The organism is Thermocatellispora tengchongensis (genome assembly GCF_014202315.1).
Classification (GTDB): Bacteria; Actinomycetota; Actinomycetes; order Streptosporangiales; family Streptosporangiaceae; genus Thermocatellispora; species Thermocatellispora tengchongensis.
Genome location: NZ_JACHGN010000002.1, coordinates 339,351 through 395,127, shown reverse-complemented (window position 1 = coordinate 395,127; position 55,777 = coordinate 339,351). Strand labels below are relative to the sequence as shown.

Sequence of the window (55,777 nt, the reverse complement as noted above, 5' to 3'; positions counted from 1 at the left end):
CGACCCGCGCGAACAGGGCGCGGAGCGGGGCGGGGAGATCGGCGGTGGTGGTCATCGGGCTGCTCCGGCGGCCTGGTCGGTGTGGGCGGTCTGGTCGGTCTCGCTGGTGTGGGCGGTCTCGCTGGTCGGGGCGGTCTCGCCGGTGTGGGCGGACTGGCCGGTCTGAGCGGTCTGGGCGGCGGCCTCGGTCATCTGGGCGGCGAGGATGTGCTTGCACGGGCCGCGGGTGCCGCGGTAGTCGGTCCACCACGGGCAGGTGCAGGTGGGGCCGGCGGGGTCGAGGCGCACGCGGCGGTGCTCGTTGACCGTCGCCACGCCGGGGGCGGTGAAGACGACCAGGCCGCGGGCCATGAGGTCCTTGGCCGACCTGAGCCGGGGGTTGGCGGCCAGGGCGCGGCCGGCGTCGTAGGGCAGCTCGCGGTGGAAGTGGGCGGCCTCGGCGACGTCGTAGCCGACCCGGCCGGCCGTGCCGAGCTGGGTCAGCGCCGCGCGTACGCGCTCGCGGGACAGGCCCGACTGCTCGGCCAGCAGGTCGGCGTCCAGCCGGGGCTCGAAGGCCAGCAGCATGCCCACCAGGTCGGCGTCGGCCTCGGCGGTCTGGCGGGACAGGTCGTCCAGCACTGCCCCCTCGCCCGAGAAGCCGCGGTTGTGCGCGGGCGAGAGCGTCAGGACGTACCGCATGCCGGGCAGCTCCAGCTCCCACGCGCCGGCCATCGGCATGCCGGTGCCGGACACCGCCGGGCCGTACACGCGCAGGGCCGTGGCGAAGCGCAGCAGCGGCAGCATGGTCGCCAGGCGGTCGGGGCCCGCCAGGCACACGGCGCCGGCGACGGGCCGCGACGCCAGGCGCAGCGACCGGCCGGACGGGACCGCCCAGTGCAGGCCGCGCCGGGGCAGCCCGCGCAGGAACCGCACCGCCTCGGGCGCGCTCAGCTCGGCGCGCAGGTCGAAGCCGGAGGCGATCACCTGGACCTCGGCGAAGCCGCGCACCCACCGCTCGGGCAGCGGCACCTTCTTCTCCACCACCGCGCCGTCGAGCGTGGTGGCCACCACCTCGTCGGGGCCGACCGCGAGGTGCAGCGGGTCGTCGCCGCCCACCCGCGCCAGCGCCTGCCGCAGCGGGTTGTTGACATCGACGTTGGTGGTGCCGACGTCCACGACCTCGCCGTCGAGCGCCTGCTGCAGCACGTCGAGCCGCGCGTAGACGCCGCCGCAGGCCGAGAAGGACTCAAAGCGCAGCCGGTCGCCGTTGCACGTCACCACCGGGTCGCGGACGTAGCCGCTCGGCCGGGCGTCGAGGTAGCGAGCCTTGGCGACGTCGGCGACCGCGAGCAGGCCCGCCGCCGCGGGGGCGGCCCGGGTCAGCAGCCCGCTGAAGAAGCGGGGGTGGGCGACCAGCCCACGCTGGGTGAGCCCGCCCGAGGTGGACAGGTCCAACTGGCCCGAGGCCAGGTCGAGCCCGGAGGAGCGGGCGTAGGAGTACGCCACGACTGTGTCGGTCATGGCGGGGACGCTACTGCCCGCCGCCGACAATCTTCCGGCGTACGCGAGGTTTCCTCGTACACGGGAACGTTTAGCTTCTGGGGCGGCGGTTAGGCGAGTGGCCATGAAGCGTGCATCAGCGGGGCGGGGAGACCTGTCGCGCCGTCTGCTGGCCGGTGCCATGGCCGGGGCCGCGGGGACGACGGCGCTGAACACACTGTCCTATCTCGACATGATCGTACGGGCCCGGCCCGCGAGCTCCCTGCCGGAGAAGGCGGCCGGGAGGCTGGCCGAGCGGCTTCACGCCGATCTGGGCGAGGGAGAACACGCGCGCAACCGGGAGCAGGGGCTCGGGCCCATGCTGGGGATCGCCACCGGGCTGGGGGTCGGCATCGCGTACGCCCTGGTACGGGGCGCCATGCGCGAGGTGCCGCTGCCCGCCGCGGCCGGGGGCGTGGGCGTGGCGGCGTCGGTGGCGAGCAACGCGCCGATGACGACGCTGCGGCTGACCGATCCGCGGAAATGGGGCCTGTCGGGTTGGTTGTCCGACATCATCCCGCATCTCGGCTACGGGCTGGTGACGGCGGCCGTCGTCGAGGCCATGACCGGGCGCGACTCGATCCGGCGAGGGCGCCGGTAGCGGGCGAACGCAGCGGGCGAACGCAGCGGGCGAACGCAGCGGGCGAACGCAGCGGGTGAACGCAGCGGGTGAACATCGCCGGGGTGGTGCGCGTCTAACCGGCTATGAACACCGACAGACCTGACATCCGGCGCCTGCGGCGTCCGGTGGCCGTGCTCGCCGCGCTCGCGGCGGCGCTGGTGGGGGCGCTGGTGGCGGCACTGGCGCCGGCCACGTGGTCCCCGGCGAGCGCGACGGCCGGAGCGGCGTCCGGCGAGGAGGCCGCGGCGGCGCGCTGCCGCACCGAGGGGCTCAGGGCGAGCCTCGGCCGCGTGAGCGCGGCGGCCGGCAACCGGTACGCCCCGCTGGTGCTGCGCAACACGTCCGGGCGCACCTGCTGGGTGTACGGCTACGTCGGGCTGGTCATGTTCGACCGCAACGGCGACGCCCTGCGCACCAGGGTGCGCCGCGAGAGCGTCACGCCGCGCCGGGTCACCCTGAAGCCGGGGGCCTCCGCCCACGCGCGGCTGCACTGGACCGTGGTGCCTTCCGGCGGCGAGAGCCGGTGCCCGTCCGCGGCCCGCCTGATGATCATTCCTCCGGACGAGGTGGCCCACCTGGAGATCCCGTTCACCACCGTCATCTGCGACGACGGCCGTCTGGACATCCGGCCCATGGCGCCCGGCGCCCGCCTGTGAGCCGGCGCGTCACCGGGTGCTGACCTCCAGCAGCGGGACGAGCTGCTCCATCGCGGTCAGCGAGCCGTGGTAGCCGGTGAACGCGCTCTCCAGCGGATGGGCGGCCAGCGCGACCAGCGCGACGCCGGCGTACGGCACGGCCACGACGTCGCCGATGCGGCCGATCCACTCCTCGCGCACCCGCGGGCCGAACCACCCGGAGTCGATCGCCTCCTGCCGCGAGACCACCCAGGCGCGGCCGGCCAGGGTCTCGCGCCAGGCGTCGAGCACGGCGTCCGCGGCGCCCTCGGCGGCGTACACGTGGCGGCTCCGCGCGTCGCCGCCCAGCATGGCGACGCCCTCGCGCAGCTCGGGCACGGCCTCGGCGTCGATCTTCTCGGTGGCGTTGACCATGCCGTGGTCGGCGGTGACGTACATCGCCGAGCCGGGCGGCAGCGCCTCGGCCAGCCGTTCGGCCAGGCGATCGACGATCGCGAGCTGCTCCAGCCACTCCGGGGTGCCCCAGCCGACCATGTGGCCGGTGGCGTCGAGGTCGCCGTAGTAGACGGTGACGTGGGCGCCGGGGGCGGCCAGCGCCTCGCGGGCCCGCTCCACCCGCTCGTCCACGGTGTCGGCGGGGATGTAGCGCACGCCGCGGTAGACGGCGTCGGTCAGGCCGGTGCCCTCGAACGCGCCGGGGGCGACGTAGCTCGGGGCGAGCCCCGCCGCGCTCGCCCGCTGGAAGACCGTGGTGGCGGGCTGCCACTCGGCCGGGTCCATCTGGGGCAGGCCGTCGGGCAGCCGCCAGCGCAGGCAGTTGAACAGGTGGCCGGTGCCGGGCACGGCCAGCATCAGGCCGAGCATGCCGTGCTCGCCCGGCGGGACCGCGGTGCCCAGCGAGCACAGGCTGGTCACGGTGGTCGCGGGGAAGCCCGCCGTCAGCGTACGGCCGCCGCGGGCGGCCAGGGCGGACAGGAACGGGGCGCGCTCGGGGTGCGCCGCCAGCAGCTCGGCGCCGAGGCCGTCCACGAGGAACAGGCAGACGCGGGAGGCCGGTTCGAGCCCGAGCGGGTTGCGCGCGTGGGCGCCGAGCGCGGCCAGGAGCGAGGCGGACAGGTCGGCGAGGGTGCCCCCGCCGTAGCCGGGGACCAGCGGGACCGCCGCGCCGTCAGCCGTCACCACCATGGGCGCTCACCCCTTCTCGCGACCGGACCCCACTTCGCGATTGTGCCTTATGCGCGGGGCGCCGTGAATGCGCGCCCGCGATTGCGGGAAGGCCATGGCCGTGACCGCGTACCGCCGTGGCGGCGCACACGAGGAGGCCGCGCAGAGCCATGACCCGCCTGGAACCGATACCGCCCGCCGAGCTCGACGACGAGCAGCGTGAGCTGTACACCGCCATCACCACCGGGCCGCGCGCCCGGGGGGCCGCGACGTTCGAGCTGGTGCGGCCCGACGGCGCGCTGCGCGGGCCGTTCAACGCCTTCCTGCTCTCGCCGCGGCTCGGCGACGCGCTGCAGAACCTGGGCGCGGCGATCCGCTACCGTACGGCGCTGCCGCCGCGGGTGCGCGAGATGGCGATCCTCACCGTGGCCGCGCACTGGGACAGCCCCTTCGAGCAGTCGGCGCACGAGCACGTGGGGCGGGCCTGCGGGGTGACCGAGGAGGAGATGGCGGCGATCCGGGAGGGCCGCGTGCCCGACCTCGCCGACCCGTACGAGCGGGCCTGCGCCCACCTCGCGCGCCTGATGGTGGCCGACGGCGACGTGGACGACGAGTCCTGGGACTCCTGGGCCGACCAGGCCGGGAACATCACGGTCTTCGAGCTGTCCACCCTCGTGGGCTACTACGCCATGATCGCCCTGCAGATGCGGGTGTTCCGCGTGCACTGATCCGCCGCTGATCCGCCGCTGATCGGCCGGGCGGCGGTCAGCGGTAGACGTAGCAGTAGTTGGCCTTGCCCTTGAACCGGTGGAAGGCGTTCGGGACCTTGAAGCGCCACCGGCAGCCGTCGTCGCGCTGGGCCTGGGTGAGGTACATCGTCTGGTCGTTCTTGCGCTTGACGCAGTACGCGCCCGGCCGCGGCGTCTCGCGGTACTCCACCCACTCCCAGCCCAGTGTGACGCAGTAGGCGGAGAAGTGGCCGGCACCCAGCTCGACCAGGCGGGTCGGCGTGGGCGAGGGCTTCGGCCGCTGCGGCGAGGGGGTGGCGGCCGGGTCGGTCGGGAAGTCCTCGGACGGAGGGCTGGACCGCGGCGCGCTGGACTCGGGCTCCTCCTCGTCCTGCTGCGGGGCGGGAGGCCGGGTCGTGGTCCGGGGCTTCTCGCTGCGGGCCTCGGACGGGCGGATCGCGACGGTCTGCTCGGCCGCCGGCGAGGGCGTCGGCGTGAGGGACGGGCCGGGGGACGTCGTGGTGGCCGCGCCGGTCGAGGGAGCCCGGCCGGTCTCGGCCCCCTGGGCGACGATCGGGGACTCGGCGCCGCTCCTGGCCAGCAGCGTGGCGGTCCCGGCGCCGCCCGCCGCGGCCACCACCGCCGCGACGGCCGCCGCCAGCGCCACCGTCCGTCCCCGGCCCCTCGGCCGTGGCGGAGGCGCGGGGGCGGTCGTGACGAGGGGGGACGCGGGGGCGACCGGCTGCCCGCGTACGAGGTGGTCCAGGATCTGGCGGGCGGTGGGACGCCGCGCCGGGTCCTTGTCCAGGCAGGCGGCCAGCAGGCCGCGCAGCGGCTCCTGGACGCCGTGGAGGTCGGGGGCGCCGTTCAGGATGCGGTTGATGATGGCCGGGATCGCGTCGTTGCCGAACGGCGGGCGGCCGGTGGCGGCGTACGCGATGGTGGAGGCCCAGGCGAAGACGTCCATGGCCAGCCCCGGCTCACCGCCCGAGAGCTGCTCCGGCGCCATGTACGCCGGCGTGCCGACGACCCCGCTGGTCATGGTCTCGGCCGCCGACAGCGCCTTGGCGATGCCGAAGTCGATGACCCGGGGCCCGTCGGGGCCCATCAGCACGTTCTGCGGCTTGAAGTCGCGGTGCACGATGCCGGCGTCGTGCAGCGCGACCAGCGCCGTCGCGGTGCTGACGGCCAGGCGGTCGAGGGCGCCGCCGGCCACCGGCCCCTGGCCGGAGACGACCTGGTGCAGCGAGGGGCCGGGCACGTGCTCGCTGACGATGTACGGCCGCTCGCCCACGACGCCGAAGTCCAGGACCTGCGCGGTGCAGAATCGGGCCACCCGTTTGGCCAGCTCCAGCTCGCGGGCGAAACCCGCGCGCGCGGCCGGGTCGCCGTCCAGGCGCGCGTGGAACAGCTTGACCGCGACCTGCTCGCCGGACGCGGCCCGGCCCAGGTAGACCACGCCCTGGCCGCCCGAGCCGATGCGCCCGACGATCTCGTACGCGCCCAGGCGTGCCGGGTCACCCGGCTCCAGCGGCTGAGCCTGCGGCATCTCGTCGGTCCCCCCGGGAAGGTCGCGGCTGATCGGAACTCTAGCAAGTGGCTCACGGAGCCCGGCAGATCCACTATTTTGTGATCAACCGAACAACGTACCGAAAGCTGACGCATGGACACGGAACAGGCGCCGCACGGGATCGACCCGACGGTACCCAGCGTTGCCCGCATCTACGACTTCCTCCTCGGCGGCAAGGACAACTTCGCCTCCGACCGGGCGGCCGCCGAGAAGCTCCTTCAGCTCACCCCCAACGTCAGGGAGGGCGTCCAGGAGAACCGGCGCTTCCTGAAGCGGGTCGTGCAGCAGATGGCCGCGAGCGGCATCCGCCAGTTCCTGGACATCGGCGCCGGGCTGCCGACCCAGGAGAACGTGCACCAGGTCGCGCTGGCCGCGGCTCCCGACTCGCGCATCGTCTACGTGGACAACGACCCGATCGTGCTCACCCACGGGCGCGCGCTGCTGGCCGACAACCCGCAGACGATCGTGGTGGACGGCGACATGCTCAGGCCGGAGTCGATCCTGGACAACCCGGAGGTCACCGGTCACCTCGACTTCGGCAAGCCGATCGGCCTGCTGATGCTGGCGGTCGTGCACTTCATCCCCGAGCAGGAGGACGCCGAGCGGATCGTCGCCACCCTGCGCGACCGGCTCGTGCCCGGCAGCGCCCTGGCGATGACCCACCTGACCAGCGGCGACCTGGACGAGCAGCAGGTGGCCGAGGGCCGCGCGGTCTACACCAAGGCGGCCACGGGCCTGCCCACGCCGCGCACGCACGCCCAGGTGCTCCGCTTCTTCGACGGCTTCGAGCTGGCCCCGCCCGGCCTGGTCCGCACCCGCGAGTGGCTGCGGGACGAGCCGGACGACCTGCCCGCCCTGCCCGGCGTGGACGGGTACGCGGGCATCGGCTTCATCCGCTGAGACCGTCCCGGCGCGGGTCCCCCTCCCCCGCGCGGGACGGCGTCCGGCGCCGCGCCGTGCACAGGTGGAACCCGAGCGCCGCGAGCAGCGCCAGCAGCAGCCAGGACGAGGTGAGCGCGATCAGCCACGCCCAGCCGAAGCGGCCGTAGACCGCGCCCCCGGCGGTGCCGAACACGCTGCTGCCGAGGTAGTACGCCAGCGTGTAGAGGCCGGACGCCTGGCCGCGCGCCCCCTCGGGGGCCGCGGCGGCCGTCCATCCGTTCGCGACCGTGTGCGCCGCGAAGAAGCCCCCGGTCAGCACCGCGAACCCGAGGATCACCGCGGGCAGCGCGTCCGGCAGCGTCAGCGCCCCTCCGGCGACGGTGACGGCGAGCGCCGCGATCAGGGCCCGCGCCTGGCCCACGCGGGCCACCAGGCGGGCGGCCGTGCCGGAGGAGACCGTGCCGATCGCGTAGACGAGGAAGACGAGCGAGGCGAGCGCCGGGGCCAGGCCGATCGGCGGCGCGGTGAGCCGGAACCCGGCGGCGTTGTACAGGGCCACGAACGAGCCCATGCCGAGCGCGGCGAACGCGTACTGGACCAGCAGCACCGGACGGCCCGCGGCGGCGCGCAGCCCCGCCACCACCTCGCGCGGCCGGGCCCCGCCGCTGCGCACCCCGCGCGGCGCGGGCAGCGCGACCAGGGTCACCACGCCGCACCCGAGCGCGACGACGGCCACGAGCAGCAGCGCGCCCCGCCACCCCACCGGCTCGGCGGCGGCCCCCGCGGCCAGCCTGCCCAGCATCCCGCCCACCGAGTTGCCCGCGATCATCGCTCCCACGGCCGCGACGACGCCCTTCCGGCCCAGCATCTCCACCAGGTACGCCGCCGCGACCCCGGCGAACCCTGCGATGGCCGCCCCCTGCCCCGCCCGCATGGCGAGCAGCACCGCGAAGGTGGGGGCGAGCGGCAGCAGCAACCCCAGCACCACCGACACGACCATCGAGGCCAGGATCACCCGCCGGCGCCCGGCGATCTCCGACAACGCGGCGACCGGAAGCACCGCGACCGCGAGCCCGCCGGTGGCCACCCCGACGGCGAGCGAGGCACCGCCGGGATCGAGCCGGAAGTCCGCGGCGAGCTGCGGCAACACGGGCTGCGGGGCGTACAGCAGCGCGAACGACGCGATACCCCCGGCCGCGACCGCCACGGCGACCCGCCGCGCAGTACGCCGATCAGAGCCCGGGGTAGCGCCACGATCAGAGCCCCGATCGCCACCGAGGCCGGAGGCCCGGCGGACATGCCGCCCGGAATCCCGGCCGGAATCCCGCTCGGAACCGGCAGGAAGTTCGGTCACAGCCACGTCTCCGACGCTAGGCCGCGCCGACATATACGTCCAATACCGCGATCTGCCAGAATTCATACCATGACGTATGAGTCGGATTCCGCGGACCCGCACGAGCGGGTGGCCGCCCGGCTCGCGCCCGGCCTGGCCCTGCTGGCGGCGATCCGCGAGACGCAGCACGTGACCAGGGCGGCCGAGCTGCTCGGCGTACCGCAGCCCACGGTGAGCAGGCGGCTCGCCGCACTGGGCGAGACCGTCGGCACGCCGCTTGTCGTCCCGGACGGCCGCGGCGTGCGCCTGACCCGGGCCGGGCACCTCGTCGCCGACGCCGCGGCCCGCGCGCTCACGGTGCTGGCCGCGGGCGCCCGTGAGGCCCACGAGGAGATCGACCCCGAGAGCGGCCGGGTGGTGCTCGGCTTCCTGCACCTGCTCGGACGCTCCCTGGTGCCCTCACTCGTCCGCGGCTACCGCGAGCGCAACCCGCGCGCCCGCTTCACCCTCGTGCAGGGCGCGCGCGACGAGATGCTGCACCGCCTGGCCGCCGGGGAGCTGGACCTGGTGCTGGTCGCGCCCCCGCCCCCTCCCGGCGATCCGGCGCTGGCCGCCGCCCCGCTGGCCCGGCAGGAGCTCGTCGTCACCCTCCCCGCCTCCCACCCCCTCGCCGGCCGCGCCACCATCGCCGCCGCCGAACTGGCCGGAGAGGATCTGGTCACCCTGGAACGCGGATACGGCCTGCGCCAGATCACCGACGAGCTGTGCGCCGCGGCGGGCTTCCGCCCCCGGATCGCCTTCGAGGGCCAGGAGACCGAGACGATCCGCGGCCTGGTCACCGCGGGCCTCGGCGTGGCCCTGCTCCCCCGCTCCAGCCCGCCCCCCGACCCGGCGCTGGTCGCCGAGATCCCCATGTCACCGCCGGTCTTCCGCACGATCGGACTGTGCTGGCGCGCCGCGGAACGCCTCACCCCGGCCGTACGCGCCTGCCGCGACTTCATCCTCGCCGAATCCCCCGACCTGGCCCCCGAATTCCTCCCCCTCGGCCCCCGCCCCTCCCCGGCCCTCGTCCCGGACGGCATGGCCCCGGACGAGGAGGATGAGAAGTAGATCTCCCCCTATAACGCCAATTTCATTATGTCGTCAAAAATGCACATCTGAGGGATTTATCCAGATATATAGGGCATGCCGAGTGCGAGCGAACTGGATATGTGCTCGCCAGGACCTGGCGGCACCCCGGTCAAGGAGAATCACGTGAAGAGCAGGACTGCACTTCTCGCCTCGGGCCTCGCCGCACTGGCACTGGCCCCGGTCTCCCCCTTCGCCCAAGCGTCCGCCGCCGTCACGACCCCGACCCCGCCGCCGGACGTCGCCACGCCAGCGCCCACCGATGAGATGGGCCCGACCGAGGAGCCCACCGACGGCATGACTCCTCCGCCGGAGGAGTCCCCGGAGGAGACGCCCCCGGAGTCGCCCACCGATGAGACGGCCACGCCCACGGAGTCGCCGACCGGACCCGCCGCGGCCCCGTTCGGCCCCGGCTGCGCCAACCTGCCGACGTCCGGGCCGGGCAGCGTCGAGAACATGTCCGGCCAGCCGGTCGGCACCGCCATCGAGGAGAGCCCGCAGCTCTCCATGCTCGCCAAGGCCATCCAGGCGGCCGGCCTGACCGACAGGCTGAACTCCGAGCAGGACATCACCGTCTTCGCGCCCACCGATGAGGCCTTCAAGAACATCTCGCAGGAAGACCTGAGCAAGCTGATGGCCGACAAGGGTCAGCTCACCAGGGTCCTGGAGAACCACGTCGTCACCGGGAAGATCGACAAGGACAGCCTGACCGCGGGCCCGCTGGACACCCTCGGCGGCGACCAGCTCACCGTCACCGGCTCCGGTGAGGACTTCACCGTCAACGGCGACGCCAAGATCTCCTGTGGTGGCATCACCACCCAGAACGCCACGCTCTACCTCGTGGACAAGGTCCTCATGCCCTGACCGCGACGAGCCGTACGAGCACCCGGACCCGCCGGCCTGCCATCAGGGCCGGCGGGTCCTCGCGTTCCAGGAGCGCGGGTTCAGCTCGCGAGCGGCGGCGGGATCTCGGGGTGGACGTCCCGCGGCATCTTGTCCGCGCGCAGTCCGCGCCAGGAGGGGTGGCGGAGGTAGCCCTCCGAGGTCCACTCGGCGTACTGGACCTCGCCCACCAGCTCCGGCTCGACCCAGTGCGCGTCGCGGGCGTGCTCGCGCGGGACCTGCCCGGCGAAGGGGGAGGTGGGCCGGGCCAGCGGGGCGAGGCGCTCGCCGAGGTCGCGCAGCATGGCCTGGGTGAACCCGGTGCCGACGTGCCCGGCGAACACCAGAACGCCGCCCTCCGCCGACGCGGCGCCCGGTGCGGCGCGGCGGGCGCCGTCGTACACGCCGAGGAGCAGGGACCCGATCATGCCCGCGCGGCGGCCGGCGCCGGGCTTCCAGCCGCCGATCACGACCTCCTGCGTACGGACGTTCTTGACCTTGATCCAGTCGGCGCTGCGCCGCCCCGGCCGGTACGGCGAGTCCAGCCGCTTGGCGACCACGCCCTCCAGCCCCATCTGCCGGCTGAAGTCCACCGCGTCGTGGCCGTCGCCGGGGAACCACACCGGCACCTGCCAGCGCGCGCCCGGACTGACCAGGCCCTCCAGCAGGTCACGCCGCTTGGTGTAGGCCCGCTCGACGGACGGCGTGTCGTCCACGTGCAGCACGTCGAACAGCAGGTACGTCACCGGCACCGCCCGCACCAGCTCGGCGATGCGCGCCGGGCGGCGCTGGTGCATCCGGGGTTGCAACGCCTCGAACGAGGGCCGCCCGCGCTCGTCGAAGGCGACGATCTCGCCGTCCAGGACCACGTCATGGCGGCCGACCGCGCCCGCGAGCATGGCGAGCTCCGGGTAGGCCACGGTGATGTCCCTGGCGTTGCGGGAGATGAGCCGGACCGCTCCTCCCTCCACGTACGCCAGTGCGCGGACGCCGTCCCACTTCATTTCGTACCCGTACGCGTCTCCGCCCGGCAGTTCGCCGAGCTGAGCCGTCATGGGTTTGTAAGGCGGCAATCCCCCCACATGGGGATATATACCCCATGGCTGGTATGGCGTCACCCCCCTGGAAGTGTCGGTGGCCGGTGCCATGATGAGTGGTATGCCCGACCGGGAGGAGACGATCGTGGGGTTGCCCACGGACGACGCCGTCGTCGCGGCGCTACGTGCGGGCGACGAGGCGATGTTCGCGGCGATGCTGGACACCTGGTCGCAGGGCATGCTGCGGCTGGCCCGGTCCTACGTGTCCACCAGCGATTCGGCCGAGGAGGTGGTGCAGGACACCTGGCTTGCGGTGATCCGCGGCATCGACGCCTTCGAGGGGCGCTCCTCGCTCAAGACATGGGTTTACCGCATCCTGGTCAACACGGCCATGAAGCGGGGGGCGCGCGAGAGCCGCACCGTCCCGTGGAGCAGCGCGTTCGACGGCGACGGCGGATCGCCGCACGACGGAGCGCGCTTCCGCGACGCCGACGCCCCGTTCCCCGGCTCCTGGAAGGAGGTCCCCGCGGCGTGGCCCGCCCCCGAGGGCGAGATCCTCGCCTCCGAGGTACGCACCGAGATCGCGGCGGCGCTGGCCGCGCTCCCGGCCCGCCAGCGTACGGTGATCACGCTGCGCGACATCGAAGGATGCACGTCGGAGGAGGTCTGCGAGATCCTGGAGATCTCCCCGGCCAACCAGCGGGTCCTGCTGCACCGCGCCCGCTCGGCGGTCCGCGACCGGCTTGAGGAGTATTTCGAGACGGCCAGACGTTCCGCTTAAATGAACGCGTAAGTGAACGCTGAGCACCCGCGCACACGGGTGAAGCGGTTCACGGCCCTGCTGGACGTGGCGAGGCGGTTCGACAAGTGAAACGGTTCAAGCTCGGTGAGGTAAGGCGGTCTAAATCGTGAAGCGGTTCAGATGTCAGGAACTGGTCGAACTCGCGACCGCCTACGTGGACCGCGAGCTGGACGAGCCCGCGCGGCTCGGGTTCGAGGACCACATGGCCGAATGCCTGCCCTGCGCCCGCTACGTGGACCAGTTCCGCATGACCGTTCACGCACTCGGTCACCTCCCGTTCGACGAGCCCCCGGCCACGCTCAGCGAACACACCCGATCCACCCTCCTGGCCGCCTTCCGCGCCACCCGCCCCAAGCCTCCCGAATCCCCCGACCGTGACACCACGCCCCCGGAGCGGCCGGCGACGCATCCCGGCTGGCAGACCACGCACGCCCACCCACCCGCACTGCACTCCGACCGCCCAGCAGCCCAATCGGACTGAGCACCACCGCGCCCGGCTGACCACCACCGCGTCCCGCCGCCCCGGCCCACGATCCCGCCCGCCGGATGCGCCCTGGCCCTCAGCGGTGCGGCCCGACCATACTCGCCATCACTCACCGTCGCCGGAGACGGCCTTCCGGAACGCGTCGGGTGTTCCAAGGTGGCGCTGGAGCAGGTCTTCCGCGCGAGCGCCACGCACCTCGCCCCGTGCGCCTGCACCACAACCCGACCGGCCTCACCCCAGACCGAAACGCCACCCACTCACGCCCCCTCGAACGCAACCATCCACCACGCCACCACAAACCCCCAGCCAGCGGCCCCACCCGCACCGCCACACCCCCATCCACTCCGGCGGCCGACCGGAACCCACCCACTCACGGCGCCCCCCACACCGGCCGCCCACCGGAACCCACCCACTCACGGCGCCCCTCACACCCGCCCCCCACCAGACCCCACCCACTCACCACGCCCCCCACACCCGCCCCCCACCAGACCCCACCCACTCACCACGCCCCCCACACCCGCCCCCCACCAGAACCCGCACACTCACCACGCCCCCCACACCCGCCCCCCACCAGACCCCGCACACTCACCACGCCCCCCACACCCGCCCCCCACCAGACCCCACCCACTCACCGCGCTCCTCACTACCACCGCCCCCACCCCGACCCCAACCACTCGCGGCAACCTCCCGTAGCGCTTCCCCTCATCTCCCGGCAACGGGAGATTTCCCGGCGACCTCCGTAACGCTCGCGCGGCTCGCGGATCTATAGATCCGTACGCGCAGCAGGCGAAGGGGGAAGCCGATGTCGGGTCCGGCGGCCGATGGTGCGCTGATCCGCAGCCAGGGCCAGGTGGAGGCGTTCGCGCGCGAGTGCTTTCGTCCGGCGGGCGAGAGCGGCCCCGGGGCCGACCGGGTCGGGGCCGAGCTGGAGTTCCTGGTCTTCGACCGCGCCGATCCGGCGCGCCAGGTGCCGATCGCGCGCCTGGCCGAGGCGCTGCGCCCGGTCACGCCCCTGCCCGGTGGCAGCCGGATCACCTTCGAGCCCGGTGGCCAGCTCGAACTCTCCGGCCGGGCCGCCTCCCTGCCCGGCTCCCTCGCCGCCCTGGCCGGCGACGTCGCGGCCGTGCGGGCCGCGCTCGACGGCGCGGGTCTCGTGCTGGCCGGGATCGGGCTCGACCCGGTCCGTCCGGCGCGCCGCCAGCTCCGCCTGCCGCGCTACGAGGCGATGGCCGCGTATCTCGCGCCGCCGTACGGGCCGCTGATGATGTGCTCCACGGCGTCGATCCAGGTCAACCTCGACCTCGGCGGCCACCCCGCCGAGCGCTGGCGCCGCGCCCACCTGCTCGGCCCGGTGCTGATGGCCGCCTTCTCCAACTCACCCCTGCGCGAGGGCCGCCCCTCCGGCTGGATGTCCGGCCGCCAGCAGGTCTGGGCCCACCTCGACCCCACCCGCACCTCCCCCGTCCCGGCCACCGCCGATCCGTCCGAAGGCTGGGCCGCCTACCTCCTCGCCGCCCGCGTCATGCTCCGCCGCGACCCGGCCGACGCCTCCGCACCCCCCGACCCTGACGGCCTCACCTACGTCCCGGTGTCCGACGGCTCCACCTTCGCCGACTGGATCGCCGACCCGGCCCGCCACGGCCGTCCGCCCACCCTGGCCGACCTGACCTATCACGCCACCACGCTCTTCCCGCCCGTACGCCCCCGGGGCTGGCTGGAGATCCGCTACCTCGACGCCCAGCACCCGTCGCTCTGGCCGGTCTGCGTGGCCGTGACCCACGCCCTCATCATGGACGACCACGCCGCCGACACCGCCCTGACCGCCATCGAGGCCCATGGGATCAGCCCTGACCCGCCCTCCACGACACCCCACACGGCCACCCCGCCCGAAAACGCCACCCGCACGGCCACCGGGAACGGCGCGACGAGCACAGACGCCGCTCCCACGGTCATCGAGAACGGCGCGGCGCGTGCAGACACCGGCCCCACGGTCATCGAGAACGGCGGCGCAACGCGCGCAGACGCCACGCCCACGGCCACCGGGAACGGCACGGCGTATACAGACGCCGCGCTCAGCCCAGCCGGCACCCCCACCGAAATCGGCACGACCACCGAAACCGGTGCGGCCACCAAAACCGGTGCGGCCAGCGCACCGGCCGTGCCGGGTCGCCCGATCAGCGCGCCCGACGGAACCGGCTCGCCAACGACGGGGCCCGGTTCAGGGGGTGCGCCGGCCGACATCTGGCAGGACGCAGCGCGATGCGGGCTGGCCGATCCGCGGCTGCGACGTGCGGCCGAAGTGTGCTTCGCGGCGGCTCTCGACGCCCTGCCCCGGTTGGGGGCGGGCCCCGAGCTGATCCGCATGGTGGCCGACTACGCCGACCGCTACGTCAGGACCGGCCGCTCCCCCGCCGCCACCCTGATCGAGCTGTCCACCGCCGACGGCGGACTCACCCCGTCCGGCCTCCTGCCCCACCTACTGGAAGCAGGGGGCGTGAATTCGCCGCCGCCTGGTTCCGCTCGTCCCGCCAGCGAGGCCACCGCCCCTGCCCCTCCCACGGGCCCGGCCGCGCCGGCGGCCCGGGAAGTGCGAGAGGTTCCGGCGGCCCAGAAGGGCCTGGACGCTCTGGGTACCCATGAAGCTTGGACCGCCCTCGCCTCCCAGGAGGCCCTGTCGGCTCCGACGGCCTCGGACACCGTGTCGGCACCGGCCAGTCGGGAAGCCCAGGCCACCCAGGAAGCCCTGTCGGCCCCGGCTGCTCGGGAAGCCGCGCCGCGCCCGGCGGTCCGGGGAGCCGCGGCCGGCCGGGCCGCCCGTGCCTCCCAGGAAACCTCCGCCCAGGAAACCTCTGCCCAGGAAACGTCCGCCGAGGAAGCCTCCATCCAGCAAACGTCCGCCGAGGAAGCCTCCGCCCAGGAAGCCTCCACCCTGCAAACGTCCACCCAGGAAGCCTCTGTCCAGGCAGCCTCCGCTCAACCCGCTCCAGCCGTCCCGGCCTCTCGTGGTCGTGGACGGGCCGGGCCGCGCCGTCCCGATCCCGGCGCTCATGCGCTCGCCGCCGTCTCTCCCTCCGGACCGGAAGGAACGCCATGACCGAACTCGACCTCAAGGAACGGATCGCGGCCGGCCTCGCCGCCGTGCGCGACCGGTCCCTGACCTACACCGACGCCGAGGACGACATCCTGCTGCGGCAGCATTCCACGCTGATGTCGCCCCTGGTGTGGGACCTCGCGCATGTCGGCAACTACGAGGAGCTGTGGGTGCTGCGCGAGGCCGGGGGCATCACGCCGCTGCGGCCCGAGATCGACGACATCTACGACGCGTTCAAGCACCCCCGCAAGGACCGCCCGTCGCTGCCGATCCTGGGCCCCAGGGAGGCGCGCGAGTACATCTCCGGCGTGCGGGGCCGGGTGCTCGACGTGCTCGACACCATCGACCTGGACGCGCCCGACCCGCTGCGCCGCGCCGGGTTCGTCTTCGGCCTGGTGATCCAGCACGAGCACCAGCACGACGAGACCATGCTCGCCACGCTGCAGCTCTCCCGGCAGCCCGGCCTGGTCCGCGACGGCGAGCTGCCGCCCGGCCGACCCGGGGGGCCGGAGGAGGTGTTCGTGCCCGCGGGCCGGTTCCAGATGGGCACCGGCACCCTGCCGTGGGCCTACGACAACGAGCGCCCCGCCCACTGGGTCGATCTGCCCGCCTACTGGATCGACCGGCTGCCGGTCGGCAACGCCGCCTACGCCGCGTTCATCGAGGCCGGAGGGTACGACGATCCGCGCTGGTGGACCCCGGAGGGCTGGCGGTGGCACCAGGAGAGCGGGGCCACCGCGCCGCTGTTCTGGACCAGGGACGGCGACACCTGGTGGCGTGTCCGCTTCGGCCGCACCGAGCCGGTGCCGCCCGATGAGCCGGTGCAGCACGTGAGCTGGTACGAAGCCGACGCCTACGCCCGCTGGGCGGGCAAGCGCCTGCCCACCGAGGCCGAGTGGGAGAAGGCGTGCGGCTGGGACCCTGTCGCGGGCCGGGCCCGCACCTACCCGTGGGGCGACGCCGATCCCGATCCCGGCCTGGCCAATCTCGGCCACCGGGCCGCGCGGCCGGCGCCGCTGGGGGCGTACCCCCGGGGGGCGAGCGCCTACGGCGCCGAGCAGATGATCGGCGAGGTGTGGGAGTGGACGGGCTCGTGGTTCCAGCCCTACCCCGGGTTCCGCAGCTTCCCGTACAAGGAGTACAGCGAAGTGTTCTTCGGGCAGGAGTACCGGGTGCTGCGCGGCGGCTCGTGGGCGGCCGATCCGGCGGCGGTGCGCACCACCTTCCGCAACTGGGACTACCCCATCCGGCGGCAGATCTTCAGCGGCTTCCGCTGCGCCCGCTCGGCCACTCCGGAGGAAGCCGGCGCCCCGATCACCCCGGGGCGGGCCTGATGTGCCGGCACGTGGCCTGGCTCGGCCCGCCGCGCAGCCTGGCCTCGCTCATCCACGAGCCGGAGCACGGCCTGCTCAAGCAGTCCTACGCCCCGCGCCGTCAGCGGCACGGCACCGTCAACGCCGACGGCTTCGGCATGGGCTGGTACGACCCGGCCCGTCCGGAGCCGGTCCGCTACCGGCGCGCGGTGCCGATGTGGACCGACGCCAACCTGCCCGCGCTCGCCGAGGTGGCCCGGTCCCACTGCCTGCTGGCCGCGGTGCGAACCGCGACGGTCGGCATGCCCATCGAGGAGAGCGCCACCGCGCCGTTCGCCAGCGGCCCGTGGCTGCTCAGTCACAACGGCCGGGTGGCGCGCGACACCATCCCGTCCTACGCCGAGGGGGCCGAGAGCACCTGCGACTCCGCCTGGCTGGCGGCGGCGGCGTTCGTACGGCTGCGCGGCGGGATGGCGCTCGGCGAGACCCTCGCCGAGGTCGTGACGCACGCGGGCGCCAAGGATCCGGCGGCCCGGCTCAACCTGCTCGCCAGCGACGGCGTCACGGTCGCGGCCACCGCGTGGGGCGACACGCTCTTCCTCCACCAGCGCGACGGCGCGTTACTGGCGAGCGAGCCGCTCGACGACGACCCCGGCTGGCAGCCGGTGCCCGACCGAAGCCTCGTCCTCGCCACTCCCGACGGCCTGAGCATCCAGCCCTTGTGACCGAGGGGGCGGCGAGGGCCCCGGCACCCACACCACCGTCCGAGCGCCGGAGCCGGCACGGGCGGCCTACCGTCCCGGTCCACCGTCCCGGCACGGGCGGCCCACCGTCCCGGCCCACCGTCCCGGCACGGGCGGCGAGGTCCCGGCACGGGCGGCCCCGTGCCGGAGCACGCGCGCCGAGGACACCGGCGAACACGACACCGGCGAACACGACACCGACAAGGGACGACACCGCAAGCACGACACCTGCAAGCAGCACACCCGACAACACCACACCGCCCGCACCACACCGGCCAGCACCACACCTGCAAGCACCACACCGCCCACACCACACCGGCCGGCACCACGCCGGCCGGCACGACACCACCGGACGCAGCAGTCGGCGAAGGCGCTGCGACCACCATCGACCCAGGAGGCCCCGTGCCCGCAAGCCAGGCAGCCGTACGCCTGACCCGACTCATCGACGATGACTACCTGCGCAAGGCGCTCGAACACGACGTCCGTGCCGGGCTCACCGCGTCGCCGAAGTGGCTGCCGCCGAAATGGTTCTACGATGAGGCGGGCAGCGAGCTGTTCTCCCAGATCACCCGGCTGCCCGAGTACTATCCGACGCGGCGTGAGCTGGCCATCCTGCGCGAGCGGGCCGGCGCCATCGCCGCGCGATCCGGTGCCGACACGCTCGTCGAGCTGGGCTCGGGCACCAGCGAGAAGACCGTGCTGCTGCTCGACGCGCTCGCCGAGCGCGGGCTGCGGGCGTACACGCCGGTGGACGTGGACGCGGTCACCCTGGAGGCCGCGGCCCACCGGCTCGCCGCCCGATACCCCGGCCTGGCGGTGCACGCGGTCTGCGCCGACTTCGAACGCCACCTGGCCCTGCTGCCGCGGACCGGCCGCCGCATGGTGGCCTTCCTCGGCGGCACGATCGGCAACCTCACGCCGGGCGCCCGCGAGGTGTTCCTCAAGGAGCTGCGCGGCACCCTGAGCCCCGGCGACACGTTCCTGCTGGGCGCCGACCTGGTCAAGGACAAGGGCCGGCTGGTCGCGGCGTACGACGACGCGGCCGGGGTGACGGCCGCCTTCAACCGCAACGTCCTGCACGTCATCGACCGCGAACTTGACGCCGACTTCGAGCCCGGCGCGTTCGAGCACGTCGCGCTGTACGACGAGCAGCACGACTGGATCGAGATGCGCCTGCGCGCGACCCGCGCCATGGCGGTCCACGTCCGCGCCCTGAACCTGCGCGTCTCGTTCGCCGCGGGAGAGGAGATGCGCACCGAGATCAGCGCCAAGTTCCGCCTCGACGGACTGCGCGCCGAACTCACCGCGGCCGGTTTCACCCCCGACCAGACCTACACCGACCCCGAGGGCGACTTCGCCCTGCTCCTGTCCCGGGCGTGAGCCCCAGCCCACCGTCCTCCCCGCCGGGGAGGGCACCGAGGCGGCCGGCGAAAGGTGATGCGGATCGCCGATGAGGTTTCTCGACACGGCCGGTTGCAGCGTGCCGTCCGACAGGGTGGTGCGGGCCATGACCGACCACCTGCGCCACGAGCAGGAGGTCGGCGGCTACGCGGCGGCCCCCGATCTCACCCCCGCCCGCGCCGCCCTGCTCGCCCTGGTCGGCCACGGCCCCCCGGCGGACGCTCCCGGCGTCGCGTTCCTGGAGAGCGGGACGGCGGCCATGGGGGCGTTGCTCGGAGGGTGGCGGTTGCCGGCCGGGAGTGTGGTCGGGGTGACCCGGGGCGAGTACGCGAGCACGCTCATGCTGCTGCGCCATCTCGCCCGCGCACGGGGGTGGCGGCTGGCCGAGATCCCGGTGGACGGGCACGCACGGCTGGACCTGGACGGGCTGGGCGCGATGCTGGGCCGGCTGGACCTGGTGGTGCTCTCGCACATCGCCTCGCACCGGGGTGTCGTGCAGCCCGTGGCCGAGGTGGGGCGGCTGTGCCGGGCCGCCGGGGTGCCGTGCGTGCTGGACGTGTGCCAGTCGCTCGGGCATGTGCCGGTCGGCGACGCGGGGGCGACGGCGTACGTGGGAACCTCGCGCAAGTGGCTCGGCGGGCCACGCGGCGTCGGGTTTCTGATCATGCCTGGGCCCGCGGACGCGGAGATGCAGGCCGCCGTCCCCGCGCTCGGCGGGTACACCTGGCCGCCGGACGACGATGCCGGTTCCCGGCGTGCGGCGCTGCTGTCCGCCGACCCGGTGCCGCTGGCGGGCGCGGCCAGGTACGAGACCTCCGAGACCGCGGTCGCGGCACGGGCGGGGTTCCAGGTCGCGGTGCTCGATCACCTGCGGCTCGGCCCGGAGGCGGTCCACGCCCGGCTGGCCGGCCTCGGCGCCATGGCCCGGAACATCCTCGACGGCGCCGGCGGCTGGCGGGCCGGTGAGCCACCGGACGAGCCCTCGGCGCTGGTCACCCTGCTGCCGCCCCCGGACACCCCCGACCCGGAGGCGGCGGTGGAGGAGGCCAGGGCCCGCGCCGCCGAGGCGTCACTGCGCATCGCGTCCGTACCCGTGGCCCGAGCCCCGGCCGATTTGGCCACACCCGTGCTGCGCGTCAGCCCGCCGCTGGGCGCCACCGAGGACGACCTGCGCGCCCTGGCCCGCGTACTCGCCGCCCGATCGCACGCGGTGCGGTAGGCGGGGGCATGGCGGTCACCACCGCACCCGCCGCCCACACGCAGCCGTGGTGGCGGCGGCGGGAGGCCGACGCGTTTCCGCAGGTTCCGGCATCCCCGTTCCGCCTTCTGGAGGATCCACCGGACCCTCTCCAGGGCGCACGCGTGCAGGGACCGGGGCGAGTGGCGAGGTTCATGGGCGGCGCGGCGGAAGCGGACGGACAAGATCACGAGCAGCGGGTCCGGCGGCCGGGGGGCATAGGCCGGTCTCAGGGGGGCGGTGAGGGGGCATGGGTGGCGGGAGGAGTCGGGGAGGCGGGGTGAGGCATGCTGGGGGGATGACGGAATCAGGGCTGGGGGAGATCAGCGGGCCGGGGCGGGTCGCGGAGGTCGATGAGGGGATCAGCCTGGAGGAGCTGGCGCTCGCGGCGCGGAACCACGGGATGCCGCTGGAGGCGATGCGGTACGACGTGACGCCGCTGGGGCTGCACTACCTGCTGATCCACTATGACATTCCGATGCTCGACCCGGACGCCTGGCGGCTGGCCGTGGGCGGGCTGGTCGGGGAGCCGCTGGTGCTGGATCTGGCGGCGCTGCGGGCGATGCCGCGGCGTACCGTGCGGGTCACGATGGAGTGCGCCGGGAACGGGCGGGCCCGGCTGGACCCGCGGCCGGTGAGCCAGCCGTGGCTGGTGGAGGCCGTCGGGACGGCGGAGTGGACGGGGGTGCCGCTGCGGGAGGTGCTTGGCGCGGCCGGGCTCGGGGCCGGGGCGGCCGAGGTGGTGTTCACCGGGGCCGACCACGGGGTCGAGCGGGGCGTGGAGCAGGACTACCAGCGCAGCCTGCCGGTGGCCGAGGCGATGCGCGAGGAGGTGCTGCTCGCGTACGAGATGAACGGGGCTCCGCTGGCGCCGCAGCACGGGTACCCGCTGCGGCTGGTGGTGCCGGGCTGGTACGGCATGACCAACGTGAAGTGGCTGCGCGACATCACGGTGACCGACGAGCCGTTCACCGGGTTCCAGCAGGCGGTGGCGTACCGGCTGCGGCAGGAGGCCGGCGAGGAGGGCGAGCCGGTGACCAGGATCAGGCCGCGCGCCCTGCTGGTGCCGCCGGGGTTCCCCGACTTCATGTCCAGGACCAGGATCGTCCGGCCCGGCCCCGTACGCCTGGAGGGGCGGGCGTGGTCGGGCGAGGCGCCGGTGGAGCGGGTCGAGGTCAGTGTGGACGGCGGGCTGAGCTGGGCCCCCGCCGAGCTGGACGGCGACGGCGGGACGCACCCGTGGGCGTGGCGGCGGTTCCGGTTCGACTGGACGGCCGGGCCTGGGCGGCACGAGCTGTCGGCGCGCGCGGTGACCGCCGACGGCACGGTGCAGCCGGAGGAGGAGCCGTGGAACCGGGGCGGGTTCGCCAACAACGCGGTGCAGAGGGTGCCGGTGGTGTGCGTGCCGGCCGGCACCCCGGTCGAGGCACCGCTCGGGTCAGAGGACCTGTAGCAGGGCCTGGTTCTTGGCGGCGGCGGGCTCGGGGATGCGCTGCAGCGTCTTGCCCGCCGCCGACAGGACGACGAGGGTGTTGCGCGAGGCCCCGGCGACGCGGACGACGAGCCTGCCGTCGGGCAGGTAGAACGCGCCGAGCAGGGTGCCGCGCACGCCGATCGGCTGCCGCGCGCCGGTCACCGCGTCCACGATCGCGGGCTTGAACGCGGTCGGCCAGCTCCCGTCGCCGCCCGGGTCGTCGCGGCCGAGCAGGTTCACGATGACCTTGCGGCCGTCGGGCGACAGGCCCTGCACGTGGTTGGCCAGGGTGACGCCCTTGACCTTGACCGACCTGCGGGTGGTGAGGTCGAGACGGTAGACGCCCTCGGTGGTGCCGGCGAACCCGGCGAGGTAGCGGCCGTTGGCGGACCAGGCGAGGTGGCAGACGCCGGTGGTGGAGCCGGCGTCGCGCTCGCCGGTGCCGTCGGCGTTGACCACCGTCACGACCTGCTTTTCCGCCTTGCCGCCCACGACGTACGCCAGCCGCCTGGAGTCGGGCGACCACACCGGGGTCAGGCACGGCACGCCCGCCGTGAGCCCCTGCGCCACCGTGGTGACCTTGCCGCCCTGGCGCACGACGAGGCGCCCGCCGTCGGTGACCCACGCGACCTTCTTCCCGTCGGGCGAGGCCGCGAACTGGCCGGTCGCGGAGGGTGCGGCGAGGGTGCGCCAGCCCGTGCCCGGCTGGTATCGGGCCACCTTGTACCCCTTGGTGTACGTCGCGTAGACGGCCGCGCCTGTCAGCGGCGCCGGCGCCGCGGTCGCGGCGGACGGCACGGCCACCGCGGCGGCGGTGGCGGACGGCGCGGCGGCCAGGGCCGCGGCGGTGGCGAGCGCCAGGCACGTGAGCGTGCGATGCTTCAAGAAAATCTCCCGAGATCGATGTCCAGCAGGTTGGACGCGATCTCGGGGGAAAAGGTTGCCGAAGTGACTCAGGAGGCGCCGGGCAGGGGCTCGTCGGCGAGATACGGCGGCGCGGGCTCGTACTGGATGTAGCGGCGCACCGCGCGGGCGTGGTCACGGCCGTGCAGGCGGCCGACCAGCCACAGTGCCATGTCGATCCCGGCCGAGACGCCCTGGCTGGTGACCAGGGAGCCGTCCACGACGTAGCGGGCGTCGCGGACGACGGTGACCTCGCCGCGGGCCTCCAGCGTGTCCTCGAAGGAGTAGTGCGTCGCGACCCGCCGCCCCCGCGCGGGCCCGGCCTGGTGCAGCAGCAGCGCCCCGGTGCACACGCTGGTCACCCACTGCGCCGCGGCGGCCGTCTTGGCCAGCCACTCGATCACGACCGGGTTGTCCACCTCGCGCCGGGTGCCGACGCCGCCGGGGACCAGCACCACATCGAGCGGCGGGTGGTCGGCGAGGGTGTGGTCGGGCAGCACCCGCATGCCCTTGGCGCAGCGTACGGGGTCGGGCCGCTCGGCGATCAGCACGGCGCGGTCGGAGGCGCCGGTCTTCTGCCGCACCATGGCCGAGACCGTGAACACCTCCCACGGCCCGGTGAAGTCCAGTTCCTCCGCCCCGTCGAAGAGGAGGAGTCCATAGGTCGTCATGAGTGCTCCCTGCGGAATCGGTCGCGGCGGCCGGAGGCGGCACGCCGAGGCGCGGGTGCGGACGCGGCGCGGGTTCTCAGCGGCGCCGAGCCCTGCCGCGGCCCCCGGTCTCGACGGGCTCGCCCCCAGCTTCGCCGGGTGCCCGAGACGGCGTCAACGACATATACCCCACAAGGAGAGCGGTGTAGGTGAGAGCGGACTAACCGGACGCGGCGACGGCCCAGTGCACGTGGCCGTCGGGGCGGATCAGGGCCGCGCCGACCGCGCGCCACTCCTGTGGCGCGTCCTCGGCGAGCCCGCCCTCGTACGTCGCCGTGCCCAGGTCACGGGCGTAGCCGGCGACCTCGGGCGGCATGGACGCGGCGCCCGCGCCCAGGTCGAGCAGCACGTGCCGGGCCTCGTGCAGCAGCCCGTAGACCGTACGGCCGTCGCGCAGCGCGAGGTCGGGCACGCGGGCGCCGGTGAGCGGGTGGGCGCCGGGGTCGGCGGGCGGGTAGGCGACGTTCAGCGCGGCCAGCCTGGACGCCAGGTCCAGCGAGAGCGACGGGTGGGCCGCGACCAGCTTGCCGAGCAGCGCCCGCAGCGCCTGCCCCTCCGGGGTGAAGGCGGTCATGAGCGCCGTCTGCGCCTTGCTGTTCAGCATCAGCTCCGCGCCGACGGGGTGGCGCTCGGCGTGGTAGCCGTCGAGCAGGCTCTCCGGGGCGCGGCCCTGTGCCACGGCGGCGAGCCGCCAGCCGAGGTTCATCGCGTCCTGCACCCCGACGTTGAGCCCGACGCCGCCCGTGGGGAAGTGCATGTGCGCGGCGTCGCCCGCGAGCAGCACCCGGCCCGCCCGGTACGCCTCCGCCTGGCGCGAGGCGTTGCCGAACCTGGACAACCAGGCCGGGTCGCGCATGCCGAAATCGCGCCCGAGCACCCGCACCACCTTGGCGCGCAGCTCGTCCAGGGTCAGCTCGGTGCCGGCGCCGTCGGGCTGCTCCGGCATGATCCCGACGATGCGGTGGTAGCCGTCGGGCATCCCGACGATCATGGCCCCGCCCTCGGTGGTGTGCGCCGACAGGGCGGGCGCCTGCGGCGGGTCGTCCAGGCGGACGTCACCGAGGAACCCGTACACCGTCGAGCCGGTGCCCGGGAACGGGATGCCCGCCGCGCCGCGCACGGTGCTGCCCGCGCCATCGCATCCCACCACATAGCGGGCGCGGACGACGTACGGCCCGTCCGGGCCGGTCACGCTCAGCTCCACGCCGTCGGCGTCCTGCGTCAGCCCGGTGACGGCGTGCCCGCGCACCACCCGGGCGCCCAGCTCGATCGCGCGCTCCCCCAGCAACCGCTCGGTGCGGGCCTGCGGGAAGAACAGCGTGTACGGGTGGCGCGTCGGCAGCGGCCGGAAGTCGAGCCGGGTGTCCAGCAGCCCGAAGTGCCCGGTCGGGATCACGATTCCCTCGTCCAGGAACGCCTTGTCCATGCCGCGCATGGCCAGCAGCTCGATCATGCGCGGGTGCAGGGTGAGCGCCTTGGAGTGCGGGCTCGGGGCCTCGGCGCGTTCGAGCACGAGGACGGGCACGCCCGCGCGGCGCAGCTCGGCCGCCAGCCACAGCCCGACCGGTCCCGCCCCGACGACGATCACGTCTTCCATCGCGACCTCCGATCTCTTGGTCAGTGACCAACAGTGTGCCCCGGATATTCTTGGTCGGCAACCAAGAGATGGGGGGAATCGGTGGCGAACGAGCGGCGCCGGGGCGAGATCGTGACGACGGCGCTCCACCTGCTCGACGAGGGCGGCGCGGACGCGGTCAGCCTGCGCGCCGTGGCCGAGCGCATGGGCGTGCGGCTGAACACCGTGTCATGGCACGTCAAGACCAAGGGGCGGCTGCTGGAGCTGATGGCCGACGCCATCATGGCCCGGATCCCGCTGGACGACCTGCCGCCCGCCCCCGCCGACCGGTTCACAGAGCTGGTACGCCGCTACCGCCGCGCGCTGCTGGCCTTCCGCGACGGGGCGAGGGTGGTGGCGGGGACGTACGCGGCGGAGGAGCACACGCTGCGCGCGGCCGAGGTCATGGTGGAGACGCTGCTGGAGTGCGGCCTGGACGAACGCGAGGCCGCCTGGACGACCTGGACGGCCGTCTACTTCACCCTCGGCCTGACCCAGGAGGAGCAGGGGGCGCCGGCCGCGGTCGGCGACGTCCTGCGTACGGCGGTGACCGCGGACGCGCACCCGGCGCTGGCCCGCGTGCTCGGCCACCTGGCCGGGGGGACGTTCGAGGAGCGGTTCGAGTTCGGCCTGAACCTGATCTCCCGCCCGCTCCGCGAACGCCCCTGACCGGCCGGGAACGCCCCGACCGGCCAGGGAACACCTCTGACCGGCCAGGGAACGCCCCTGACCGGTCAGAGATCGGCTACAGATCGGCCAGCGCGAGGTCCGGACGCTCGGCGCAGTCCGCGACGAACCGCAGGAACCCGCCCGCGGTGCCGCCGTCGCACACACGGTGGTCGAAGACCAGCGTGAGCTGAACGATCTTGCGCAGGCCGAGCCCGCCGTCCACCGCCCACGGCCGGTCCAGCACGCGGCCGACGCCCAGCATGGCGGCCTCCGGGTGGTTGATGATCGGGGCGGCGCCGTCCACGCCGAACACGCCGTAGTTGTTGACCGTGAAGGTGCCGCCGGTCAGGTCGCCCGGCCCGAGCGCCCCCTCCCGCCCGGCCTCGGCCAGTCGGCGCACCTCGGCGGTCAGCTCCCGGGCCGAGAGCCTGCCCGCGTCGCGGACCACGGGCACCACGAGCCCGCGCGGGGTCTGCGCGGCGAACCCCAGGTGCACCGCGTCGTGCAGCACGATCTCCTCGCGCTCGGCGTCCACGGAGGAATTCAGCTCCGGATGGGCACGCAGCCCCGCCACGCAGAACCTGCCGAGCAGCCCGAGCAGGCTCACCGGCCGCCCCGGGTCCGCCTCGTTCATCCGCGCCCGCATCGCGAGCAGGTCGGTGACGTCCACGTCCACCCACACGGTCGCCTCGGGCACCTCCCGCCGCGACCGCGCCACCCGCTCGGCCATCACCCGCCGCACCCCGGTCAACGCCACCCGGGTCCCGCCCACGGCGCCCTTGGCCGTGTCAGAGGAGGTGGTGGACGGCACCGGGCGTGAGGCCGGCACGCCCGGCCCGGCGGTCGCCGCGACGCCGGGCACGGCCGGCGCGGGCGCGGGGGCCGCGTCCGACGCAAGCGACATGTCCCCGGGCGTCGCCGTGATCCCGAGCGTTGCCGTCGGCGTGGGTGTGGGCGCGGAGACGTGGGCCCCCGGCATGGCGGCGGCGGGCGGTGTGGCCGCGACCGGCGATGCCGGCGCGGGCTCGGTGGGTGCGCCGGGGGCGAGGGCGAGCGGGCCGGGCGCGGTGGCGCCATCGCGGCGCGCCGCGATGGCGGCCTCCACGTCCCGGCGCACCACAAGCCCGCCTGGTCCGGACCCCTCCAGGTCCTCGGCCCGTAGGCCGTGCTCGGCCGCCATCCGCCGCACCAACGGCGAGATCACCCCGCGCCGTGGCGCCACAGTGGCCCCGGAAGCGGGTGAAGCCGACGGCGCCACGGCGGAGGACCCGGAGAGCGAAGGAGCCGAGGACGGCCCGGCGGTGAGAACCGAGGGCGATGGTGCCGAGAACTGCCCGGTGGCAGGCCCTGCGGTCAGTGGTGCCGAAGACGGCCCGACAGACGGCCCTGCGGCCGGTGGCACCGAAGACGGCCCGGCGGGCGGTGGTGCCGAGGTCGGCCTGGCCGTCAGGGCTCGCGCCCGGCGGCGGCCGGCGCGGCGGCGCGAGCCCGCGCCGGACGTGCCGTAGCCCACCAGCACGTTGCCAGACGCGTCCTGGTCCGAGGCCCCGTCACCGGAGGCGGACGCCTGGCCACCAGGTCCCGAAGCCCCCGGCCCGGAGGCGGACGCCCGCCCACCCGGACCGGGCACGCCCTCACCGGAAACCGGCGCGCCGTCCCCGGGACCCGGCGCCCCCTCGCCAGGAACGGACACCGGGCCACTCGGACCCGACGCCCCCTCACCGGAAGCGGACGGCCCGCCACCCGGAGCCAGCGCCCCCTCGCCGGAGGTGGGCGGTCGGCCGTCGCCCGTGACGGGCCGGCCGTCCTCGTCCTCTCCCAGCGGGGGCGAGGAGGGGGTGATCACGGAGGGCTCGTGGAAGTTCGCGTACGCCTGCGGGGTGACGGTGATCAAGGGGTGGCCGACCGGGATGACCGTGCCGGGGGTGGCGTGCAGGGCGGTGACGACGCCGGCGTACGGGATGGGGACCTCGACGGCGGCCTTGGCGGTCTCCACCTCCACGACGGTCTGGTCCACCTCCACCACGTCGCCGACCGCGACGAACCAGGTGAGGACTTCGGCCTCGGTGAGGCCCTCGCCCAGGTCGGGCAGGCGGAACTCGGTCATGCGTGCTCCCACTGCAGCCGGGCCACGGCGTCGAGGATGCGGTCCACGCCGGGCAGGTGGTGCTCCTCCAGAGCGGGCGGGGGGTAGGGGATGTCGAAGCCGCCGACCCGCAGGACCGGGGCGTGCAGGTGGTGGAAGCAGCGTTCGGTGACGCGGGCGGCCACCTCGGCGCCGTAGCCGCAGAAGGACTGGGCCTCGTGCACGACGACCGCGCGGCCGGTGCGCCGGACGGAGGCGGTGACGGTCTCGTCGTCGAAGGGCGACAGGCTGCGCAGGTCGATGACCTCGGCCGACCAGCCCTCCTCGGCCGCCGCCTCGGCCGCCTCCAGGGCGGTCTGCACCATCGGCCCGTACGCCAGCAGCGTCACGTCCGTGCCCTCCCGCCGGACCACGGCCCGGTCCATGGGGGTGCCGGGGACGGCCGGATCGACCTCGCCCCGCGCCCAGTAGCGCCGCTTGGGCTCCAGGAACACCACCGGGTCGGGCGAGGCCACGGCCTGCCGGAGCATCCAGTACGCGTCCGCCGGCGTGCCGGGCGTGACCACGCGCAGCCCCGCCGTGTGCGTGTAGTACGCCTCGGAGGAGTCGCAGTGGTGCTCCACGCCGCCGATGCCGCCGCCGTACGGGATGCGGATGACCATGGGCAGCGCGACGCGGCCCCGGGTGCGGTTGCGCATCTTGGCGACGTGCGAGGCGATCTGCTCGAAGGCCGGGTAGGCGAAGGCGTCGAACTGCATCTCCACGACCGGGCGCAGGCCGTACATGGCCATGCCGACCGCCGTGCCGACGATGCCCGACTCGGCGAGGGGGGTGTCGAAGCAGCGTTCCTCGCCGAACTCGCGGGCCAGGCCGTCGGTGACCCGGAACACGCCGCCGAGCGGGCCGACGTCCTCGCCGAAGACGATCACCGAGGGGTCCTCGCGCAGGCAGTCGCGCAGTGCGGCGTTCAGCGCCGCGGCCATGGTGGCGATCATGCCGGCACCTCCTGATCGACGTCGGCGTCGGCGGCGAGTTCGGCGGCGAGCAGGGCCGCCTGCTCGCGCAACTGCGGGGTCTGCTCGGCGTAGACGTGCGCGAACAGCTCGGCCGGGGCCACGTGGTCGTCGGCCCGCATCCGCTCCCGTACGCCCGCCGCCACCTCCTCGGCCTCGGCCCGCACGCCGTCGAGGGCCGCGTCGTCGATGAGGCCGTTGCCGCGCAGGTACGCCTCCATCCGGTCGATCGGGTCGCGCCGCCGCCAGGCGGCGACCTCCTCGTCGTCCCGGTAGCGGGTGGGGTCGTCGGCGTTGGTGTGCGCCTCGATGCGATAGGTGACCGCCTCGACCACGGTCGGCCCTCCCCCGCCCCGGGCCTTCTCCAGGGCGTCGTGCACCACGGCGTAGACGATGGCGGCGTCGTTGCCGTCCACGAGGCGGCCGGGGATGCCGTAGCCGACGGCCTTGTGGGCCAGCGTGGGGGCCTTGCTCTGCTTCTCCAGCGGCACGCTGATCGCCCAGCCGTTGTTCTGGATCAGGAACACCACCGGCGCGCCGTACACGGCGGCGAAGTTGAACGCCTCGTGCGCGTCGCCCTCGCTGGTCGCGCCGTCGCCCATCAGCACCAGCACCGCCACGTCGTCGCCGCGCCTGCGGGCGGCGTCGGCGAGCCCGACGGCGTGCAGGGCGTTGGTGGCCAGCGGGGTGCACTGGGGGCCGGTCTTGTACCGGTAGGGGTCGTAGCCGCTGTGCCAGGAGCCGCGCAGCAGCGTCAGCACCTCCACGGGGTCGATGCCCCGGGTGAGCAGGGCCACGCTGTCGCGGTAGGTGGGGAACAGCCAGTCGCCGGGGCCGAGCGCGAGCACGCCGCCGATCTGGCACGCCTCCTGCCCGTGGGAGGAGGGGTACACCGCGAGCCTGCCCTGCCGGGTGAGCGCTCCGGCCTGCCGGTCGAAGCGGCGGCCGATCACCATCCGCCGGTGCAGCTCGCGCAGAACCTCGGGCGGCGGCAGCGGATGGCCCCGGTACGCCGTGCGTTTCCCGTCGGGGTCGATGAGCCCGAGGGGCTGCGGGCTCGGCAGCAATTCGTGTCCGGGAACACCCGATTTTCTGGACGGCATGCCTGATTGTGGACATATAGGGATGCGGATGACTATGTTCGGGCCGGGAGTCGAGACGATCGGCCGCCGGACGCCCGGCCGGGGTCCACTCGTCCGCGGCGGCTCCCCTATGGACCCAGGAGGGCTGGACGGTTGGCATCGGACCCCACCCCGGCGGCACGCCCGCCGCACCCCGAACCTGCTCCGGCGGCGCCTCCGTCGCACCCCGGGCCCACCCCGGCGGCGCCTCCGTCGCACCCCGGGCCCACCCAGGCGGCACGTTCGCCGCACCCCGGGCCCGCGCGGCTGGACGCGATCGACCGGAGCCTGATCGAGCTGCTGCGCCGCGACGGGCGGGCCTCGGTGCGCGACCTGGCGGCCCGGCTGCACATCTCCCGGGCCAACGCCTACGCCCGGCTGGACCGGCTCAAGCGCGAGGGCGTGATCACCGGCTTCACCGTGACCGTCAACCCGGAGCGCTACGGCTACGGCCTGTCGGCGTGGGTGGCGGTGAAGCTGCGTCAGCAGAGCTGGCGCGCGTTCCGCGACCGCCTGCACGAGGTGCCGTCGGTGGAGCTGGCCACGCTGGTGACGGGCGACTTCGACATCCTGCTGCTGGTGCGCGCCGCCGACTCGCGCGAGCTGCGGGACATGGTGCTGGAACGGCTCCAGTCGATGCCCGAGGTGGTCAACACCCAGACCACGGTCATCTTCGACGAGGTCGCCCCGCTGCGCCGCCCCTGACCGGCCCCGCACGGGGCGGACCGCTACGCGGGGCCGTGCGGGAGGCGGGGGGACGGGGGCGCCACGGAGACGATGAGGACGGTGGCGGGGCCGTTGCGGGACCAGAGCGAGTGGCGGGCCTCGGCGTCGAAGTGCAGGGCGTCGCCGGCGGTCAGGGTGACCTCGTCGGCGCCGATGCGGGCGACGATCTCGCCGCGCACGACGTACAGCCACTCCTCCCCGGAGTGGGAGGCGGTGTGCCGGGGACGGTCGGCGGTGAGTTCCAGGCGCACGGCCTCCAGGGCGGAGCGGGGGCCGAGGCCGGTCATCATGGCGTAGGGGCCGTCGGGGCCCTCGTGGACGGGGACGGTGGCGCCGCGCACGACGTGGTGCTCGTGGGAGCGCTCGTCGCCGACCAGCTCGCCCAGCGACACGCCGTACGCCCGCGCGAGCTGGATGAGCGAGCCGATGGACGGCTGGCGCTCGCCCTTCTCCATGCGCGACAGGTGGGCCGCGGAGATGCCGGTCCACTCGGCGAGCGCGGTCAGGGTCAGCCCGCGCTCGCGGCGCAGCTCGCCGAGGCGGGCCGCGACCCGCTTCTCCGGATCGTCCGGCAGCTCCCGAGAGGTCACGGAGGAAGTCTAGTGATCGCGGCTCATTTTTGCCTCCGAGGCAAAGTGATTCGCCTCAGAGGTTGACGCGGAGGTGAACGGGGTCACATCCTGAGCACACGTCGAAGGGAAGACACCATGACGATCTCCACGCAGAGCGCGGCCGGCGGCCCGCCCCCCGAACTCGACCTGGACGAGGCGCCCACGTACGCGTCGGCGCCGATCGAGGAGCAGCGGCTGCACCGCAAGCGGCAGCTCGCCGCCGCCTTCCGAATCTTCGCCAGGTACGGCTACGACGAGGGCGTCGCCGGCCACATCACCGCGCGCGACCCGGAGCTGACCGACCATTTTTGGGTGAACCCCTACTCCGTGCACTTCTCCCGGATCAAGGTGAGCGACCTGCTGCTCATCGACGCGCAGGGCCGGATCGCGCACGGCACGCGGCGTACGAACAAGGCCGCTTTCTGGATCCACTCCTCCATCCACGAGGCCCGCCCGGACGTGGTGGCCGTCGCGCACGCCCACACCATCCACGGCCGCGCCTGGGCCGCGCTGGACCGGCCGCTCGACCCGATCGTGCAGGAGTCGTGCGCGTTCTGGCGCGACCACGTGCTGTTCGACGAGTACCGGGGGCTGGTGCTGGAGCGGGACGAGGGCGAGCGCATCGCCGCCCGCCTCGGCTCGGCGCGGGCCGCGATCCTGCGCCACCACGGCCTGCTCACCGTCGGCCGTACGGTGGAGGAGGCCGCCTGGTGGTTCATCGCCATGAACCGCGCCTGCGAGATGCAGCTCCTGGCCGAGGCCGCCGGCACCCCGCGGATCATGACCGACGAGGAGGCCGAGGTCGCGCACCGCCAGTTCGGCAGCGCGAACATGGCCCGCAACAACTTCCAGCTCCTGTCGTCGCTGATCTTCGAGGAGGAGCCCGATGTCCTCGACTGACGCGCCCCGGACGTACGTGCTGGTGCACGGCTCGTGGGGCGGCGGCTGGGTCTGGTCCCGGCTGCGACCGCTGCTGGAGGCGGCCGGGCACGAGGTGCACACCCCCACGCTGCCCGGCCTGGGCGAGCGCGCCGGCGATCCCCGCGGCGCGGAGATCGGGCTGTCCGCGCACCTCGACGACCTGCTCGGCTACCTGGAGCGCGAGGGCCTGGAGCGGGTGACGCTGGTCGGGCACAGCTACGGCGGCATGGTGATCTCCGGGGTGGCCGGGCACGCCCCGGAGCGGGTGGCGGCGCTGGTCTACCTGGACGCGTTCGCGCCCGAGCCCGGCCAGTCCTGCTTCGACCTGGTGCCGTGGCTGCCCGACGTGTTCGCCGAGCTGGCCGAGGGCGGCGGCGGGATGGCCCGCCCGCTCGACCCGGCCGCGATGGGGGTAGACGACCCCGGCGACGCCGAGTGGGTGCGCGCCCGCGCCACCCCGATGCCGGTGCGGACCCACAGCGAGCCGCTGCCCGGCCCGGCGCGCCCCGAGGGCCTGCCCGCCATGTTCGTACGCTGCCTGCGTTTCCCGGCGTTCGCCGAGACCGCCGACCGGTTCCGCGCGCTCGGCCTCCCGGTCGCCGAGCTGGACTCCCACCACTTCGCCCAGGTGAGCCGCCCCGCCGAGCTGGCGGAACTGCTGCTCGCCGGGGTGCCCGCCCGGACGGAGACGACCGCATGACCGCCACGGCCCCCGGCCGCGAGGCGCTGGCCCGGGTGAACCCGCCCGCGCTGTGCCCTCCGGTGCAGAACCTCTACTCCCAGGTCGTGATCGCCCCGGCCGGCCGCACCGCCTACCTCGCGGGCCAGGTCGCGCTGGACGCCTCCGGCGAGCTGGTCGGCCCCGGCGACTACGCCGCCCAGGCCAGGCAGGCGTTCCTGAACGTCAAGCTGGCCCTGGAGGGCGTCGGCGCCACCCCGGCCGACATGGTCCGGCACAACATCTACGTCGTGGACCACCGCCCCGAGCTGGTGCCGGTCATCTTCGGCGCGGCCCAGGAGGTCTACGGCGAGCCGTGGCCGCTGACCGCCAGCACCCTGCTCGGGGTGCAGGCCCTCGGCCTGCCCGGCTGGCTGATCGAGGTCGAGGCCACGGCCCTGCTGCCCTAGCCGGGCTCCCCCGGCCCCCGCGGCGGAGACGAGAACGGCGGGGGCGGGGACGGCAGGGGCGGGGACTGCGGGGACGAGGACTGCGGGAACGAGGACGGGGGAGACTGGGGCGGCGGCGGGGGCGCGAACGCCACCTGGACGGGGGCCGCGACGGGCTGGAGCGACTCCAGGAGCCGGACGGCGCCCAGGCCGAGCAGGCCCAGAACCGCGGTGACCAGGCCGGTCATCCAGGTCGGCGCGCCGTGGAAGAGCAGCAGCGAGGTCACCGAGGTCACGATCAGCACGGCGAGGAAGGTGCCCGCCACCCCGGCGCGGCGGCCGAACAGGCTCGTGCCGCCGAGCAGGGCCGCGGCGAGGGCGCTGAGGAGCAGGCTCTGCCCGCTGCCGACGGTGGTGCCGTGGAGCCGGGTGACCAGGGCGAGACCGGCGACGGCGGCGAGCAGGCCGCTGACCGCGATCCCGGCCAGCGCCCCCGCCCCGGCGGCCAGGCCCGCCCACCTGCCGGGGTCGGCGACCGGACGGCGCGCGCCGCTCAGCGCCGCGCGCACGCCGGGGACCAGCCAGAGCAGGCCGCCTCCGATCGACACCAGCGCGAACAGCAGGAACCATAGCCATCCCGGGTCGCCGATCGGGGACGGCACCGGCACTCCCCGCCCGCCGACCAGGCCCAACGCCAGCCACTCCAGGACCGCCCCGCCGAGCAGGGTGACCGCCCACGCGGGGACCGACAGCACCGCGGCGAGCGCGCCGAGGACCAGCCCCGCCACGGTGACCAGCACGAGCGCCAGCGCGAACGCCGCCGCCGGCGGCATACCGGCCTGGACGACGAACACGCCGATCAGCGCGGACGTCAGCACGGCCATCCCGCCCGCGGCGAGGTTGGGCGCGCCGGTGCGCAGCGAGAACGCCACCGCCGCGGCCAGCAGGCCGGAGATCCCGGCCTGCGGGAACAGGTTCGCCAGGAGCTGCGACGGCGTGGTGACCAGGAGGGCCACGAGCAGCACCATCGCGAAGAACAGCAGCACGCCCTCCCAGGCGAGGTGCACGATCAGGCGGTCCCGCGGCGCCGCGGGGGGTGCCGCCGCGAGCGGAACGCCGAAGACCGGGCCGGGCGGTTGCGTCGGATTCACATTCGCCTCCTCCGCCTCGACACCCTAGCCTGGCAAGGGTCACGAATGCCGGTAATCCCCGGTACTCCGTGCGGGCACGCGACGAAGCGGCGGGCTACACGCCGGCCGCGTCCAGGCCGTACGCGCGGGTCGCGGTGCCGCCGAAGACCTCCTTCCGCTCGGCCGGGGTCAGCGCGGCGGTCAGGGCCTCGGCGGCGGTGACCACGTCGGCGTACGAGGCGGCGAGCAGGCACACCGGCCAGTCGGAGCCGAACATCACCCGCTCCGGGCCGAACGCCTCCAGCACCACCTCCGCGTACGGGCGCAGGTCGTCCACCGTCCACTTCTCCCAGGACGCCTCGGTGACCATGCCCGACAGCTTGCAGTAGACGTTGGGCGCGGCGGCGAGCTCCCGGATGCGGGTGGCCCACGGCTCCAGGTCGCCGGCGGCGATCGGCGGCTTGGACAGGTGGTCCACCACGAAGGTCAGGCCCGGCAGCGCGCGTACGGTCTCCACCGCGGCGGGGAGCTGGTGCGGCAGCGTGAGCAGGTCGTAGACGAGACCCGCCTCGGCCACCGCGGCCAGCCCGGCGCGCACGTCGTCGCGGCACAGCCAGCGCGGGTCGGGCTCGGACTGCACGCCGTGCCTGATCCCCACCAGGGCGCGCCCGCCGTCGCCCTCGCGCAGCGCGGCCAGCGCGCCGGGCACGCCGGGCGCGGTGAGGTCCACCCAGCCGACCACCCCGGCCACCAGCGGGGAGGAGGCGGCGAGCGCCAGGAACTCCGGCGTCTCGCCGGGGTCGGGCACGGTCTGCACCAGCACCGTGCGGGTGACGCCCGCGGCCCGCGCGTGCGGCGCGAGGTCGTCCAGGGTGAAGTCACGCCGGATCGGCGCCATCGCCTCGCCGCTGATCCACGGCTGGTCGCGCACGCCCAGGTCCCACACATGGTGGTGGGCGTCCACGCGCCCGTCTCCGCCTGATTCCATGCTCGTGTCCATGCTCGCGTTCATGCCCGTGTTCATGCCCGCGTTCATGCCCGTGTTCATGCCCGTGTTCTTGCCCGTGTCCGTGTCACCGGTCACCGGGCGAAGCGGCTTTCGAGCGCGGCGACGGCCTCGCCGCCCTGGTGGACGCGGAAGGAGGTGTGGTAGCCGCGCGACTCGCCGGGGCCGAGCCAGATCATCCTGCCGTCCTCGCGGGCGGCGGCGTCGCCGGCGACGGCGTGCGTGGACGGCTCGATGCCGAGCGCGTAGTCGCCGGCGCGCAGGTTGAGCCACTGGAAGAAGTGCGGGAACTCCGCGGCGTGCCACTCCACGCTGACCGCGAGCCCGAGCCGGTCGTTGACCAGCGCGGCACCGGTGCGCCCGGCGGCGTCGGCGACGAGCGCGTGCTCGTAGACCTGCTCGACGAAGCCGGGCAGCGGCGCGGGCATGGTCCAGTTGTCCACGCCCTGCTCGGCGACGCTGTCGGTCTGCCAGACGGTCTCCTTGACCGGGGCCAGGAACCGGGCGCCCTCCTCCAGCAGCGGCCAGCCCAGGTTGATGTGGTAGAGGAACATGTGCGGCATCGGGTCGAAGCCGGGGTTGGTCACGGTGTCGATCAGCCGGATCTCGTCGCCGCCGAGGTCGGCCTCGATCCGCCGGCGCAGCAGCAGGTTCTCCCCGAAGACCGCCGCCTGCCGCACCTCGCCCTCGGCCCACAGCACGCACCGCTCGTCCTCCCAGCGCTCGCCGTAGCCGGTGAGCCGGGCCGGGATGTTGCCGACCCGGCCGTGCAGCCCGTGCCGGGTGGTCCGCTTGGGCGGGTACCGATACTCCGAGGCGTCCACCTCGCCGCCGAACAGCGTGTGGTCCAGGCCGCCGGTGACGATCAGCCCGGAGAAGGAGCGCAGCCAGGACAGGCCGTCCTCGTCGCCGTGCTCGTGCAGGCCCGGGTTGCGGAAGCCGGTGCGCGAGCGCCACCCGAACGCCCGCCCGGCGTGCTCGGCCGCGCCGATGTCCATCGCGCGGTCCACCAGCACGTCGAAGGCGAGCCCGGTGCCGGTGCGGAACTCCAGGGCCCTGATCCCCCGCTCGACGCCGTCGCCCAGCGTGACCAGGCGCACCCCGCCCGCCGCGGCGATGTCGCCGGCGTGCGCGGCCAGCTCGCGCGGCCCGTACTGCTGTCCGTGCAGCTTCATGTCATCACCCATCCGCCGTTGACCTCGATGGTCTGCCCGGTCACGAAGGACGAGTCCGGGCCGAGAAGGAACGCGACGACGGCGGCCAGTTCCTCCGGCCTGCCGCGCCGCTGGAGCGACTGGCGCTCCAGGACGAACCGCGTGTACGCCTCCGGGTCGGGGTGGATCGTCTCGGCCGCGGTCGGGAACGCGCCCGGCGACACGCAGTTGACCCGGATCTCGTGCGGGCCCAGCTCGCGGGCGAGCGCCCGGGTCAGCGTCACCGCGGCCCCCTTGGTCGCGACGTACGCGGTCAGCTCCGACCAGCCGCCGTGCATGGTGATGGAGGCGATGTTCACCATCGCGCCCGGCACCGAGGCCGCGACCATGCGCCGGGCCGCGGTCTGGGCGGCGATCCAGTACGCGCGCTGGTTGACCGCCACGACGTCGTCGTACTCGGTGAGCGGCACCTCCAGGAACGGGCGGGCCGGGTAGATCGCGGCGTTGTTGACCAGCGCCGTGACCGTGCCGCCCAGCCGTTCCTCGGCGGCGTCGAAGGCGGCCTCGATGGCGGCGGCCTCGCGCAGGTCGGCGGGGTGCCCGAACGCGGTGCCGCCCGCCTCCTCCACCAGGCGCGCGGTCTCGGCCACGGCCTTCTCGTCCACGTCCAGGGCGGCGACGGCGTACCCGTCGGCGGCCAGCCGCAGCGCGGTGGCGCGGCCGAGCGCGCCGCCCGCACCGGTGATCAGCGCGATGCGCATCGTGTCCTCCATTCCTCCTCACACCTGCCCAGCTCATCGAGGATCGCGCGGTGCGGGGCGCGGGCGAGCAGGCCCTCGCGCAGCACCCGCGACGCGGCGTCCTGGAAGGCGATGTAGCCCGGCGACCGGGGCCGCACCCAGGCGGCCTCGACGGTGGCGAGCGTGTCGCGGTAGAAACCGCCGGTGCGCGCGTTCACCTCCGGGTCCAGCCAGGCGGCGCGGGCGGCGGGCTGGCCGCCGGTCTCCGGGAACAGCCGCCGCTGCACCGGTTCGGACATCAGCCTGCGCAGGTGCGCCCGTACCGCATCGGCCACCCCAGGGTCGCCGAGGCGGCGCCGCGACACGGCGAGGCCGGTGCCGCCCAGCACGCTGCCCGGCCGTCCCCCGGGCGTCCAGGCGGGCGCGTCGTGGAAGGCCAGGGGGCCCTGGTTTCCTGCCTGGGAGCTGTAGGTGACGTACCCGTACACCAGCGGGCAGTACGCTGGCCCGCCCGGCGCGGCCATCGCGCCGAGCACGGCGATCGGGTTGCGCGCGCTCAGCCCGGGGTCGGCGTGGCCGAGCAGCGCGGCCATCAGGTCCAGGGCCTCGGCGGGGTCCTCGCGCTCCACGCGCAGCGCGGAGTACATCAGGTACGCGTGCGGCCCGCCCAGGCACAGCGCGACGGGCGCCTCGCGGGCCAGCTCGCGCACCTCGTCCCAGGTGCGGGGCGGGTCCGGGACGGCCTCGGGGCGGGCGGCGGAGACCTGGGTGGCCGCGTCCAGCGGCAGCGCCCAGGCCCGGCCGTCGAAGCTGTAACTGGCGTAGGACGGCCCGACCGTCCCGGCCCGCCAGGCGTCCAGCTCGGCGGCGGGGAACAGCTCGTCCATGGGCGCGAGCGCGCCCGCGCCGATGGCGGCGCCGAGCCCCGGGTGATCGACGATCATGATGTCGTACGTCCGCGCCAGCTCGGCGATCGGCGTGGACTCGAACCCTTCGAGCGGCTGGCGGTCCCACCGGATCGGGGCGGGGACGGCGCCGTACGGGGTCTCGCCCGCCGCGTCGAGGCGGGCCAGTTCCTCCAGCGGCGCGTATCCGCGCGGGTGGTCCCAGGTGATCCCGCGCAGCTCGACCGTGGCGCTCATGACCGCGCGGCCACGACGCCCGCCTCGGCGAGCGCGGCCACCTTCTCGTCCGGATAGCCCAGCTCGGCCAGGATCTCACCGGTGTGCTGGCCGGTCAGCGGCGCGCCGGCGCGGACCTCGGGCGGGGTGGCGCTGAACCGGTAGGGGAAGCCGGGCGTGGTCACCGTGCCCTCGGTGGGGTGCTCGTAGGTGACGAAGGAGCCGTTGTGCCGCACCTGCGGGTCGGTGAGCAGGTCGGCGTAGGAGTTGACGGGCCCGGCCCAGATGCCGCGGGCGTCGAACAGCTCCAGCCACTCGGCCGTGGTGCGCCGCGGCAACTGCTCGCGGACCATCGCGGTGATCTCGTCGCGGCGGGTGTGCCCGTCCACGTCGGTCTCCATCGCGGCCAGCTCGGGCAGGCCGAGCGCGTCGCCGAGCACGTCGAGCGGGGGCATCGCCAGGGCGAGGTAGCCGTCCTTGGTGGCGAACACGCCGTACGGCGCGCGGATGTAGGTGTGCCCGTGCGGCTCGGCGCCGCGCCGCTGCGGCACCTTGCCCACGGTGAAGACGCTCAGCTCCTGCATCTGCACCGCGATGGCCGCGTCGAGCATGTTCACGCTGACGAGCTGGCCCTCGCCGGTGCGCTCGCGGTGCAGCAGCGCGGCGAGCGCGCCCTCGAAGGCGCTGTAGGCGGTGATCGCGTCGATGGCGTACGTGCCGGCGGGCGCGGGCGGGTCGCCGTCGCGGCCGACGCTGAACATCGCGCCGCTGAGGGCCTGGAGCAGCAGGTCCTGCCCGGGGCGGTCGGCGTACGGGCCGGACTCGCCGTAGCCGGACATCGACACGTACACGATCTTCGGGTTGATGGCGCTGATCGTGGCGTAGTCCATGCCCAGCCGCTCGGCCACGCCGGGCCGGTAGTTCTGCAAGAACACGTCGGAGCGCCGTACCAGGTCGTGCACGATCGCCCGGCCCTGCTCGCTCTTTAGGTTCACCGCCAGGCTGCGCTTGTTGCGGTTCAGCGACAGGAAAGAGGCGTTGACCTGGTTGCCGGTGGCCCCGCCCGCGGGCGCGGAGCGCTGCCACTCCCCCGTCGTCGGCTCGACCTTGACCACGTCGGCCCCGAGGTCGCCCAGCCGCATGGCCGCCAGCGGACCCGCCATCGCGATGGACAGGTCGACGACCCGGTATCCGGAAAGAATCCCCATGCTCTCCCTCTCAACGGCCCGTTGAACTCGGGGGCCTCAACGGCCCTTGAACTCGGGGGCGCGGCGCTCGGCGAACGCGGCCCGTCCCTCGGCGGCGTCCTGGGTCGCGAAGCAGATCGTCTGCAGGTCGCGCTCGTACTGGATCGCCTGGTCCAGCGGCATCGTGTACGCCGCGCGCAGGTTGGCCTTGGCGGTCTGGGCGGCGATCGGGGCCCTGGCGGCGATGGTCGCGGCCAGCTCGCGGGCGGCGTCCAGCAGCTCGGCCTGCGGCAGCACCCGGCTGACCAGGCCCCAGGCCAGCGCCTGGGCGGCGTCGATCGGGTCGCCGGTGAGCAGCATGACGGCGGCGTTGCCGGGGCCGATGCTGTGCGCGAGCAGGGCCGACTGGCCGCTGCCGCCGATCCAGCCGAGCTTGATCTCCGGCGCGGCGAAGGTGGCGGTCTCGGCGGCCAGGCGGATGTCGCAGGCCATGGCGAGCTCCAGCCCGCCGCCGTAGGCGTAGCCGTTGACGGCGGCGATCACCGGCTTGCGCAGGGCGCGGATGGAGTCGCCGTAGTCGCCCCGGTTGCGGAAGTCCCAGGGCTCCTCGTAGCCGTCCAGCTCGCGGATGTCGCTGCCGACGCAGAAGGACCGCTCCCCGGCGCCGGTCAGGACCACCGCCCTGACCTCGCGGTCGGCGTTGAGCGCGGTCACGTGGCCGTGCAGGTCGGCGGCCATCTCGGGGGTGAGCGCGTTGAGCTTGGCGGGGCGGTCCAGGGTGAGCACCGCGACGTGCCCGTCCACCTCGCAGCGGATGTCAGTCATGTGCGTCCTTCGCGTCCATCGCAGTTCGTTCGGCATCGGCGCGGGCCACCTCCACCACCTCGCGCATCGCCTCCTCGGCCTTGCGGTGGTGGTGCCGGCGGATGGCGAGCGCCACCCGCTCGTGGCCGGGCAGGGTCTCCTTGTTGTGGCTGACCACCCGGGTGTGCACGTGCCGCACGGAGCGCAGCGCGATGCTGATCATCTCGTACGCGTGCAGCAGCAGGTCGTTGCCGCTCGCGGCGAACACGGCCCGGTGGAAGGCGAGATCGGCCTCGATGAACGCGTCGGGGTCGTCGGCGGTGGCGTACAGGGCCGCCAGCGCCTCGTCGATCCCGCGGATGCCGGCGGCGTCGGCCCGCTCGGCCGCCACCCGGGCGGCCCCGGGTTCCAGCGCCACCCGCAGGTCGGCCAGCAGCCGCACGTCCTCGGGGCGGGGGCCGGGCTCGAAGCGCCAGCCCAGAACGTCGGGGTCGAGCAGGCTCCACGACTCGCGCGGGCGGATGCGGGTGCCGGCGCTGGTGCGGCTCTCCAGCAGGCCCTTGCCCGCCAGCACCTTCACGCCCTCGCGCACCGCCGACCGGCCCACGCCCAGCTCGGCCACCAGCCGCTCCTCGACGGGCAGCGGGTCGCCGGGGGCCAGCTCGCCGGTGACGATCTGCCGGCCGAGCGAGTGCACCACCCGCCCGTGCCGCGCGCCACCTGGGTAGGCCCTGCCGGCCTCGGCCTCGATCACAGCGCCGACCCTACCGGAGTGCGGTTCCGCTGACCAGACCTTCATCTGATGAAGTTTTATCTTCATCTGATGAAGCCGGACACGATACGGTCAAGGGGACACGCGAGCGAGAAAGAGGTTCCCCGTGCACATCGTCCGCTTCGTCCCCGCGCAGGCTTCCGGCGCCCCCCGCCCCTCGGCCCAGCCCGCGATCGGCGTCGCCGAGGGCGGCACCGTCACCGAGCTGACCGGCGTACGGCACCTGGGCGAGCTGCTTCGCCTGACCACCGGCGAGCTGCGCGAGCGCTGCGAGGCCGCCGACGGCCCGCGGCACGACACCGCGTCCGTGCGCCTGCTGCCGCCGGTGGACGCGCACATGGAGGTCTGGGCGGCCGGCGTCACCTACCAGCGCTCCCGCGAGGCCCGGGTGGTCGAGAGCGAGCGCGCCGCCGACGTGTACGAGCTGGTCTACGACGCCGAGCGCCCCGAGCTGTTCTTCAAGTCCACGGCCTGGCGGGTCACCGGCGACGGTGAGACCGTCTCGATCCGCGCCGACTCCGGCGTGGACGTCCCCGAGCCCGAGCTGGGCCTGGTGCTCAACAGCCACGGCGAGATCGCCGGCTACACCGTGGTCAACGACATGAGCTCGCGGACCATCGAGGGCGAGAACCCGCTCTACCTCCCCCAGGCCAAGATCTACCTCGGCGGCTGCGCGGTCGGCCCGGCGATCCGCCCCGCCTGGGAGATCGCCGACCCGTACGCGCTGGACATCGAGCTGACGATCCGCCGCGACGGCGGGGTGGCCTGGACCGGCCGGGCGAGCACCGGACAGCTCCACCGCCGCCTGGACGACCTGGTGGGCTACCTGTTCCGTGAGGACGTCTTCCCCGACGGCGCGGTGCTGGCCACCGGCACCTGCCTGGTCCCCGACCTGCCGTTCACCCTGGCCGCGGACGACGAGATCACCATCTCCATCGCCCAGGTCGGCACCCTGACCAGCACGGTGGTCGTGGGCAAGAAGTCCCTCACCTGGCTCGCCCCCTGACGGCGGCCGGCCCGCCCGGGATCGCCGGGCGGGCCGGTGTGCGCGCACGGGGTGAAGCGCCGCGCGCGCGGGGCTCAGTCCGCCGACGGGGTCGCCGTCGGGGTGGCCGTGGGAGCCGGAGCGGGGATCGGGTACGGGAAGTCGGCGGTCACGCCGATCTTGTCGTACTCCATCTTCGAGGGGTCGAAGCCCTGCAGCCAGTTGGCGTTGGTGACCTGGTTGCACTGGTAGCTCTGGTACTTGTCGTCGGTGACCTTGCCGACCTCGATGTTCTCGAAGGTGAAGCCGCAGCCGCCCGCGTCCATGTGCACGCCGCGGGTGCCGCTGTCGGGCATCGAGGCGTCCGGGATCACGTCGCCCACGACCAGTTGCGAGACGTGGTTGCGCATCTGGTGCGGCTCGAAGTTGCTGACGCCGTAGGTGTAGAAGGCGCCCATGTCGCCGCTGTCGAGCCCCAGCTCCTCCAGCCGGATGTACTTGAAGACGTTGTCGTAGGTGTAGTTGTCCTCCGGCTTGACCTCGGGGCGCGACTCCAGGCTCACGCCGTAGCGGGCGCCGTGCCGCACGACGGTGTGGCTGACCTCGTTGCGGCCGGTGCTCATCAGCTCCACGCCCGCGCTGTCGCCGGGGACCAGCTCGCCGATGTGGTGGATGTAGTTGTTGGTGAAGACGTGGCCGTGGGAGATGTCGCCCTCGCCGGGGTAGCCGCCCTCGACCTTGATGCCGTCGTTGCCGATGTTCTCCAGCAGGCTGTCGGAGACCCGGACGCGCTCGTTGGCGAACAGCAGGTAGACCGCCGTGTAGCCGGTGTCGGAGATGTGCAGCTTGCGCAGGTCGATGTCGCGGCTGTTGGTCACGGTGATCGTGCCGAAGCGGTTGCGCGGCATCTCGATCTGCCGGTCGTAGACCGGGTACTTGTGCTCGTAGCCGGAGTCGCCCTCGCTGATCCAGCCCGAGCGGTACCACTCGACGAAGTCGGAGTACTGCAGCGCCAGGCCCTCGAAGGTGAGGTTCTGCACCCTCGCCTCGGGGCTGCTGCCCGCGATGTTGAGGATCGTCCTGACCGTCGGGGCCATGATCTTCACGTTGTCGATCGATCCGGAGCGGGGCCGGTAGTAGACCTCGCCGGCGGCGAAGTCGAAGTAGTACTCGCCCGGCTGGTCCAGGAACCGCAGCGTGTTCTGCAGGAAGTAGCGCGAGCCGCTGCGGCTGTTGACGAACGCGTAGCGCGCCCAGTGGTTGAGGGTGAAGAAGTTCTTGCGGAAGTCGGCCCCGCCGATCGGCACGGTGTCGGTGAACCAGCTCCAGCTACCGCCCGACCACACCACGATCTGGGCGTTCTTGTCGAAGTCGGCGTCCCAGGCGGCCGGGACGTCCTCCGGCTTGAAGTACAGCCACTGGCGCACCGCCTCCTTCTCCGGCTCGCCCAGGATCGAGAACAGGTACGGGCCCCACTCGGTCTCGGACTTGCGGTTCGGGTAGCGCGCGGTGGTGGCCCGTACGCCCTCCTCGAAGAGGGTGTAGAACCTGCGGTCCACCTTGGCCTTGTAGACGCCGTCCTTGTAGGGCTGCCAGCCGGTGATCTGCTTGGCGCCGAGCAGCCTGGCCTTGCCCGGCCCGTCGGCGCTGCGGTAGATCACCCGGTGCCCGTTGGCGCCGGAGTCCTGCTCACCGAAGTCGATGGTCTTCTCCACCGGGTAGTCGCCGGCCTTGAGGTTGACCACGATGTCGCAGCGCATGTTCTTGGTCAGGCGGCGCACCTCGTCGCGGGCGTGCTCCACCGTCTTCCACGGGCGGTCCTGGCTGCCCTTGGCCCGGTCGTCGCCGCCGGGCGCCACCCATAACTCGACGGGCTTGCAGTCGCTCGGCGCCGCCTGGACCTGCGTGGGGACGGCGGCGCCGCTCAGCGTGAGCACCGCCGCGGCGGCCACGCTGAGGTATTTCAGCCGGTTCATCGTGCGTTCTCCTTCCAGCGCTCGTACTCGGCGCGGGTTTCGGGGGTGAGCGGGTAGTAGTCGGACAGGGCCCCTCCCTCCTCGATGCGGGAGCGGCTGAACCGCTCCCACTGCTCGTGCTCGGCGGCGGCCTGGACCACCGACTCGGCGCGCCTGCGCGGCACGATCACGGCGCCGTCGTCGTCGGCCACCACGAGGTCCCCGGGCAGGGCCAGCACCCCGCCGCAGGCCACCGGCACGTGGTACGCCCACGGGAACAGCTCCGACTGGGAGGCGTAGTGCGGGGTGAAGCCGGTGCACCAGATGGGCACGCCGAGCCGGCGCACCCGGGGCGCGTCGCGGATGCGGCCGTCCACGACGATCCCGGCGCCGCCCTTCTGCTTGAAGTAGCGCACCAGCATGTCGCCGAAGCAGCCGGTGAACGCGCTCCCGTACGCCTGCACCACCAGCACGTCGCCGGGACGCACGGCCTCCAGCGCGGCCCACAGCGCGGTGTGCCGCTCCACGTACTCCTGGCCCAGGCCGGAGGCGATGTCCTCGCGCTGCGGCATGAACTGCAGAGTCAGCGCGGGCCCCGCGACCTTCTGCCCGGCCTCGATCGGGCGCGGGCCCTCCACGAAGGTCCGCCTGATGCCCTGCGCGTGCAGCTTGGCGCACGCGGTGGCGGCGCTGACCCGCGACAGCCGCTCGACCAGGGCGGGATCGGGGCGCTCCGGCGCCTCCCCCCGGATCGGCAGATCCCAGACGGCGCCGTCGGGCGTGATGTCATCCACTGGTGGTGAACTCCCTACAGGTGGTTGTGTGCTGCGCGGTTGGCGTGGGGGGTCATGCGCAGGTCGAGGTGGACCCGCGTGCCGGGCGGCAGGACGACCTCCAGGCGCGGCCCGCCGACCGCCACCTCCCGGCGCGCGGTCACGACCTCCGGCGCGGTGTACGCGCGCGGGTCGCCGGGGTAGCCGGGCCCGGCGGTCGCGGACACGGTGGTCGCGGACACGGTGGTCGCGGACACGGTGGTCGCGGACACGGCGGTGAAGGCGTGCTCGGCGTACGTGCCCGCCTGGACCACCAGCCGCCTGGCCCTGGTGAGGCCCAGGTTGACCAGCTCCACCCCGGCGCGGTCGGGCCGGGAGGCGTCCACCAGCGCGGCCACGTCCGGCGGCAGGCCGGGCCTGCGCCGTTCGGCGTCGAAGTAGGCCAGGCGGGTCGGCAGCAGCCCGCCGTTGTAGAGCACCTGGGGGGTGCCGGTGGTGAGCTGGAGCAGCGCCTCGGTGAGCACCGGGTTGAGCCGCTGCCAGTGGTGCACGTGGATCTCGCCCAGGTCGGCGCGGTCGGCGTCGATGAGCTTCATCCGCCGCTCCACCTGGCCGAGCGCGGCGGTGAGCATGGCCTCGGGGTAGCCGGGGTTCTCCCCGCGCAGGTAGGCCAGCCACGGCGCCTCGTGCCCGGCCTCCTCCTTGTTGCGGAAGTGCCGCACCGGGCGCCAGTCGTACCCGCTCTCGCGCCTGATCCGCTCGATGCGCTCCAGGTCGGCGGGGTCGCCGCCGGCCTGCCACAGCCACAGCGGCAGGCCGAGCTGCGGCGGCTGGTAGTCGAACCAGCCCGCGTCGCCGTGCCGGTTGGGCACCAGCAGCGTGGGCCGGGAGGCGTCCTCGCCCAGCTCGGCCAGCCACCGGTCTCGGATGCTCATCTCGGTCTCGGTGACCGCGCCGCGCACGCCGTGCCGCAGCACCGTGTCGAGCGGGCCGCGTCCGATGTCCAGCCGGTCGGTGGTCCCGGTGAGCAGCACGGTGTTCACCGCGGCGACGGCCGCCGCCGCGCCCACGCTGTAGATCCCGTGCGGCCACAGCCAGCCGTAGTTGCCGCCGTACCAGCGGCCGCCGTGCAGCTCGCCGACCTTGCCGGACGGGCCGACGTTGTCGGGCAGTATCCCGCCGTTGTCCTCCGCGCGCCGCCGCCAGGCGTCGATGTAGCGCAGCGCCCAGGCGCCGAAGCGCTCCTCGTGGCCGTACAGCCAGGCGTTGACGGCCAGGCTGGTCGCGGCCAGGTTGACCGCCACGTCGCCGCGGCCGATGCGCTCGCGCATGGCCGCGCCCATCCGGGCGGCCTTGTCCGGGTCCTCCAGGTCGGCCCAGGTCGTCACGCCCGGCACGTCCGGCAGCGGCAGCCCGTACGGGCGCATGCTCGCCAGCCCCGCGTGGTAGGACGACCACTCCTCGTTGATGCCGTAGCGGGGCCCGCAGGCCCCGTTGTGCGGGGCGCGGATGGTGTCGGTGGCCGGGTCGTAGTTCCCCGTGGGCGAGCCGGGCAGGTACAGCTCGGCGAACCGGTACGCCCGCTCGCGGAAGGCCGCGTCGCGCGGGTCGGCGGCGCAGATCTCGTAGAACAGCAGCAGCGACTCGCCCTGGTGGAACCAGTCGTAGCCGCGCTCGAACTCGTCCACCAGGTAACCCAGCTCGGTGAGCTGCGCGGTCACGCCCTCCCAGTGGTGCTTGGCGGCGTCGAGCAGGTCGTCGGCGCCGCCGAGCCGGTAGAGCGTCGGCCAGTTGAAGAACGCCTCGTAGAAGTCGTCGGCGCCGTCGCGGCTGGCGGCGGGGCCGTGGTAGGTCAGCCGTCCGTCCGGTTCGCAGTAGCGGGCGGCGAAGGCCCGCCACGCCTCGTCCAGCGCGTCGAACAGGCGGCGTTGCAGCACGGCCCACGCGGGCGGCGGGCCGAGCGGGACGTCGGCGACCACCCGCGGCAGGTTGTCGGTCATGTCAGCCTTTCGAGTCAGCCCTTCGAATCAGCCCTTGGTGGCACCCGCGGTCAGGCCGCTGATGATGTGGCGCTGCATGATCACGAAGAACACGAGCAGCGGGGCGATGGCGAGCAGCAGTGTGGGGAACACGACGGTGTAGTCGGTGGAGTACTGGCTGACCGCCGCGTAGACGCCGGTGGTGACCGTGTACAGGCCGCTGCCGGGTCCCAGGATGATCTGCGGGTTCACGAAGTCGTTCCACACCGAGAAGGTGTTCAGGATGACCATGGTGGCCACGACCGGGCGCATCAGCGGGAAGATGATCCGCCAGAAGGTGCGCAGGCGGCCGGCGCCGTCCACGTTGGCGGCCTGGTCCAGGGTGGCCGGGATGGTGCTGATGTAGCCGGCGTACAGGAAGATCGAGAACGGCAGCGTGAGCACCGTCTCGAACAGCACGAAGCCGCGGATCGTGCCCATCAGGCCGAGCGTCTTGAGCACGTACACGACCGGGATCACCAGCACCTGGCTCGGGATGAACGTGCCGGCCAGGAAGAACAGCATCAGCACCCGGAAGCGCCGCTTGGGGCTGCGCGCGATGACGTACGCCGCCGGTCCCGCCAGCACCACCGACAGCACGTTCACCGACACCACGAACAGCAGCGTCACGGCGTAGCCGCGGAAGATGTCGAACTGCGGGTTGTCCAGCGCCTTGGCCAGGTACTCGAAGGTGAGCCCGTCGAGCGGCAGGCCGAAGGGCGAGGCCAGGATCTCCTGCTGCGGCTTGAACGCGTTGACCACCAGGACGTACAGCGGGACCAGCATGAACAGCGTGGTGGCGGCGAGGAAGCCGAGCCGCGCGTAGCGCCTCATTGGTGCGCCGCCGTCTCGCCGCGCCGCCGCAGCCGGGTGACCACGAAGGCCAGCGCCGCGGTGACGACCATCAGCACCACCGACTGCGCCGAGCCGAAGCCGAGCCGGGCGTCGTGGAAGGAGTTCCACAGGATCAGGTACGCCACCGTCTGCGTCTGCCCGGCCGGCCCGCCCGCGGTGAGCGAGACCACCAGGTCGTAGGTCTTGAGCAGGGTGACCAGCGACAGCACCACGTTGACGGTCACCGACGGGCCCAGCGCGGGCAGCGTCACGTTGCGGAAGGTCTGCCAGCGGGTGGCCCCGTCGATCTGCGCGGCCTCGATCAGCGAGTGCGGCACCGCCTGGAGCCCGGCGAGGTAGAGCACCACGTTGACCCCGAACCCGGCCCAGACCAGCACCGCGATCATGGTGACCGTGGCCCAGGCGGGGTCGGACAGGAACGGCAGCACCTCGCCGCCGCGCTGGGTGATGAAGCTGTTGACCGCGCCCGTGGTGCCCAGGATCGCGCTCCACAGGAAGCCGACGACCAGGGCGCTGAGCACGTGCGGGTAGAACAGCACCATCCGGAAGAAGGTGTTGGCCCGCGACCTGCCGTTGACCAGCAGGGCGAAGCCGAGCCCGAGCAGGTTCAGCCCGGCCGTGCCGGCCCCGGCCACGAGCAGCGTGACCAGGGCCGCGCGGCGCAGCTCGGGGTCGCCGAGCAGCCTGCCGTAGTTGTCCAGCCCGACCACGGCCGGGTTCGCGCTGAACCCGTCCCAGTCGGTCAGGCTCAGGTAGAACGCCAGGCCGACCGGGACGACCAGCATGACCGCGTACAGGACGGTCGCGGGGACGACCATGATCGCCGTCGCGAGGCCCTGCCCGCGTGCGATGCCGGAGCGCATGTCTCTCCTTGTTACGTGACGGACCTTGTCACCCGACAGACCGGTCAGGAACGGCTGTCGAGCCACCGGTCCACGGCGGTGGCGACGTCGCGGGGCGACTTGCCGACGTACAGGCCCTGGACCTCGGTGTTCCAGGCGGAGTTGAAGCCCTTGGGCAGGGTGTCGGCGCCGTAGCCCTCGCCCTGGGCGACCTTGGCCGGCGCCTCGTCCAGGATCTTCTGCACCTCGCGCTCCAGCGGGGTGAACTCGCGCTCGACGCCGGTGCGGAAGTTGCCGTCCTGCTGGAGCTGGCTGGCGACCGCGGCCTTGTCGGTGACCAGCCACTGGACCAGCTTGAGCGCGGCGTCCTTGTGCGGGGTGGACTTCAGGATCATGTACGGCGCGGCCATCGTCGCGCCCTGCGGGCCGGGGTAGGACTGGCCCTCGTCCACGGGGGCGGGGAAGACGCCGACCTCGAAGTCCTTCTTCGCGTCGGCCTCGGCGGCGGTGAACCAGCTCCCCATGACGTACATGCCGGCCTTGCCGGACAGGAAGGACGCCTCGGCGTCGGCGTACTTCAGGCCCAGGGCGTTCTTGTCCAGGTAGCCCTTGTCCAGCCAGCTCTTGTACCGCTCCAGGTAGGGCAGCATCGACTCGCCCGCCTTGAGCGTGCCGGCCTTGACGTCCTGGTACCAGTTGGGGTGGGCGACCGCCTTGGCCGGGCCGCTGAGCTGGAGGAGCTGCAGGCCGGTGACGAAGTCGCCCGCGGTGCGCAGCGGCAGGTAGCCGGCGTCCTTGAGCTTGCCCATGGCCTCGGTCAGCTCGTCCCAGGTCTTCGGCGGCTCGGTGATCCCGGCCTTGTCGAACGCGGTCTTGTTGTAGAAGACCAGCGACTGGGCCTGCTCGCCGACGCCGACGGTGTAGATCTTGCCGTCCAGCGCGGCCTCCTGGGCCAGCGGCGTGTCCTTCACCCAGGGCTGGTCGCTCAGGTCGAGCATCTGCGGGGCGAGGGTCTCATCGGCCATCAGGGTCTCGACCACGTCGGGCGCGTTGCCCGCGGCGAGCTGCTGCTGGAGGGTGTCGGCGACGCCCTTGCCGGACGGCGCCTCGATCTTCACGTCGATGCCCGGGTTGGCCTGCTCGAAGGTCTTCACCAGCCCCTCCCAGTACGTCTGGGTCAGGTTCGGGGTGATGTTGACCAGCATCCGCACCTCGGTGGTGCCGCCCTCGCTCTGCGCCCGCTCCTCGCCGGCGAAGCCCCCGCCGCCGCACCCGGCGAGCACGAGGGTCATCAGGACGCCGGCGGCGGGCAGCGCGCCCGCCCGTGCCCGGCTCGCGTGTCGTGGCCGCATTACGCCTCCTCACCCTGTGCGAGCCCCCGCGCTCACAACTTCTAATGGGTCAATAATCGAGTAACGATTCTTTAATACTTGGCGGGCGGAACCGCCGTCAAGAGGGCATTCGATGTGACAGGGGCGGGAAAAGTATGTTGCTTCGCCCCGAACTGAGTCTTAAATCGCTAAGCTTGTGGGGTGACTACCCAAGCCCCCCGCGGCGCCCTCGCGCTCAGCGACGAGGAGCGTTCGACGCTGCTGTCCTGGGCCACGCAGGCCGGCGGCGCGCTGGCCGTGCGCAGCCGCATCGTGCTGGCCTTCGCCGACGGCCTGTCCGGCAAGGAGGTCGCGGCCCAGGTGAAGGTGAGCCCTGCCACGGCCGGCAAGTGGCGCGACCGGTTCGTGGAGCAGGGCCTCGACGGCCTCACCGACGCCCCGCGCCCCGGCAGGCCGCGCAGCGTGGACCGCGAGGAGGCCGAGCGGCTGATCACCGCCGCGATCGAGGAGGCCCGGCGGGGCGGCGGGGCCATGCCCTCCACCCGCTCCCTGGCCCGCGCCCTGGGCCTGTCGCAGTCCACCGTGTCGCGCATCTGGCAGGAGCGCCGCAAGGACGACGGCGGCGAGCCCGGCCCCGTCGCGGCCCTGCCGCCGGAGGCGCCGCCCGAGATCCTCACCCGCGAACTGCTGTCCGACCGCGTCTACACGCTGCTGCGCCGCTGGATCGTCTCCGGCGAGCTGGTGGCCGGGCAGCGGCTGGTCGAGTCGGAGATCGCGCGCAGGCTGGGCACCAGCCAGGCCCCCGCCCGCGAGGCCATCAAGCGGCTGGCGCACGAGGGCCTGGTCAGCTACCTCCCCCACCGGGGCAGCTACGTCGCCGAGATCTCCGCCCAGCAGGCGCGCGAGGTGCGCGAGGTGCGGGTGCTGCTTGAGGAGTTCGCCGCCCGCAACCTGGCCACCCGCATCCAGCCGCGCACCCTGCAACTGCTCGGCGACGACGTCGCCAGGATGCGCAAGGCGGCCGAGCAGGGCGACATCGGCGACTTCCGCGAGGCCGACATGGCCTTCCACCGCCACGTCGCCGCCGCCTGCGGCAACTCCTTCCTGCCCCGGGTGTGGCGGGCGCTGGAGCCGAGCCTGTGGGGGCTGCACGTCGTGGGCAACCCCCTCTACAGCGGCGACTGGCGGGCCATGGCCGACCACCACGCCGAACTGCTGGGCGCGCTGGCGTCCGGCGACCCCGAGGAGGCCGCGCGGCTGTTCGCCGCGCACGCCCGCGGCGCCGGCTCCCGCACCCACCTGCGCGAGGCCCCGCCGCGCCGCCTCCGCCCGGTGGCCGAGGTGCGCGGTCGCGGCGGGCGCTCGGCGCGCATCAGATGGCGCCCCGCAGCAGGGGCGTGAGCCGCTCCACGACGGCCGAGGTGAACCTCTCGTCCTCCGGCAGGTCCCGGCCGAAGACCGACTCGACGGCGAACAGGCGGCGGGCCAGCGCGGGCGCGTCCGCGGCGCCGCTCGCGGCCTCGCACAGCCGGTCGGCGATCGGGTCGTCCAGCGGCAGGGCCGGGTCGGCGGCGGCGCGGGCGACGTACGCCATCCAGGCGGCCACGCCGAGCGCCGCCCAGCGCGGCACCGCCCCGGCGGCGAGGCGGTCGCGCGCGGTGCCGAGCAGCCGCAGCGGCAGCTTCTGCGAGCCGTCCATGGCCACCCTGACCGTGCGGTCGGGCAGCGCGGGGTTGGCGAACCGCTCCAGCACGCCCCGCCGGTACGCCGCGAGGTCCAGCCCGTCGGGCACGGCCAGGGTCGGCGCGGCGTCCTCCAGCATCAGCCGCTCGGCGGCCCCGGCCAGCTCGGGATCGCCCACCGCCGCCGCGATCGTCTCGTGGCCGCGCAGCGCCCCCAGATAGGCCAGCAGCGAGTGCGAGGCGTTGAGCAGGCGCAGCTTGACCGCCTCGTACGGGGCCACGTCCGGCGTCAGCACCACCCCGGCCAGCTCCCAGGGCGGCCGGTCCGCGGCGAAGTCGTCCTGCACCACCCACTGCCGGTGCGGCTCGGCCGCCACCGCCCCCTCGTCGCGCACGCCGAGCAGCCGGGCCGCGTCGGCGCGGTCGGCGCCGGTCGCGGCCGGCACGATCCGGTCCACGACGCTGGACGGGAAGCGCACGGACGTCTCGATCCACCCGGCCAGCGGCCCGCCCTCGGCAGGCGGGAGCGCGGCGCAGAAGTCGGCCACCAGCCGGCGCAGCACCTCGCCGCCCGCCACCAGGTTGTCGCAGGACATCACGGTGACCGGGGCGCCCGAGGCGCGGCAGCGGGCCTGGAGGCCGCGCACCAGCCGGCCCACCGCGCTCACCGGCGGCCCCGCGCCCGCCACATCGGCCCGGACCACGGGGTCGGCCAGGTCCAGCCCGCCGTCCGCGCCGCGCCGGTGGCCCTTCTCGGTCACCGTGAGGGTGATGATCCGCACCCGCTCGTCGGCCATGCGGGCGAAGACGGCGTCCGGCTCGGCGCCGGCGTACAGGACCTCGCGCAGCGTGCCGACGACGCGCGCCGACAACTCGCCGGGCCCCCGGGCGAGCACCGTGTACAGGCCGTCCTGCGGGCGCAGCCGCCGCACCACGTCGTCGGAGCGCTGGGTGACCCCGCACACCCCCCAGCGCGTGTCGCCGCCCGCCGTGGCGGCGTCCTCGGTGAAGACGGCCTGGTGGGCGCGGTGGAACCCGCCCAGCCCGAGGTGCACGATGCCCACGCCTAGCGCCGCCGGGTCGTGGCCGGGCACGGCGACCCGGCCCGACCGGCGCAGCCGGGGCAGCTCGGCGAGCGCCAGCCTCCCGCTCACCAGTTGTGCACCGTCCCGTCCATCAGCCTGCTCACCGGCAGGTACGCCGGCTGGTACGGATACCGCGCCGCCAGCTCCTCGTCGATGTCCACCCCGAGCCCCGGCTCCTCCGAGGGGTGCAGGTAGCCGTCCTCGAACCAATAGCCGTGCGGGAACACCTCGTCGGTCTCGGGCGTGTGCCGCATGTACTCCTGCAGCCCGAAGTTCGGGATGCTCACGTCCAGGTGCAGCGCCGCGCTCATGCACACCGGCGACAGGTCGGTCGCGCCGTGCGAGCCGCTGCGCACGTGGTACAGCGCGGCCAGGTCGAAGATCCGGCGCAGGTGGGTGATGCCGCCCGCGTGCACGACCGTGGCCCGGATGTAGTCGATGAGCTGCTCGGTGATCAGGGTGTGGCAGTCCCAGATCGAGTTGAACACCTCGCCGACCGCGATCGGGGTGCGGGTGTGGGTGCGCAGCAGCCGGAACCCCTCCTGCAGCTCGGCCGGGACCGGGTCCTCCATCCAGGTCAGCGCGTACGGCTCCAGCGCGTGGCCGAGCCTGCCCGCCTCGATCGGGGTCAGCCGGTGGTGCACGTCGTGCAGCAGCTTCAGGTCGGGCCCGAACTCCTCCCGCACCCGGGCGAAGACCGAGGGCACGAAGTCCAGGTAGCGCTCGGTGGACCAGGCCGACTCCGAGGGCAGGGCCGCGTCGGCGGGCTCGTAGAACATCTTGTCCTTGCTCACGCCGTACGTGGCATCCAGGCCGGGCACGGCGGTCTGCACCCGCACCGCCTTGTAGCCCAGGTCGCGGTAGCGCGCGACCTCCTCCAGCACCTCGTCCACCGTCTCGGCGTTGGCGTGGCCGTACACCGTCACGCCCTCGCGGGAGCGCCCGCCGAGAAGCTGGTAGACCGGCAGCCCGGCCACCTTGCCCTTGATGTCCCACAACGCGGTGTCCACCGCGGCGATGGCGCTCATGGTCACCGGGCCGCGCCGCCAGTACGCGCCCCGGTACAGGTACTGCCAGGTGTCCTCGATCCGCGCCGGATCACGCCCGATCAGCAGCGGCACCACGTGGTCGGTGAGGTAGGAGGCCACGGTCAGCTCGCGCCCGTTGAGCGTGGCGTCGCCGACCCCGGTCACCCCCTCGTCGGTGAAGATCTTCAAGGTGACGAAGTTGCGGCCGGGACACGTCACGATCACCCGCGCGTCCGTGATTCTCACTGGGGGAGTCCTCCTAGTCGGTTGTCCGTACGGCAGGGCCGGTACTGCCGCGGACGAGAAGCTGGGTGTCCAGCTCGCGCCCGCTGCGCGGCGGGTCCTCGCCGTCCACGATCCTGAGCACGAGATCGACCCCGGCCCGGCCGATCTGCTCCTTGGGCACCGCGACGGTGGTCAGCGGCGGCGCCGACATCGCGGCCTGGGGGATGTCGTCGCAGCCCACGACGCTGATCCCGGCCGGCACCGCGACGCCGCGCGCCGCGAACCGGCTCATCAGGCCCAGCGCCATCACGTCGTTGTACGCCACCACCGCGCTCACCCCCGAGGCGAGCACCATGTCGGCCGCGGCGATCCCGCCGTCGAAGGTCGGCGCGTAGTTGCCCAGCTCGGCCAGCTCGGCCCCGGCCCCGGCGACGGCCGCACGCAGCCCCGCGACCCGCTCCTCGTTCGACCACGACGACACCGGCCCGGCCACCAGGCCGATCCGCCGGTGCCCCAGCGCGGTCAGATGGGTGACGGCGTGCCGCATCCCGCCCGCGTTGTCCGCGGTCACGGCCGGCACGTCCCCCGCCCTCCGGTGCAGCAGCACCAGCCGCACGTCCGCCGCCAGCGCCAGCAGCTCATCGTCGCTCAGCCGCGGCGAGCACAGCACCAGCGCGTCCACCTGCTTGGCCAGTTTCCGCGCCAGCCGCGCCTCCAGCCCGGCGTCCTCGTCGGTGTCGGCCACGAACACCGCGTACCCGGCCTCCCGGGCCCGCGCCTGCATCCCCTTCACCACGCCCGGGAAGAAGGGATTGGCGAGATCCGGCACGATCAGCCCCAGATTCCCGGTACGCCCGGTGATCAGCCCCCGCGCCACCGGATTCGGCTCATACCCCAAACTGGCCGCCGCCCGCCGCACCCGCTCCACCGTGGCCGGATTCACCAACGCCGAGTCCGCCAACGCCCGCGACACGGTAGACGGCGAAACCCCGGCCACCCGAGCCACGTCCCGTATGGTCGCCCCCATCACAAACCCCCGTCCCTCTCCCACGCGGTCATCGGCGCGCACACCCCATGCCACCCACGCCGAACGCCACCCCGGCCGCCGCCCGCCCCGGCCCGCCACGGCGCCACCGCCGTCCAAGCCTCCCCACACACGCCTCCCGCGACAGCGCCGCGCCCCGCCCCACCCCACACGTAGGCGGAGGCCATACGGCGGACGCGCGCCCGAGCCGGAACGCCCGCACCACACGCCGAGCCCACCCTGGCACAGCCATCCGCAACGGTGGCCACGCACACCGACGCGACCGCAGCCCATCCCGGCCGGCCGATGCCAAGCGCGCGTGGACGCGCACCACGTGCGGCGGACCGGGCACTCACCCCGAACAAGACGGGCCACCGGCCGCGTAGGTGAGAACGTGCACGGCCTGCGGCCCGCCCAGCCCCCACCCCGAACCGAACAGACCACCGGCCAGGCAGGTGAGAGCGTGCACGACCTGCGGCACCCCCGGCCCCTTCCGCGAACAGGACGAGCCGACGGCCGCACAGGTGCGGA

At 73.9% G+C, this 55,777-nt stretch carries 51 protein-coding genes (1 of these 51 running past the window's edge); 21 read left to right on the top strand and 30 right to left on the bottom strand.

From position 1 onward, the window contains the following. On the bottom strand, positions 1–55 hold the beginning of the coding sequence (locus HNP84_RS05120; RefSeq protein ID WP_185048183.1) for a DUF7824 domain-containing protein. Its footprint begins 2,504 nt before the window's first position; only the first 55 of its 2,559 coding nucleotides appear in the window; it begins with the start codon at positions 53–55; the stop codon falls past the left edge of the window. Continuing rightward, positions 52–1,503 (bottom strand): SWIM zinc finger family protein, encoded by a 1,452-nt coding sequence (locus tag HNP84_RS05115; RefSeq protein WP_185048182.1) that lies wholly within the window; start codon positions 1,501–1,503, stop codon positions 52–54. Before HNP84_RS05115 ends, HNP84_RS05120 begins: the two co-directional genes overlap by 4 nt. Before the next feature lie 103 nt (positions 1,504–1,606). Between HNP84_RS05115 and HNP84_RS05110 the strand changes: the two genes are divergently transcribed. After that, positions 1,607–2,122, top strand: coding sequence for a hypothetical protein (locus tag HNP84_RS05110; protein WP_185048181.1), 516 nt, complete (start codon positions 1,607–1,609; stop codon positions 2,120–2,122). A gap of 104 nt (positions 2,123–2,226) precedes the next feature. Further along, positions 2,227–2,799 carry a DUF4232 domain-containing protein gene (locus tag HNP84_RS05105; RefSeq protein WP_185048180.1) on the top strand — a complete coding sequence of 191 codons (573 nt, stop codon included), beginning with the start codon at positions 2,227–2,229 and terminating at the stop codon, positions 2,797–2,799. Between the two features lie 9 nt (positions 2,800–2,808). Here the strand turns inward: HNP84_RS05105 and HNP84_RS05100 are convergent, their stop codons facing one another. After that, positions 2,809–3,963: an alkaline phosphatase family protein gene (locus HNP84_RS05100; protein ID WP_185048179.1), complete on the bottom strand. Its 1,155-nt coding sequence runs from the start codon at positions 3,961–3,963 to the stop codon at positions 2,809–2,811. A gap of 149 nt (positions 3,964–4,112) precedes the next feature. Between HNP84_RS05100 and HNP84_RS05095 the strand changes: the two genes are divergently transcribed. Next, a complete protein-coding gene (locus tag HNP84_RS05095) occupies positions 4,113–4,670 on the top strand; it encodes a carboxymuconolactone decarboxylase family protein (protein ID WP_185048178.1) in 558 nt (185 codons plus the stop codon). A gap of 37 nt (positions 4,671–4,707) precedes the next feature. On the opposite strand, the gene HNP84_RS54745 is transcribed toward HNP84_RS05095, so the two are convergent. Then, a complete protein-coding gene (locus HNP84_RS54745; RefSeq protein WP_185048177.1) occupies positions 4,708–6,219 on the bottom strand; it encodes a serine/threonine protein kinase in 1,512 nt (503 codons plus the stop codon). 114 nt (positions 6,220–6,333) lie between these two features. Here HNP84_RS54745 and HNP84_RS05085 point away from each other — a divergent pair, with 114 nt between their 5' ends. Beyond that, positions 6,334–7,140 (top strand): SAM-dependent methyltransferase, encoded by an 807-nt coding sequence (locus HNP84_RS05085; protein WP_185048176.1) that lies wholly within the window; start codon positions 6,334–6,336, stop codon positions 7,138–7,140. Here the strand turns inward: HNP84_RS05085 and HNP84_RS05080 are convergent. Beyond that, positions 7,130–8,329: an MFS transporter gene (locus HNP84_RS05080; protein ID WP_312923810.1), complete on the bottom strand. Its 1,200-nt coding sequence runs from the start codon at positions 8,327–8,329 to the stop codon at positions 7,130–7,132. The genes HNP84_RS05085 and HNP84_RS05080 overlap by 11 nt on opposite strands. Before the next feature lie 216 nt (positions 8,330–8,545). On the opposite strand from HNP84_RS05080, the gene HNP84_RS05075 reads away from it, so the two are divergent. Next, positions 8,546–9,565, top strand: coding sequence for a LysR family transcriptional regulator (locus HNP84_RS05075; RefSeq protein WP_185048174.1), 1,020 nt, complete (start codon positions 8,546–8,548; stop codon positions 9,563–9,565). A gap of 144 nt (positions 9,566–9,709) precedes the next feature. Beyond that, positions 9,710–10,447: a fasciclin domain-containing protein gene (locus HNP84_RS05070; RefSeq protein ID WP_312923807.1), complete on the top strand. Its 738-nt coding sequence runs from the start codon at positions 9,710–9,712 to the stop codon at positions 10,445–10,447. 80 nt (positions 10,448–10,527) lie between these two features. Here HNP84_RS05070 and ligD read toward each other — a convergent pair whose 3' ends face one another. Next, positions 10,528–11,520 (bottom strand): non-homologous end-joining DNA ligase, encoded by a 993-nt coding sequence (gene ligD, locus HNP84_RS05065; protein WP_221335871.1) that lies wholly within the window; start codon positions 11,518–11,520, stop codon positions 10,528–10,530. Positions 11,521–11,623: 103 nt separating this feature from the next. Between ligD and HNP84_RS05060 the strand changes: the two genes are divergently transcribed. From HNP84_RS05060 to HNP84_RS05025, 8 genes are all read left to right on the top strand, one after another. After that, a complete protein-coding gene (locus tag HNP84_RS05060; protein WP_246517809.1) occupies positions 11,624–12,283 on the top strand; it encodes an RNA polymerase sigma factor in 660 nt (219 codons plus the stop codon). 127 nt (positions 12,284–12,410) lie between these two features. Then, complete coding sequence (locus HNP84_RS05055; RefSeq protein WP_185048172.1) at positions 12,411–12,785, top strand: anti-sigma factor family protein; 375 nt, start codon at positions 12,411–12,413, stop codon at positions 12,783–12,785. 805 nt (positions 12,786–13,590) lie between these two features. Further along, on the top strand, positions 13,591–15,882 hold the full coding sequence (locus HNP84_RS54740) for a glutamate-cysteine ligase family protein (protein WP_281396019.1): 2,292 nt from the start codon (positions 13,591–13,593) through the stop codon (positions 15,880–15,882). Further along, the gene (egtB, locus tag HNP84_RS05045) at positions 15,879–17,213 is read left to right on the top strand and encodes an ergothioneine biosynthesis protein EgtB (protein WP_185048171.1); all 1,335 of its coding nucleotides are present in this window, start codon (positions 15,879–15,881) and stop codon (positions 17,211–17,213) included. Before HNP84_RS54740 ends, egtB begins: the two co-directional genes overlap by 4 nt. Beyond that, positions 17,213–17,917, top strand: coding sequence for an ergothioneine biosynthesis protein EgtC (gene egtC, locus HNP84_RS05040; protein WP_185048170.1), 705 nt, complete (start codon positions 17,213–17,215; stop codon positions 17,915–17,917). Before egtB ends, egtC begins: the two co-directional genes overlap by 1 nt. A 420-nt stretch (positions 17,918–18,337) precedes the next feature. Continuing rightward, positions 18,338–19,315, top strand: a complete 978-nt coding sequence (gene egtD / locus HNP84_RS05035) for an L-histidine N(alpha)-methyltransferase (RefSeq protein ID WP_185048169.1) — start codon at positions 18,338–18,340, stop codon at positions 19,313–19,315. Positions 19,316–19,385: 70 nt separating this feature from the next. Then, positions 19,386–20,555, top strand: a complete 1,170-nt coding sequence (locus HNP84_RS05030; protein ID WP_185048168.1) for an aminotransferase class V-fold PLP-dependent enzyme — start codon at positions 19,386–19,388, stop codon at positions 20,553–20,555. A gap of 316 nt (positions 20,556–20,871) precedes the next feature. Then, positions 20,872–22,026, top strand: a complete 1,155-nt coding sequence (locus tag HNP84_RS05025; protein WP_185048167.1) for a sulfite oxidase — start codon at positions 20,872–20,874, stop codon at positions 22,024–22,026. Here the strand turns inward: HNP84_RS05025 and HNP84_RS05020 are convergent. From HNP84_RS05020 to HNP84_RS05010, 3 genes are all read right to left on the bottom strand, one after another. Beyond that, positions 22,012–22,932 (bottom strand): TolB-like translocation protein, encoded by a 921-nt coding sequence (locus HNP84_RS05020; protein WP_185048166.1) that lies wholly within the window; start codon positions 22,930–22,932, stop codon positions 22,012–22,014. The genes HNP84_RS05025 and HNP84_RS05020 overlap by 15 nt on opposite strands. A 68-nt stretch (positions 22,933–23,000) precedes the next feature. Beyond that, positions 23,001–23,621, bottom strand: a complete 621-nt coding sequence (locus HNP84_RS05015) for a DJ-1/PfpI family protein (RefSeq protein ID WP_185048165.1) — start codon at positions 23,619–23,621, stop codon at positions 23,001–23,003. 199 nt (positions 23,622–23,820) lie between these two features. After that, positions 23,821–25,257, bottom strand: a complete 1,437-nt coding sequence (locus HNP84_RS05010; RefSeq protein ID WP_185048164.1) for an FAD-dependent monooxygenase — start codon at positions 25,255–25,257, stop codon at positions 23,821–23,823. A gap of 81 nt (positions 25,258–25,338) precedes the next feature. On the opposite strand from HNP84_RS05010, the gene HNP84_RS05005 reads away from it, so the two are divergent. Continuing rightward, a complete protein-coding gene (locus HNP84_RS05005) occupies positions 25,339–25,944 on the top strand; it encodes a TetR/AcrR family transcriptional regulator C-terminal domain-containing protein (RefSeq protein WP_312923791.1) in 606 nt (201 codons plus the stop codon). A gap of 76 nt (positions 25,945–26,020) precedes the next feature. Here the strand turns inward: HNP84_RS05005 and HNP84_RS50980 are convergent, their stop codons facing one another. The 3 genes from HNP84_RS50980 to pdhA are packed head-to-tail and all read right to left on the bottom strand — an operon-like array spanning position 26,021 to position 30,146. Then, entirely contained in the window at positions 26,021–28,051 is a 2,031-nt protein-coding gene (locus tag HNP84_RS50980; RefSeq protein ID WP_221335870.1) for a 2-oxo acid dehydrogenase subunit E2, read from the bottom strand. Continuing rightward, the gene (locus HNP84_RS04990) at positions 28,048–29,025 is read right to left on the bottom strand and encodes an alpha-ketoacid dehydrogenase subunit beta (protein WP_185048163.1); all 978 of its coding nucleotides are present in this window, start codon (positions 29,023–29,025) and stop codon (positions 28,048–28,050) included. The genes HNP84_RS50980 and HNP84_RS04990 overlap by 4 nt, the downstream gene beginning before the upstream one ends. Further along, positions 29,022–30,146, bottom strand: a complete 1,125-nt coding sequence (gene pdhA, locus HNP84_RS04985; protein WP_185048162.1) for a pyruvate dehydrogenase (acetyl-transferring) E1 component subunit alpha — start codon at positions 30,144–30,146, stop codon at positions 29,022–29,024. Before pdhA ends, HNP84_RS04990 begins: the two co-directional genes overlap by 4 nt. Before the next feature lie 285 nt (positions 30,147–30,431). Between pdhA and HNP84_RS04980 the strand changes: the two genes are divergently transcribed. Next, positions 30,432–30,869: an Lrp/AsnC family transcriptional regulator gene (locus tag HNP84_RS04980; RefSeq protein ID WP_221335937.1), complete on the top strand. Its 438-nt coding sequence runs from the start codon at positions 30,432–30,434 to the stop codon at positions 30,867–30,869. Between the two features lie 23 nt (positions 30,870–30,892). Here HNP84_RS04980 and HNP84_RS04975 read toward each other — a convergent pair whose 3' ends face one another. After that, the gene (locus HNP84_RS04975; RefSeq protein WP_221335869.1) at positions 30,893–31,480 is read right to left on the bottom strand and encodes a helix-turn-helix domain-containing protein; all 588 of its coding nucleotides are present in this window, start codon (positions 31,478–31,480) and stop codon (positions 30,893–30,895) included. A 117-nt stretch (positions 31,481–31,597) separates the two neighbouring features. On the opposite strand from HNP84_RS04975, the gene HNP84_RS04970 reads away from it, so the two are divergent. The 3 genes from HNP84_RS04970 to HNP84_RS04960 are packed head-to-tail and all read left to right on the top strand — an operon-like array spanning position 31,598 to position 33,550. Further along, the gene (locus tag HNP84_RS04970) at positions 31,598–32,401 is read left to right on the top strand and encodes a class II aldolase/adducin family protein (RefSeq protein ID WP_185048160.1); all 804 of its coding nucleotides are present in this window, start codon (positions 31,598–31,600) and stop codon (positions 32,399–32,401) included. Continuing rightward, positions 32,388–33,122, top strand: coding sequence for an alpha/beta fold hydrolase (locus HNP84_RS04965; protein WP_185048159.1), 735 nt, complete (start codon positions 32,388–32,390; stop codon positions 33,120–33,122). The genes HNP84_RS04970 and HNP84_RS04965 overlap by 14 nt, the downstream gene beginning before the upstream one ends. Next, positions 33,119–33,550: a RidA family protein gene (locus tag HNP84_RS04960; protein ID WP_185048158.1), complete on the top strand. Its 432-nt coding sequence runs from the start codon at positions 33,119–33,121 to the stop codon at positions 33,548–33,550. The genes HNP84_RS04965 and HNP84_RS04960 overlap by 4 nt, the downstream gene beginning before the upstream one ends. Here HNP84_RS04960 and HNP84_RS04955 read toward each other — a convergent pair. The 8 genes from HNP84_RS04955 to HNP84_RS04920 form a co-directional block, all read right to left on the bottom strand. Further along, positions 33,547–34,680 carry an ABC transporter permease gene (locus HNP84_RS04955; protein WP_185048157.1) on the bottom strand — a complete coding sequence of 378 codons (1,134 nt, stop codon included), beginning with the start codon at positions 34,678–34,680 and terminating at the stop codon, positions 33,547–33,549. The genes HNP84_RS04960 and HNP84_RS04955 overlap by 4 nt on opposite strands. A gap of 94 nt (positions 34,681–34,774) precedes the next feature. Continuing rightward, positions 34,775–35,707: an amidohydrolase family protein gene (locus HNP84_RS04950; protein WP_246517808.1), complete on the bottom strand. Its 933-nt coding sequence runs from the start codon at positions 35,705–35,707 to the stop codon at positions 34,775–34,777. A 32-nt stretch (positions 35,708–35,739) separates the two neighbouring features. Then, positions 35,740–36,840: an aldose 1-epimerase family protein gene (locus HNP84_RS04945; RefSeq protein WP_185048156.1), complete on the bottom strand. Its 1,101-nt coding sequence runs from the start codon at positions 36,838–36,840 to the stop codon at positions 35,740–35,742. After that, positions 36,837–37,580 carry an SDR family NAD(P)-dependent oxidoreductase gene (locus HNP84_RS04940; protein ID WP_185048155.1) on the bottom strand — a complete coding sequence of 248 codons (744 nt, stop codon included), beginning with the start codon at positions 37,578–37,580 and terminating at the stop codon, positions 36,837–36,839. The genes HNP84_RS04945 and HNP84_RS04940 overlap by 4 nt, the downstream gene beginning before the upstream one ends. Then, entirely contained in the window at positions 37,565–38,701 is a 1,137-nt protein-coding gene (locus HNP84_RS04935) for an extracellular solute-binding protein (RefSeq protein ID WP_185048154.1), read from the bottom strand. Before HNP84_RS04935 ends, HNP84_RS04940 begins: the two co-directional genes overlap by 16 nt. Then, positions 38,698–39,888 (bottom strand): CaiB/BaiF CoA transferase family protein, encoded by a 1,191-nt coding sequence (locus tag HNP84_RS04930; protein ID WP_185048153.1) that lies wholly within the window; start codon positions 39,886–39,888, stop codon positions 38,698–38,700. Before HNP84_RS04930 ends, HNP84_RS04935 begins: the two co-directional genes overlap by 4 nt. A gap of 36 nt (positions 39,889–39,924) precedes the next feature. Next, entirely contained in the window at positions 39,925–40,692 is a 768-nt protein-coding gene (locus HNP84_RS04925; RefSeq protein ID WP_185048151.1) for an enoyl-CoA hydratase/isomerase family protein, read from the bottom strand. Further along, the gene (locus HNP84_RS04920; protein ID WP_185048150.1) at positions 40,685–41,425 is read right to left on the bottom strand and encodes a FadR/GntR family transcriptional regulator; all 741 of its coding nucleotides are present in this window, start codon (positions 41,423–41,425) and stop codon (positions 40,685–40,687) included. Before HNP84_RS04920 ends, HNP84_RS04925 begins: the two co-directional genes overlap by 8 nt. 124 nt (positions 41,426–41,549) lie before the next feature. Here HNP84_RS04920 and HNP84_RS04915 point away from each other — a divergent pair, with 124 nt between their 5' ends. Beyond that, the gene (locus tag HNP84_RS04915) at positions 41,550–42,449 is read left to right on the top strand and encodes a fumarylacetoacetate hydrolase family protein (RefSeq protein ID WP_312923781.1); all 900 of its coding nucleotides are present in this window, start codon (positions 41,550–41,552) and stop codon (positions 42,447–42,449) included. Between the two features lie 74 nt (positions 42,450–42,523). Here the strand turns inward: HNP84_RS04915 and HNP84_RS04910 are convergent, their stop codons facing one another. The 6 genes from HNP84_RS04910 to HNP84_RS04885 are packed head-to-tail and all read right to left on the bottom strand — an operon-like array spanning position 42,524 to position 50,223. Further along, a complete protein-coding gene (locus tag HNP84_RS04910; protein WP_185048148.1) occupies positions 42,524–44,404 on the bottom strand; it encodes a right-handed parallel beta-helix repeat-containing protein in 1,881 nt (626 codons plus the stop codon). Continuing rightward, positions 44,401–45,177, bottom strand: a complete 777-nt coding sequence (locus tag HNP84_RS04905; RefSeq protein WP_185048147.1) for an RraA family protein — start codon at positions 45,175–45,177, stop codon at positions 44,401–44,403. The genes HNP84_RS04910 and HNP84_RS04905 overlap by 4 nt, the downstream gene beginning before the upstream one ends. A gap of 14 nt (positions 45,178–45,191) precedes the next feature. After that, positions 45,192–47,156 carry a DUF8034 domain-containing protein gene (locus HNP84_RS04900; protein WP_221335868.1) on the bottom strand — a complete coding sequence of 655 codons (1,965 nt, stop codon included), beginning with the start codon at positions 47,154–47,156 and terminating at the stop codon, positions 45,192–45,194. 27 nt (positions 47,157–47,183) lie between these two features. Further along, positions 47,184–48,008 carry a carbohydrate ABC transporter permease gene (locus tag HNP84_RS04895; protein WP_185048145.1) on the bottom strand — a complete coding sequence of 275 codons (825 nt, stop codon included), beginning with the start codon at positions 48,006–48,008 and terminating at the stop codon, positions 47,184–47,186. Next, positions 48,005–48,892 carry a carbohydrate ABC transporter permease gene (locus HNP84_RS04890; protein ID WP_221335867.1) on the bottom strand — a complete coding sequence of 296 codons (888 nt, stop codon included), beginning with the start codon at positions 48,890–48,892 and terminating at the stop codon, positions 48,005–48,007. Before HNP84_RS04890 ends, HNP84_RS04895 begins: the two co-directional genes overlap by 4 nt. A gap of 44 nt (positions 48,893–48,936) precedes the next feature. Then, entirely contained in the window at positions 48,937–50,223 is a 1,287-nt protein-coding gene (locus tag HNP84_RS04885; RefSeq protein WP_221335866.1) for an ABC transporter substrate-binding protein, read from the bottom strand. A gap of 180 nt (positions 50,224–50,403) precedes the next feature. Here HNP84_RS04885 and HNP84_RS04880 point away from each other — a divergent pair, with 180 nt between their 5' ends. Further along, positions 50,404–51,603, top strand: a complete 1,200-nt coding sequence (locus tag HNP84_RS04880) for an FCD domain-containing protein (protein ID WP_221335865.1) — start codon at positions 50,404–50,406, stop codon at positions 51,601–51,603. Here the strand turns inward: HNP84_RS04880 and HNP84_RS04875 are convergent. Genes HNP84_RS04875 through HNP84_RS04865 form a run of 3 tightly spaced genes read right to left on the bottom strand, consistent with a single transcriptional unit; the run spans position 51,575 to position 55,249 of the window. Then, positions 51,575–53,038: a mannitol dehydrogenase family protein gene (locus HNP84_RS04875; protein ID WP_221335864.1), complete on the bottom strand. Its 1,464-nt coding sequence runs from the start codon at positions 53,036–53,038 to the stop codon at positions 51,575–51,577. The genes HNP84_RS04880 and HNP84_RS04875 overlap by 29 nt on opposite strands. Continuing rightward, entirely contained in the window at positions 53,035–54,243 is a 1,209-nt protein-coding gene (gene manD, locus HNP84_RS04870; RefSeq protein WP_185048143.1) for a D-mannonate dehydratase ManD, read from the bottom strand. The genes HNP84_RS04875 and manD overlap by 4 nt, the downstream gene beginning before the upstream one ends. 13 nt (positions 54,244–54,256) lie before the next feature. Further along, positions 54,257–55,249 (bottom strand): LacI family DNA-binding transcriptional regulator, encoded by a 993-nt coding sequence (locus HNP84_RS04865; RefSeq protein WP_185048142.1) that lies wholly within the window; start codon positions 55,247–55,249, stop codon positions 54,257–54,259. Positions 55,250–55,777 lie beyond the last annotated feature (528 nt).

Excerpts from the sequence above, each read along its gene's own strand:
- HNP84_RS05115 (WP_185048182.1), bottom strand. The coding sequence starts at position 1,503 with ATGACCGACACAGTCGTGGCGTACTCCTACGCCCGCTCCTCCGGGCTC.
- HNP84_RS05110 (WP_185048181.1), top strand. The coding sequence starts at position 1,607 with ATGAAGCGTGCATCAGCGGGGCGGGGAGACCTGTCGCGCCGTCTGCTG.
- HNP84_RS05105 (WP_185048180.1), top strand. The coding sequence starts at position 2,227 with ATGAACACCGACAGACCTGACATCCGGCGCCTGCGGCGTCCGGTGGCC.
- HNP84_RS05100 (WP_185048179.1), bottom strand. The coding sequence starts at position 3,963 with ATGGTGGTGACGGCTGACGGCGCGGCGGTCCCGCTGGTCCCCGGCTAC.
- HNP84_RS05095 (WP_185048178.1), top strand. The coding sequence starts at position 4,113 with ATGACCCGCCTGGAACCGATACCGCCCGCCGAGCTCGACGACGAGCAG.
- HNP84_RS54745 (WP_185048177.1), bottom strand. The coding sequence starts at position 6,219 with ATGCCGCAGGCTCAGCCGCTGGAGCCGGGTGACCCGGCACGCCTGGGC.
- HNP84_RS05085 (WP_185048176.1), top strand. The coding sequence starts at position 6,334 with ATGGACACGGAACAGGCGCCGCACGGGATCGACCCGACGGTACCCAGC.
- HNP84_RS05075 (WP_185048174.1), top strand. The coding sequence starts at position 8,546 with ATGACGTATGAGTCGGATTCCGCGGACCCGCACGAGCGGGTGGCCGCC.
- ligD (WP_221335871.1), bottom strand. The coding sequence starts at position 11,520 with ATGACGGCTCAGCTCGGCGAACTGCCGGGCGGAGACGCGTACGGGTAC.
- HNP84_RS05060 (WP_246517809.1), top strand. The coding sequence starts at position 11,624 with ATGCCCGACCGGGAGGAGACGATCGTGGGGTTGCCCACGGACGACGCC.
- HNP84_RS54740 (WP_281396019.1), top strand. The coding sequence starts at position 13,591 with ATGTCGGGTCCGGCGGCCGATGGTGCGCTGATCCGCAGCCAGGGCCAG.
- egtB (WP_185048171.1), top strand. The coding sequence starts at position 15,879 with ATGACCGAACTCGACCTCAAGGAACGGATCGCGGCCGGCCTCGCCGCC.
- egtC (WP_185048170.1), top strand. The coding sequence starts at position 17,213 with ATGTGCCGGCACGTGGCCTGGCTCGGCCCGCCGCGCAGCCTGGCCTCG.
- HNP84_RS05030 (WP_185048168.1), top strand. The coding sequence starts at position 19,386 with ATGAGGTTTCTCGACACGGCCGGTTGCAGCGTGCCGTCCGACAGGGTG.
- HNP84_RS05025 (WP_185048167.1), top strand. The coding sequence starts at position 20,872 with ATGACGGAATCAGGGCTGGGGGAGATCAGCGGGCCGGGGCGGGTCGCG.
- HNP84_RS05015 (WP_185048165.1), bottom strand. The coding sequence starts at position 23,621 with ATGACGACCTATGGACTCCTCCTCTTCGACGGGGCGGAGGAACTGGAC.
- HNP84_RS05010 (WP_185048164.1), bottom strand. The coding sequence starts at position 25,257 with ATGGAAGACGTGATCGTCGTCGGGGCGGGACCGGTCGGGCTGTGGCTG.
- HNP84_RS50980 (WP_221335870.1), bottom strand. The coding sequence starts at position 28,051 with ATGACCGAGTTCCGCCTGCCCGACCTGGGCGAGGGCCTCACCGAGGCC.
- HNP84_RS04990 (WP_185048163.1), bottom strand. The coding sequence starts at position 29,025 with ATGATCGCCACCATGGCCGCGGCGCTGAACGCCGCACTGCGCGACTGC.
- pdhA (WP_185048162.1), bottom strand. The coding sequence starts at position 30,146 with ATGCCGTCCAGAAAATCGGGTGTTCCCGGACACGAATTGCTGCCGAGC.
- HNP84_RS04970 (WP_185048160.1), top strand. The coding sequence starts at position 31,598 with ATGACGATCTCCACGCAGAGCGCGGCCGGCGGCCCGCCCCCCGAACTC.
- HNP84_RS04965 (WP_185048159.1), top strand. The coding sequence starts at position 32,388 with ATGTCCTCGACTGACGCGCCCCGGACGTACGTGCTGGTGCACGGCTCG.
- HNP84_RS04960 (WP_185048158.1), top strand. The coding sequence starts at position 33,119 with ATGACCGCCACGGCCCCCGGCCGCGAGGCGCTGGCCCGGGTGAACCCG.
- HNP84_RS04950 (WP_246517808.1), bottom strand. The coding sequence starts at position 35,707 with ATGAACACGGGCATGAACGCGGGCATGAACACGGGCATGAACGCGAGC.
- HNP84_RS04945 (WP_185048156.1), bottom strand. The coding sequence starts at position 36,840 with ATGAAGCTGCACGGACAGCAGTACGGGCCGCGCGAGCTGGCCGCGCAC.
- HNP84_RS04940 (WP_185048155.1), bottom strand. The coding sequence starts at position 37,580 with ATGCGCATCGCGCTGATCACCGGTGCGGGCGGCGCGCTCGGCCGCGCC.
- HNP84_RS04935 (WP_185048154.1), bottom strand. The coding sequence starts at position 38,701 with ATGAGCGCCACGGTCGAGCTGCGCGGGATCACCTGGGACCACCCGCGC.
- HNP84_RS04930 (WP_185048153.1), bottom strand. The coding sequence starts at position 39,888 with ATGGGGATTCTTTCCGGATACCGGGTCGTCGACCTGTCCATCGCGATG.
- HNP84_RS04925 (WP_185048151.1), bottom strand. The coding sequence starts at position 40,692 with ATGACTGACATCCGCTGCGAGGTGGACGGGCACGTCGCGGTGCTCACC.
- HNP84_RS04910 (WP_185048148.1), bottom strand. The coding sequence starts at position 44,404 with ATGAACCGGCTGAAATACCTCAGCGTGGCCGCCGCGGCGGTGCTCACG.
- HNP84_RS04900 (WP_221335868.1), bottom strand. The coding sequence starts at position 47,156 with ATGACCGACAACCTGCCGCGGGTGGTCGCCGACGTCCCGCTCGGCCCG.
- HNP84_RS04895 (WP_185048145.1), bottom strand. The coding sequence starts at position 48,008 with ATGAGGCGCTACGCGCGGCTCGGCTTCCTCGCCGCCACCACGCTGTTC.
- HNP84_RS04890 (WP_221335867.1), bottom strand. The coding sequence starts at position 48,892 with ATGCGCTCCGGCATCGCACGCGGGCAGGGCCTCGCGACGGCGATCATG.
- HNP84_RS04885 (WP_221335866.1), bottom strand. The coding sequence starts at position 50,223 with ATGCGGCCACGACACGCGAGCCGGGCACGGGCGGGCGCGCTGCCCGCC.
- HNP84_RS04865 (WP_185048142.1), bottom strand. The coding sequence starts at position 55,249 with ATGGGGGCGACCATACGGGACGTGGCTCGGGTGGCCGGGGTTTCGCCG.